Origin of the sequence: Paenibacillus lycopersici, from assembly GCF_010119935.1 — a bacterium.
In the GTDB taxonomy this organism is placed as follows: domain Bacteria; phylum Bacillota; class Bacilli; order Paenibacillales; family Paenibacillaceae; genus Paenibacillus_Z; species Paenibacillus_Z lycopersici.
The window spans coordinates 2,045,233-2,102,903 of the sequence record NZ_CP048209.1 but is presented as its reverse complement, the minus strand read 5'-3'; the positions used below and the strand labels follow the sequence as shown (position 1 = coordinate 2,102,903).

Annotated in this window: 48 protein-coding genes and 1 riboswitch (2 of these 49 only partly in view); of the genes, 17 read left to right on the top strand and 31 right to left on the bottom strand. The window is 58.5% G+C overall.

Annotated elements, in window-relative coordinates; translation table 11 throughout:
* From GXP70_RS09055 to liaF, 7 genes are all read right to left on the bottom strand, one after another.
* Positions 1-800, bottom strand: partial view of a sensor histidine kinase gene (locus GXP70_RS09055; RefSeq protein WP_162356135.1) — the 5' portion only. It extends 691 nt beyond the left edge of the window; only the first 800 of its 1,491 coding nucleotides appear in the window; the start codon lies at positions 798-800; its stop codon lies beyond the left edge, outside the window.
* 6 nt (positions 801-806) lie between these two features.
* The gene (locus tag GXP70_RS09050) at positions 807-1,499 is read right to left on the bottom strand and encodes a response regulator transcription factor (RefSeq protein ID WP_162356134.1); all 693 of its coding nucleotides are present in this window, start codon (positions 1,497-1,499) and stop codon (positions 807-809) included.
* A gap of 242 nt (positions 1,500-1,741) precedes the next feature.
* Complete coding sequence (locus tag GXP70_RS09045; protein WP_162356133.1) at positions 1,742-3,340, bottom strand: S1C family serine protease; 1,599 nt, start codon at positions 3,338-3,340, stop codon at positions 1,742-1,744.
* A 183-nt stretch (positions 3,341-3,523) separates the two neighbouring features.
* Entirely contained in the window at positions 3,524-3,937 is a 414-nt protein-coding gene (locus GXP70_RS09040; RefSeq protein WP_162356132.1) for a YugN family protein, read from the bottom strand.
* Positions 3,938-4,044: 107 nt separating this feature from the next.
* A complete protein-coding gene (locus GXP70_RS09035; protein WP_162356131.1) occupies positions 4,045-4,710 on the bottom strand; it encodes a response regulator in 666 nt (221 codons plus the stop codon).
* On the bottom strand, positions 4,697-5,743 hold the full coding sequence (locus GXP70_RS09030; protein ID WP_162356130.1) for a sensor histidine kinase: 1,047 nt from the start codon (positions 5,741-5,743) through the stop codon (positions 4,697-4,699). Before GXP70_RS09030 ends, GXP70_RS09035 begins: the two co-directional genes overlap by 14 nt.
* A gap of 7 nt (positions 5,744-5,750) precedes the next feature.
* Complete coding sequence (gene liaF / locus GXP70_RS29790) at positions 5,751-6,932, bottom strand: cell wall-active antibiotics response protein LiaF (RefSeq protein ID WP_225442732.1); 1,182 nt, start codon at positions 6,930-6,932, stop codon at positions 5,751-5,753.
* Between the two features lie 316 nt (positions 6,933-7,248).
* Between liaF and GXP70_RS09020 the strand changes: the two genes are divergently transcribed.
* Positions 7,249-8,541 carry an ammonium transporter gene (locus tag GXP70_RS09020; protein WP_162356129.1) on the top strand — a complete coding sequence of 431 codons (1,293 nt, stop codon included), beginning with the start codon at positions 7,249-7,251 and terminating at the stop codon, positions 8,539-8,541.
* 180 nt (positions 8,542-8,721) lie between these two features.
* On the opposite strand, the gene GXP70_RS09015 is transcribed toward GXP70_RS09020, so the two are convergent.
* From GXP70_RS09015 to metA, 10 genes are all read right to left on the bottom strand, one after another.
* On the bottom strand, positions 8,722-9,102 hold the full coding sequence (locus tag GXP70_RS09015; protein WP_192043432.1) for a hypothetical protein: 381 nt from the start codon (positions 9,100-9,102) through the stop codon (positions 8,722-8,724).
* 224 nt (positions 9,103-9,326) lie between these two features.
* The gene (locus GXP70_RS30050; protein WP_263864107.1) at positions 9,327-9,458 is read right to left on the bottom strand and encodes a hypothetical protein; all 132 of its coding nucleotides are present in this window, start codon (positions 9,456-9,458) and stop codon (positions 9,327-9,329) included.
* Positions 9,459-9,542: 84 nt separating this feature from the next.
* Positions 9,543-10,091, bottom strand: a complete 549-nt coding sequence (locus GXP70_RS09010; RefSeq protein WP_225442731.1) for an RNA polymerase sigma factor — start codon at positions 10,089-10,091, stop codon at positions 9,543-9,545.
* 122 nt (positions 10,092-10,213) lie between these two features.
* Complete coding sequence (locus GXP70_RS09005; protein WP_162356128.1) at positions 10,214-10,798, bottom strand: 3D domain-containing protein; 585 nt, start codon at positions 10,796-10,798, stop codon at positions 10,214-10,216.
* Positions 10,799-10,923: 125 nt separating this feature from the next.
* Positions 10,924-12,861 (bottom strand): threonine--tRNA ligase, encoded by a 1,938-nt coding sequence (thrS, locus tag GXP70_RS09000; protein ID WP_192043431.1) that lies wholly within the window; start codon positions 12,859-12,861, stop codon positions 10,924-10,926.
* Positions 12,862-13,251: 390 nt separating this feature from the next.
* Positions 13,252-14,259: a putative sporulation protein YtxC gene (locus GXP70_RS08995; protein ID WP_162356127.1), complete on the bottom strand. Its 1,008-nt coding sequence runs from the start codon at positions 14,257-14,259 to the stop codon at positions 13,252-13,254.
* Between the two features lie 470 nt (positions 14,260-14,729).
* Positions 14,730-15,863, bottom strand: a complete 1,134-nt coding sequence (gene mqnC / locus GXP70_RS08990; protein ID WP_162356126.1) for a cyclic dehypoxanthinyl futalosine synthase — start codon at positions 15,861-15,863, stop codon at positions 14,730-14,732.
* A gap of 169 nt (positions 15,864-16,032) precedes the next feature.
* Positions 16,033-17,211, bottom strand: coding sequence for an aminotransferase class I/II-fold pyridoxal phosphate-dependent enzyme (locus tag GXP70_RS08985; RefSeq protein WP_162356125.1), 1,179 nt, complete (start codon positions 17,209-17,211; stop codon positions 16,033-16,035).
* 4 nt (positions 17,212-17,215) lie between these two features.
* Complete coding sequence (locus GXP70_RS08980; RefSeq protein WP_162356124.1) at positions 17,216-18,376, bottom strand: PLP-dependent transferase; 1,161 nt, start codon at positions 18,374-18,376, stop codon at positions 17,216-17,218.
* 58 nt (positions 18,377-18,434) lie between these two features.
* Positions 18,435-19,352: a homoserine O-acetyltransferase MetA gene (metA, locus tag GXP70_RS08975; RefSeq protein ID WP_162356123.1), complete on the bottom strand. Its 918-nt coding sequence runs from the start codon at positions 19,350-19,352 to the stop codon at positions 18,435-18,437.
* Positions 19,353-19,455: 103 nt separating this feature from the next.
* A riboswitch (SAM riboswitch) is annotated at positions 19,456-19,562 on the bottom strand.
* Between the two features lie 541 nt (positions 19,563-20,103).
* Between metA and corA the strand changes: the two genes are divergently transcribed.
* A complete protein-coding gene (gene corA / locus GXP70_RS08970; protein WP_162356122.1) occupies positions 20,104-21,039 on the top strand; it encodes a magnesium/cobalt transporter CorA in 936 nt (311 codons plus the stop codon).
* A gap of 85 nt (positions 21,040-21,124) precedes the next feature.
* On the opposite strand, the gene GXP70_RS08965 is transcribed toward corA, so the two are convergent.
* On the bottom strand, positions 21,125-21,778 hold the full coding sequence (locus GXP70_RS08965; protein WP_162356121.1) for a metal-dependent hydrolase: 654 nt from the start codon (positions 21,776-21,778) through the stop codon (positions 21,125-21,127).
* Between the two features lie 57 nt (positions 21,779-21,835).
* Positions 21,836-23,110, bottom strand: a complete 1,275-nt coding sequence (locus GXP70_RS08960) for an MFS transporter (protein WP_162356120.1) — start codon at positions 23,108-23,110, stop codon at positions 21,836-21,838.
* Positions 23,111-23,301: 191 nt separating this feature from the next.
* On the opposite strand from GXP70_RS08960, the gene GXP70_RS08955 reads away from it, so the two are divergent.
* The 3 genes from GXP70_RS08955 to GXP70_RS29785 all read left to right on the top strand — a co-directional run bounded on the left by GXP70_RS08955 (position 23,302) and on the right by GXP70_RS29785 (position 26,404).
* Positions 23,302-24,204: a LysR family transcriptional regulator gene (locus GXP70_RS08955; RefSeq protein ID WP_162356119.1), complete on the top strand. Its 903-nt coding sequence runs from the start codon at positions 23,302-23,304 to the stop codon at positions 24,202-24,204.
* An 83-nt stretch (positions 24,205-24,287) separates the two neighbouring features.
* Complete coding sequence (locus GXP70_RS08950) at positions 24,288-25,097, top strand: histidinol-phosphatase (RefSeq protein ID WP_162356118.1); 810 nt, start codon at positions 24,288-24,290, stop codon at positions 25,095-25,097.
* Positions 25,098-25,315: 218 nt separating this feature from the next.
* A complete protein-coding gene (locus GXP70_RS29785) occupies positions 25,316-26,404 on the top strand; it encodes an EamA family transporter (protein ID WP_225442730.1) in 1,089 nt (362 codons plus the stop codon).
* On the opposite strand, the gene GXP70_RS08940 is transcribed toward GXP70_RS29785, so the two are convergent.
* Positions 26,369-27,235, bottom strand: coding sequence for a DUF695 domain-containing protein (locus GXP70_RS08940; RefSeq protein ID WP_162356117.1), 867 nt, complete (start codon positions 27,233-27,235; stop codon positions 26,369-26,371). The genes GXP70_RS29785 and GXP70_RS08940 overlap by 36 nt on opposite strands.
* Before the next feature lie 255 nt (positions 27,236-27,490).
* Between GXP70_RS08940 and GXP70_RS08935 the strand changes: the two genes are divergently transcribed.
* The 3 genes from GXP70_RS08935 (at position 27,491) to GXP70_RS08925 (ending at position 29,651) form a co-directional block, all read left to right on the top strand.
* Positions 27,491-27,799 (top strand): winged helix-turn-helix transcriptional regulator, encoded by a 309-nt coding sequence (locus GXP70_RS08935; RefSeq protein WP_318652420.1) that lies wholly within the window; start codon positions 27,491-27,493, stop codon positions 27,797-27,799.
* 659 nt (positions 27,800-28,458) lie between these two features.
* A complete protein-coding gene (locus tag GXP70_RS08930; protein ID WP_162355109.1) occupies positions 28,459-28,779 on the top strand; it encodes a transposase in 321 nt (106 codons plus the stop codon).
* Entirely contained in the window at positions 28,749-29,651 is a 903-nt protein-coding gene (locus GXP70_RS08925) for an IS3 family transposase (RefSeq protein WP_162360268.1), read from the top strand. Before GXP70_RS08930 ends, GXP70_RS08925 begins: the two co-directional genes overlap by 31 nt.
* Positions 29,652-30,501: 850 nt before the next feature.
* Here GXP70_RS08925 and sdhB read toward each other — a convergent pair.
* From sdhB to GXP70_RS08910, 3 genes are read right to left on the bottom strand one after another with little or no spacing between them, the layout of a single operon-like run.
* Positions 30,502-31,266, bottom strand: coding sequence for a succinate dehydrogenase iron-sulfur subunit (sdhB, locus tag GXP70_RS08920; protein ID WP_162356116.1), 765 nt, complete (start codon positions 31,264-31,266; stop codon positions 30,502-30,504).
* A gap of 14 nt (positions 31,267-31,280) precedes the next feature.
* The gene (gene sdhA / locus GXP70_RS08915) at positions 31,281-33,029 is read right to left on the bottom strand and encodes a succinate dehydrogenase flavoprotein subunit (RefSeq protein ID WP_162356115.1); all 1,749 of its coding nucleotides are present in this window, start codon (positions 33,027-33,029) and stop codon (positions 31,281-31,283) included.
* Positions 33,030-33,053: 24 nt separating this feature from the next.
* Positions 33,054-33,725, bottom strand: coding sequence for a succinate dehydrogenase cytochrome b558 subunit (locus tag GXP70_RS08910; RefSeq protein ID WP_162356114.1), 672 nt, complete (start codon positions 33,723-33,725; stop codon positions 33,054-33,056).
* 312 nt (positions 33,726-34,037) lie between these two features.
* Here GXP70_RS08910 and GXP70_RS08905 point away from each other — a divergent pair, with 312 nt between their 5' ends.
* Both GXP70_RS08905 and GXP70_RS08900 read left to right on the top strand, forming a co-directional pair.
* A complete protein-coding gene (locus GXP70_RS08905; protein ID WP_162356113.1) occupies positions 34,038-34,931 on the top strand; it encodes a LysR family transcriptional regulator in 894 nt (297 codons plus the stop codon).
* A 418-nt stretch (positions 34,932-35,349) separates the two neighbouring features.
* Positions 35,350-36,957, top strand: a complete 1,608-nt coding sequence (locus tag GXP70_RS08900; RefSeq protein ID WP_162356112.1) for a CPBP family intramembrane glutamic endopeptidase — start codon at positions 35,350-35,352, stop codon at positions 36,955-36,957.
* 95 nt (positions 36,958-37,052) lie between these two features.
* Here the strand turns inward: GXP70_RS08900 and uvrC are convergent, their stop codons facing one another.
* Positions 37,053-39,173, bottom strand: coding sequence for an excinuclease ABC subunit UvrC (uvrC, locus tag GXP70_RS08895; protein WP_162356111.1), 2,121 nt, complete (start codon positions 39,171-39,173; stop codon positions 37,053-37,055).
* Between the two features lie 195 nt (positions 39,174-39,368).
* Between uvrC and GXP70_RS08890 the strand changes: the two genes are divergently transcribed.
* On the top strand, positions 39,369-39,515 hold the full coding sequence (locus GXP70_RS08890) for a YqzM family protein (protein ID WP_162356110.1): 147 nt from the start codon (positions 39,369-39,371) through the stop codon (positions 39,513-39,515).
* A gap of 197 nt (positions 39,516-39,712) precedes the next feature.
* Here GXP70_RS08890 and GXP70_RS08885 read toward each other — a convergent pair whose 3' ends face one another.
* Positions 39,713-40,528: a class I SAM-dependent methyltransferase gene (locus tag GXP70_RS08885; RefSeq protein ID WP_162356109.1), complete on the bottom strand. Its 816-nt coding sequence runs from the start codon at positions 40,526-40,528 to the stop codon at positions 39,713-39,715.
* Between the two features lie 695 nt (positions 40,529-41,223).
* Here GXP70_RS08885 and rsgA point away from each other — a divergent pair.
* From rsgA to GXP70_RS08870, 3 genes are all read left to right on the top strand, one after another.
* On the top strand, positions 41,224-42,450 hold the full coding sequence (gene rsgA / locus GXP70_RS08880; RefSeq protein WP_225442729.1) for a ribosome small subunit-dependent GTPase A: 1,227 nt from the start codon (positions 41,224-41,226) through the stop codon (positions 42,448-42,450).
* Positions 42,451-42,521: 71 nt separating this feature from the next.
* Complete coding sequence (locus GXP70_RS08875) at positions 42,522-43,190, top strand: TetR/AcrR family transcriptional regulator (protein WP_162356108.1); 669 nt, start codon at positions 42,522-42,524, stop codon at positions 43,188-43,190.
* Between the two features lie 120 nt (positions 43,191-43,310).
* Positions 43,311-45,554: an MMPL family transporter gene (locus GXP70_RS08870; RefSeq protein ID WP_318652419.1), complete on the top strand. Its 2,244-nt coding sequence runs from the start codon at positions 43,311-43,313 to the stop codon at positions 45,552-45,554.
* 124 nt (positions 45,555-45,678) lie between these two features.
* Here the strand turns inward: GXP70_RS08870 and GXP70_RS08865 are convergent, their stop codons facing one another.
* The 5 genes from GXP70_RS08865 to GXP70_RS08845 form a co-directional block, all read right to left on the bottom strand.
* On the bottom strand, positions 45,679-45,891 hold the full coding sequence (locus GXP70_RS08865; RefSeq protein ID WP_162356107.1) for a YezD family protein: 213 nt from the start codon (positions 45,889-45,891) through the stop codon (positions 45,679-45,681).
* An 85-nt stretch (positions 45,892-45,976) separates the two neighbouring features.
* Positions 45,977-47,041, bottom strand: coding sequence for an ABC transporter ATP-binding protein (locus GXP70_RS08860; protein ID WP_162356106.1), 1,065 nt, complete (start codon positions 47,039-47,041; stop codon positions 45,977-45,979).
* A gap of 155 nt (positions 47,042-47,196) precedes the next feature.
* Positions 47,197-48,066, bottom strand: a complete 870-nt coding sequence (gene cysW, locus GXP70_RS08855; protein WP_162356105.1) for a sulfate ABC transporter permease subunit CysW — start codon at positions 48,064-48,066, stop codon at positions 47,197-47,199.
* A 23-nt stretch (positions 48,067-48,089) separates the two neighbouring features.
* Entirely contained in the window at positions 48,090-48,938 is an 849-nt protein-coding gene (gene cysT / locus GXP70_RS08850; protein WP_162356104.1) for a sulfate ABC transporter permease subunit CysT, read from the bottom strand.
* A gap of 24 nt (positions 48,939-48,962) precedes the next feature.
* The gene (locus tag GXP70_RS08845) at positions 48,963-50,111 is read right to left on the bottom strand and encodes a sulfate ABC transporter substrate-binding protein (protein WP_162360379.1); all 1,149 of its coding nucleotides are present in this window, start codon (positions 50,109-50,111) and stop codon (positions 48,963-48,965) included.
* Between the two features lie 522 nt (positions 50,112-50,633).
* On the opposite strand from GXP70_RS08845, the gene GXP70_RS08840 reads away from it, so the two are divergent.
* The 3 genes from GXP70_RS08840 to GXP70_RS08830 all read left to right on the top strand — a co-directional run bounded on the left by GXP70_RS08840 (position 50,634) and on the right by GXP70_RS08830 (position 57,453).
* Positions 50,634-51,653: a sulfate ABC transporter substrate-binding protein gene (locus GXP70_RS08840; RefSeq protein WP_162356103.1), complete on the top strand. Its 1,020-nt coding sequence runs from the start codon at positions 50,634-50,636 to the stop codon at positions 51,651-51,653.
* A gap of 193 nt (positions 51,654-51,846) precedes the next feature.
* Complete coding sequence (locus GXP70_RS08835) at positions 51,847-55,758, top strand: bifunctional 2',3'-cyclic-nucleotide 2'-phosphodiesterase/3'-nucleotidase (protein WP_225442728.1); 3,912 nt, start codon at positions 51,847-51,849, stop codon at positions 55,756-55,758.
* 93 nt (positions 55,759-55,851) lie between these two features.
* Positions 55,852-57,453 (top strand): S-layer homology domain-containing protein, encoded by a 1,602-nt coding sequence (locus GXP70_RS08830; RefSeq protein ID WP_162356102.1) that lies wholly within the window; start codon positions 55,852-55,854, stop codon positions 57,451-57,453.
* A 188-nt stretch (positions 57,454-57,641) separates the two neighbouring features.
* On the opposite strand, the gene dnaI is transcribed toward GXP70_RS08830, so the two are convergent.
* Positions 57,642-57,671: the 3' portion of a primosomal protein DnaI gene (gene dnaI, locus GXP70_RS08825; protein ID WP_162360377.1), read on the bottom strand. It continues 930 nt past the right edge of the window; only the last 30 of its 960 coding nucleotides appear in the window; the start codon falls outside the window, past its right edge; the stop codon is at positions 57,642-57,644.

The following is a 57,671-nucleotide window of genomic DNA, read 5'->3' as shown; positions in this document are numbered from 1 at the left end:
ATGTTGCCGCGGATCGTCGTGAGCGGCGTGCGCAGCTCGTGGGATGCGTCCGATACGAAGCGGCGCTGCGCTTTATAGGCCTCGTCAAGCTCGTTATAGGTCGTCTCGATTCGCCCGAGCATGCCGTTCAGCGTATCGGTCAGCCGGCCGAGCTCGTCGTTGGGCCCGATTCTCGGAATGCGCATGCTGAGATCGGAGCCGTTCTGAATGCTGTTGCTCGCTTGAATCACGTTCTCGATCGGCCGCAGCGCCTGGCGCGCCAGCACAAGGCTGATCGTGAAGGCGATCAGCACGACGACGATCAAGGAGAAGATCAGCGTCGTGCGAAGCTCGCTCATATAGCGGTCTTCCGTCCCTGAATACGCGCCGACCTGCAGCAAGCCGAACACTTCGTTCCCTTGCTTCAACAGATGCTGGTACACGACAAACGGATATTGGCCGCCAAGCGTGACATGCTTGAAGCCTTCGTCGTCTTCCGATACCGTCTTCGGATCGGGCTGCTCGAATTTGGCGTCCAGCCGCTTCAAATTCGACGTCTGCTGGTAGACCCCGCGCTTGTAATTCGTCACTTGAATATAGAGCTCTTCGTCGCCGAGCAGCGACTGCGGCGCGATCAGGATATTATCGAACGAATCCAGCGAAGACGTAATATTGATGGCGTTCGCTTGGGCGGCGATTTTCCCTTTCATCACGTGATAGGTGTTGTAATTGACGAAGTAGTAGAACGCAATGCCGAATACGACGAGCGTAACCGCCAGAATGACGGAATACCAAAGCGTCAGACGGAGCCGGATCGACATGGCGCGTCAGCCCCCTTCGCCCCGGAGGACGTAGCCCGTTCCGCGCACGGTCTGAATCAGCCGCGAGCCGCCGCCGTCTTCCGTCTTCTGGCGGAGCATGGCGATGTACACTTCAAGCACGTTGGACTCCCCGCTGTAATCGAAGCCCCAGATTTTGTCCATGATCGCATCGCGCGTCAGCACCCGGCGGGGGTTCTGCATCAGCAGCTGCAGCAGGTCGAATTCCTTGGCCGTCAGATCGATGCGGCGCCCGCTGCGGATCGCCTCTCTGGAATCGAGATCGAGCGTCAGGTCCTCGAACTGCAGGCGGCTCGAGCTCTCCTCCAGCTTATCCGGCTTCCGGCGAAGCAGCGCCCTGACGCGGGCAAGCAGCTCCTCCAGCGCGAACGGCTTCACCAAGTAATCGTCCGCCCCGAGATCGAGCCCCCGCACGCGGTCTTGAATGTCGTCCTTCGCGGTAAGCATCAGTATCGGCACCGAGCTGCCGCCCTCGCGTACGCGCCGGCACACTTCCCAGCCGTCGACCTGCGGCATCATCACGTCCAGAATAAGCAAATTCGGATCGCTCGAGAGCATTTGCTTCAAGCCTTCGAGACCGTTGTTCGCGGTTGCTACCTCATACCCTTCGAATGCCAGGCTGCGCCTCAGCAAAGAAGTGATTTTCTCGTCGTCGTCCACTACCAGTATATGCGGCCTCATATGTTTTCCCCCAATGTCATCCGACTAAATTCGTTCGTTATGAAATCTTCCTTCATTATAGCGTAATTCGGTCCCTATCGCGCAAATGTTCCATCCCGATCTTCGCTCCGCCCCTTCACTCGATTCCATTGCGCAGCACGCGAAGCGCGAAACGCGTACAAGGCTTTGCGGCCAAACAAAGGGGGCGCAAGATCAGCCGTCAAGACTGCTTGCGCCCCTTGGGTACGAAATCGCCCGTTCCGTTATTGCCCCTGCGTCGCGAAATCGTTCTTGTTGCCGATCGTCACCTTCAGGTCCATCTTCTGGCCGTTGCGGATAATGTTCAGCGTGGCGACGTCGCCGACTTTCTTCTTCTGAATGGCCGCAATGAGATCCTCGCGGTTATATTTCGTGCCGTCCAGTCCCGTAATGACGTCGTACTGGCGCAGATCCGCCATGTAAGCCGGCGATTTGTACATGATATCGGATACGACGGAGCCGTCCGTGCTGCTCAGGCCGAGCTCCTTGGCAAGCGGTTCGGTAATCTCCGCGAGCGTCGCTCCGATGAACGGTACCGGCGCTTTCGGGATTTCCTTGTTCGATTTCAAGTTGTCGAGCACTTCGGTAATCGTGCTGGTCGGAATCGCGAAGCCGATGCCTTGCGCCTGCGAGCTGACCGCCGTATTGATGCCGACGACTTCGCCGTTCAGGTTGAGCAGCGGTCCGCCGGAGTTGCCCGGGTTAATGGAAGCGTCCGTCTGCAGCAAATGCTGATACTCGCGCGTGCCTTCGGTATCCGGAATCGAGATCGGACGCTCTTTGGCGCTCAATACGCCGACGGTTACCGTATGATCGAAGCCGTACGGATTGCCGATCGCGACGACCCAGTCGCCGATGTTGATCTTATCCGAGCTGCCGATCTTCAGCGTCGGGAACGCCTTCGTGTTCTCGACCTTCAGAACGGCAAGATCCAGGTTGTAGTCGGAGCCGAGCTTCTTCGCCACGAACGGCTTGCTGTAGCCCTGCACCGTAACTTGAATTTCGTCGGCGTCGGCCACGACGTGCTGGTTCGTCAGGATGTAGCCGCTCGAGTCGAAGAAGAATCCGGTGCCGATCCCTTCCGGCGTCAGCTGGCCGCTGTCGCTTTGACTGTCATCCTGCTTTTTCTGCGGGCTCTGGCCTTGGTCGCCGTAGCCGTCGCCGAAGAATTGGCTGAAGAAGTCATCCATGCTGCCTTGCTGGCTGCGGGCCTGCTGCTTCGTGAACGTCTCGATCTTCACGACGGCCGGGCTTGCGTTCGCGAACAGCTGCGCGATGTTGTTCGGCCGTACGACGTCGGCCGCCGTGGAGATGCTGCCGCTGTCGCCCGCGCTGCCGACCACTGCCGATGCCTCGCCGGACTGCTGAACGGCCGCCGGCTCCGAAGTGAACCAGTTCTGTCTGTCGGAGACGTACATCAATGATCCGACCGCGACGACGCCGACCAGGAACGAGGCGAACATCGCTTTGAACGGCGAGCGGCGCTTCTCGCCCGTCTGCCATCCGCTGCGCGCCGACTGCGCCGGCGCGAACGGCCTAGGCTGCGCCGGCGGTGTTACTTCGACCGGATTATGCCCGCCTTGCAGCGAAGCGTCCGGCTGGAACGGTTCCGATGCGCCGCGGCCGTCGTACTCGTCGCGATGCGCCGCGTCATCCGAACCCGGCTTGAACGGTCCGTACGAATAATAGTAGGAGGCCTTCTCCGTTCCCTCTTCGGGCTTAGCTTCGTGCGTTCTATTGGAAGACTCGCCGTTCTCCACGTCATGCTCGCTGCGCGGTTTGAAAAAATCGTCGAAGTCGTTCTTCTTGTTCTGATCGTCCATCTTCTATTCCTCCTCAAGTATCCCATGTTTCGCTGCTTACCAATGGCGTGTTGCCGTTCTATGTTTATATCATGCACAATCTACCTTAAATCAAACTTAAAATTGTTATAATGCCAAATAAAAAAACCGGGCGGGCGCATAAAAGCGGCCAAGCCCGGCTTCGTATTCATTCTAGCATCCCGGCTAGTGAAGCAACCGCCCCTCTACTTCCGCGAGCACGTCTTTCGCCTGCTTCACCCATTTGTCTTCCACCTTATCGTCCGGGTCAAGCGGCTCCTGGAACTGGTTCATCAGGCCGCCCATCGTATTTGCGTGCGCTTCTTTATCGAGCCCTTCGTTGTACACATGCTTCAGCACGAACGGCTTGCCGAGCCGGATCTTCGCGTCCAGATCCTGCGACTCGTCGTCGATGGCGCCGTTGATGACCGCGAACGGCATGCGCAGCCAGACCAGATGCGCCTCGTCCAGCGACCGGTCGAAGAAGCCGTGATCGTAATCCCAGCTCCCGCCGAGGGAGAATTGATGCTCCTCCAGCATGCTCCTCACTTCCGTAAATTCCTTCTCGCTTGCTTCCAGCTTCGATTCAAGGGGGATCATAAACGGCATTCTCCTTTGGGTCCAAGGTGAACCGGCCGCCTCCCTGGGGGGCGGCGCGCTTCATTCCGGTGAAATCATACCGTTAAGATACCCGGCGCGGCTGACAATTATCCCGTCTTTACCCATCCTTTGCGGTGGGCGTACACGGCCAGCTGCGTACGGTCCTCCAGCTCGCATTTCATCAGCAGGTTGCTGACATGCGTCTTGACCGTCTTGATGCTGATATGAAGCTCGTCGGCGATCTCCTTGTTCGACATGCCTTCGGCGATCAGCAGCAGCACTTCCTTCTCCCGCTCCGTCAGGCCTTCGTCTTCGCCTTGCGCGCTGCGCTGCCTCAGCCCTCGCGTCAGCGCCTGGGATACGTCGTGCGTCATGACCGGCATGCCTTTGGCCGCGCCGTTCAGCGCGTAGATCAATTCCTCCGCGGAGACGGTCTTCAGCACGTAGCTGACCGCGCCGGCCTCGACGGCGGCGACGACCTTCTCGTCCTCCAGGAAGCTCGTCAGCATGACGATCTTCAGCGACGGAAATTCCTTCATCATGACGCGCGTCGCTTCCACGCCGTCCATGACCGGCATCATCAGATCCATGAGCACCAGCTGCGGCAGGCCGCCCGCGATGCCCGCCCGAAGCTGATCGATCGCTTCCTTGCCGTTCGCCGCCTCGGCGATGACCTCGAATTTCGGGTCAAGCATCAAGTACGTGCGCAGCCCGGCCCGCACCATGTCATGGTCGTCGACAATCATGATTTTCCATCCGTTATTCGCGTTCATCGTTATGCTCGGCTCCTTTATTGTTCACATAGTTCGGCAGGGTCACCCTGACCCTCGTTCCGCTGCCCGGCTTGCTGATGATCGAGGCGTCGCCGCCAAGCTTGCCCGCCCGCTCGCGCATCGTGGACAAACCGTAGGAGCCGCGCTTCACCTGATCCGCCCGGAACCCGGCCCCGTCGTCCTGCAGCGTCATGACGATTTGCCGTTCCGTCTCGGCGACGGTAAGCAAGGCGGTTTCCGCGCCGGCATGCTTGACGATGTTGGCCATCGCCTCTTGGATAATGAGGAACAGCTGATGCTCCTTCGCTTCCGAGAGCTTCTCCTTCACGCGCCATTCCATGACGCCCTGCAGGCCGTTCTGCCGGCAATAGTCCGGAAACCATTTGTCCAGCGCCTCCTGCAGCGACCGGCCTTCCAGCTCCATGGGCCGAAGCTGGGCGATGAAGCCCCGCATCTGCTTCTGCGCCATCGAAGACATGGTGATGAGCTGATCCATGACGTCGCTCGCGCGATCCGGATTGAGCTCCAGCAGCTTCGGCAGCGACGAGGCGGACATATGGATGGCGAACAATTGCTGGCTGACGGTGTCATGCAGATCGCGCGCCAGGCGGCGCCGCTCCTCGAGCACGGCCGCTTCGTTGGAAGCCGATTCGCGCATGACCTGCTCCTCGCCGGAACGCTGAATCCATCGCGTCCGCTCGTCCAGCGATTCGAGCATGTCGTTGAACTCCCGGAACGCCGGCGTGAAGGTGCCTTCTTCCGGCAGCCGCGTCCCGTAATTGCCGTGCGCGGCCTGCTTCAAGCCGATGACCATCATGTCGATCTGACGCTGAATCCGCTTGGCGGCCCAATAACCGAAGCCCGCGCTGATCAGCAGGAAGAGCACCGCGATGCCCAGCCACCAGTCGTCGCGCAGCATATTCTCCGGCAGCAGTTCGCAGCCCAGCTGCCAGATGAGCACGGACACGGCGGAGGAGGCCACGAAGAGCAGGATCATATCCCATTTGCTGTTTCGAAACAAACGGACCATCATACGCGAATCAGCCTACTTTCGTGACCCGCACATCGCCGATGAACGTACTCACGTGCAGCCGTATTTTTTTGACCGTGTCTTGAAACGAAGGCGATACGACGTCCACGTTCTTGAAGATGCCGCCTTCCTTGCGCTCCAGCACCGCCACGTCGCCCACGAACGCGCTCGATATGACATGGACGCCGATTTCGTAATCGTTCGGCAAGTACACCTTCACGTCGCCGACGAAGGATGAAATGTTGATCACCGTCTCGCCGTCCGAGATTTGCGCCTTCGTCAGGTCCAATACCGTATCCCCGACGAAATGGGAAATGTTCATCGGCTTGAGCTCCCAGTAATCGTGCCCGAGGTAGACGTCGCCGATGAAGCCGGAACGCGTCTGCACGTTCGGGTCATGGTTCCACCATTCCACCCGGTCGTTGCGATGATGGTGCCGATGATCATGCTTGAAGTTCCGGCGCTCGATCCGCTCGCGTATCTTGGCAGCGCGATGGGCGTGCTTCTCCCAGCGGTCGGCATGGCGCCGCTGCATATGCTCGGCGTACTTGCCCATGCGGTTACCGAAATCGCCGTACGGATTGCCGGGCTGCCCGTAGGCGCCGGGTTGTCCTTGCCGCTGTTCGTACGTTTGATCCGGCCCCGGCATCCGCGGCCCTTGGGATCCGCTCACCCCGTCTGTACGGGAGTCGGCCTGCGGAGCAGCTGATTCCTGATGGGAATCGTCTTCGGACGGCGGCCGGGTTGGATCAGGATGCAGCGGAGGCGCCGGCGGAACCGGCTGATCGGTCGGCCCGTATGTGTACGCCTTCCAGTCGTCGTCCCGCTTCTCTTCGGCGTTATGCCGCGTTTTCGGTTTGAAGATCATCGATAGGCCGAAAATAATGAGGACGAGCGGCGCGGCGAACTTCAATACGTCGCCCACCGACCAGTCGAACAAATTCAGGTTGCGGCCGAGAAACAAGAAGCCGATAACGATGAGCACGCCCGACCCGAACGCGTTCCCTCGGCCGTACGCCATCCGCTGCAGCATGCCCTGCAGCCCCAGGAAGAGGAGCATGACCGGCCAGAAGACGGAGACGACGGTGCCGATATCGAAATACACGTACCCGCCCTGCCTTAATAGAAGACCGACGCCTACGACAATAATGAAAAGGCCCCACATTAAGCGATTGATAAAATTCCCGTTCATTGACGCCACCAGCTCCCGAATAATAATGCAAGGTTTGTACGCCAAGTATACCCGAAGACGCAAGCGGATCAAAAGGGTCTGCCGATTGAACCCGGCTCGGTCTCGAGACGGAGCCGGAGGACAAACCTCACATCCGGCCGCCGCCTCATTCAGGCGGATTCGCATGAAATCGGAAGCTTTAGCTGACAATTTTCACAAATAAGTGACATCTTATGTACCAATTCATTGACACGAAAAACATATCGCTTATATAATGAGTCTCAAACTGTAAATAGGACATAAAACCTTACATGAAAAAAGTCAGGGGTTGGTAACAATGGATGCAGCGACACTCTCCATCGGCTTGAATACCGTCTGGGTCGTGTTGACGGCCGCCATGATCCTCCTTATGGAGGGCGGCTTCGCCTTGCTGGAGGCCGGCTTCGTCAGGCAGAAGAACGCGGTCAGCATCATTATGAAGGTATTCGTGGACATCACGTTCGGCGCGCTCGTCTATTACTTCCTCGGCTTCGGGCTCATGTACGGCAAAGATGCCGGCGGCTGGATCGGCACGACCGGCTTCCTGCTCAGGGGCGACTTGTCCCACATCCACCTCGATATCTCGCACGAGACGTACTGGCTCTTCCAGTGCGCCTTCGTCATTGCCGTGATCTCCATCGTCTCCGGCGCCGCCGCGGAGCGCATTCATTTCAAAGCGTATATCTTATATGCCATCATCATGACCGGCTTGATCTACCCGATCGCCGGCCACTGGGTGTGGGGCTCCGGCGGCTGGCTGAGCAGGCTCGGCATGATCGACTTCGCCGGCTCCGCCGTCATCCACGCGCTCGGCGGTTCCGCCGCCCTGGCGGCCGCGATCTTCATCGGCCCCCGGATCGGCAAATTCACGCCCGACGGCAAAAGCAACATCGTCCCTCCTTCGAACCTGCCGCTCGCGTCCGTCGGCGCCTTCATTCTATGGTTCGGCTGGTTCGGCTTCAATTCCGGCAGCACGCTGAGCGCAACGAACAGCGCGATCGGACATATCGCGATTACCACGATGCTGTCCGCGGCCGCCGGCGGCGCGGGATGCATCCTGTTCACGATGTTCCGCTACAAGAAAGCCGACCCGCCGATGGTCATCAACGGCTCCCTGGCCGGCCTTGTCGGCATTACCGCCGGCTGCTCGTTCGTCTCGGACGGCGCGGCGATGCTGATCGGCGTCGTCTGCGGCGTCGCGATGGTGCTGGTCACGGAATTGCTCGAAAGCAAAGGCATCGACGACCCCGTCGGCGCATTCGCGGTGCACGGCGTCAGCGGCTCGCTCGGCACGCTCGCGGTCGGCCTGTTCGCTATTCCGTCCATGACGAAAGGGTACGGCCAGGAATACGCCGGCCTGTTCTACGGTGGCGGCTGGAGGCTGCTCGGCGTACAGGCGGCAGGCCTCGTTACCGTCATCGTCTGGGGCTTCGCCCTCACGTGGCTCGCATTCCTGCTGATCAAGCGCTTCATGCCCGTACGCGTCTCCAGGGACGAGGAATTGATCGGACTCGACGTCGGCATCCACGGCGTCCCGGCCTACAATCAAGACCATGACTTCCTGGACGTCGAACTATTGAAGCCGAGATAACGACGCATCCGGCGCCGCCCGTCTAATCCGGAAGCGCCGATTGCCCCGATCTCGGTCAATCCGCCAATCCTGCTTGTACGAACGCCTCGCCCGTATAAGGACTCGCCGTCCTCGTACGGGGCAGAGGCGTTCGGCGGTTGAAGGCAACAAAAAAACCGCCGTACGCAACGAGCGGTGTGATCATGATTTCAGTTCGTCTTCCATATCGCTCGAGACGGCGACAATCGCCGACGGATCGGCCGTATTCAGAATGGCGCTGGCCTGCTCGATCTCATTGCGCAGCTGACGCACCTTCTCCATCGGCCGCTTGACGTAATGGATGTATTCGACGGCCAGATGATGCGCCGGCTTCTTGCCGGAGAGGAGCCGCCGCAGCGCCGACATGGATTGATACGATCGCTCTTCCTGCAGACGGCGCTTCTCGTAGCGTTCCACCATTTGCTCGATCTCCGCGATTTCCTGCTCTCTCTTGGCGATATAGGTGCTTAAGAACGGTATAACTTCCGCTGCCTTGCGATGTCTCAGATGAGAAGGCGGGAAATACGAAATCGGTTCTGTCATGGCAAGCCCTCTCTCCTCATATGTCATGTATTATTACAATTATAATCTTAATCTCTATCTTACATGATCAACATCGGTTTGAAAACCATTTTTTTAGCATGAATACGGTTAAAACCCATCTCTGATGTCAGGTCCGATTACACGGAATCTTTACAATTTCCATTAGCGGGCAAATAAAAGAGGGACCGCTTCGGGGTCCCTCTCGTTCAACGGCCGGATAGCCGTTATTTTTCCGCTTTCTGCGAAGCGCCTTTCGTCGCTGCGTTCGCATTCGCGTTTGCGTTCTCGGCTGCGAATTCCGCATTGTATTTGTTTTGTTGTGCTGCGTTGAATTTATTGTTTTTATTTTTCGCCATGCTGCTCACCTCCCCGTACGCCACTTAGTATGGCAGGGAGCGATAGCGATTATGTACAAGACCGGATGAATTCATGCCGCAGTCTCAATTGGACATCCACTGCTGCAATCGGCGTTTGGCGCGGTGGATCCGCGCTTTGATCGTGCCTACGGGCAGCTTCCAGGCCTCGGCGATCTCCTGATCCTTATAGCCGAAATAAAACTTGTACAGCAGCAGCGCTCTCGTCCGCGGATCGACCGACTCCAGCAACTCCCGGATCTCCAGCATGATCGCCTGCTCGTCTCTGGAGGTTCCGGCGTTATCCGCGAACTCGCTCGCGTCTACCGGATAAATCCGCTTGGCTCGCAAATTGATCGAGCGAGCCGCATTGGCCGTAATAACCTTGGCCCACGCGTTCAGCTTATCCGCCTCCCGCAGCGAGCCGCGATTGGCCAGCATGCGGACCCAAGCTTCCTGTACGGCATCCTGGGCATCCGACTTGTTGTAGACGTTCGACCTGGCGACCGCGATCATCTCGTTGTACAGCTGCAGCAGCTTGCCTTCCAGCATCCCGGATATCAGCGGATCCGGGCTTCCCGATACGCCGACCTCGGCGTCGACTTGACTTTGCCCCTGTTCTGGACCGTTATCCATAGCACCGCCCCTTCGGGTGATAGCGCTTACATAAATTGATCATATCACAGTAAAAGCATAAAAAAAAGAAGGTTGAACGTCAACCTTCTTTATCTATATCGAACTTCCGGCAAGACGGAGCGCTAGGACTCCAGGACGGATCGCGGCAGCGTCTTCTCGGCCGTGACCGCCTCGTTCAGCTCGGTCACCCTCGCTTCGGTCAGTTTGCCGTTGCCCCGCTTCAGAACGTATACCGTTACTTTCCGCTTGCCCCATTGATTGAACACTTGTTTCCTCGTCTCGAAATAGAGATCGATCTTCCTGCCTTTAATGGCCGAGCCCGTATCCGCTACGATCCCGTAGCCGTAGCCCGGCACGTAGAGAACGGTTCCGATCGGGAACACTTTCGGATCCGCCGCGATCGTCGATACGAAGTCGCGGCGTACCTTGACGCCCGAATAGGTGATGCCGTATTGCGGATGCCCCGGCCGCTTGCCGGTCGACTCCACGCCGGCCGTATAGCCGGTAGCAACGACCTGCATATGATGAACGCTGCCTGCCGCCAAGGATGACATGGCAGGCATGCCGATCTCGGACGGTTTCTCATGGGGTTGTTCGTTCCTGCTGCCGGCTGCCTTGCATTCCGCGTACAGCGCCTGCCCGAACAAGAGCAGCGCGGCCGCGCAAGCGAGCAGCAAGCGGCGAAACGATAAAAAGCTTGTCGTCATTTGGGTTGCAAGCCTCCTTAGCAGGAAGGATACCCAATGACGACAAGCTTTATGCAGCGGCGATGACCGCGGCCGGCCTGTCAGCCGGACCGGTCATCGCGCCGCTTCAAGGCCTGCTGGCCGCTCTAGATCTGTTTCGTCGCGATTTCATTCTGCAGCATCGCGATCAGCTCCGCAACCGGCTTCGAGCCGATATCGCCTTCGCCGCGTTTGCGGACGGAGACGGATTCCGAATTCGCTTCGTTCTCGCCGACGATCAGCATGTACGGCATCTTCTCCAGCTGCGCTTCCCGGATCTTGTAGCCGAGCTTCTCGTTGCGCAGGTCGGATTCGACGCGGATGCCGGCGAGCTGCAGCTTCTCTTCAAGCTCGCGCGCATAACCTTCGTACGCCGTGGAGACCGGAATGATCTTCGCTTGGACCGGCGACAGCCAGAGCGGCAGCGCGCCCGCGAAGTTCTCGAGCAGGAACGCCGTCATGCGCTCCATCGTACTGATAATGCCGCGGTGGATAACGACCGGACGGTGCTTCTTGCCGTCGTCGCCGACGTATTCAAGCTCGAAGCGTTCCGGCAGCAAGAAGTCGAGCTGCGCCGTGGAGAGCGTCTCTTCCTTGCCGAGCGCCGTCTTGATCTGCACGTCCAGCTTCGGGCCGTAGAAGGCCGCTTCGCCTTCCGCCTCGAAGAACGGCAGGCCGAGCTCCTCGACGACTTCGCGCAGCATGCGCTGCGACATTTCCCACATTTCGTCGTTCGGGAAGTACTTCTCCGTATCCTGCGGATCGCGGTACGACAGGCGGAAGCGGTATTCCTTGATGCCGAAGTCCTCGTACACCTGACGGATCAGGTTGATAACGCGGCTGAACTCCTCCTTGATCTGATCCGGACGGGCGAAGATATGCGCGTCGTTCAGCGTCATCGCGCGCACGCGGTGCAGCCCCGTCAAGGCGCCGGACATCTCGTAGCGGTGCATCGTGCCGAGCTCGGCGATGCGGATCGGCAAGTCGCGGTACGAGCGCATTTCGCTCTTGAACACCATCATATGATGCGGACAGTTCATCGGACGGAGCACGAGCTCCTCGTTGTCGAGCGCCATCTTCGGGAACATGTCTTCGCTGTAGTGCTCCCAGTGGCCGCTCGTCTTGTACAGCTCCACGTTCGCCAATACCGGCGTGTAGACGTGCTGGTAGCCGAGACGCTCCTCCAGATCGACGATATAACGCTCCAGCGTTCTGCGCACGCGCGCGCCGTTCGGCAGCCAGAGCGGCAAGCCTTGGCCGACTTCGCGGGAGAAGGTGAACATTTTCAGCTCTTTGCCGAGCTTGCGGTGATCGCGCTTCTTCGCTTCCTCCAGGAAGTGCAAATGCTCGTCGAGCTGCGCTTTCTTCGGAAACGCCGTGCCGTAGATGCGCTGCAGCATCTTGTTCTTGGAATCGCCGCGCCAGTAGGCCCCGGCAATGCTGAGCAGCTTGAATGCCTTGATGCGCCCCGTGGAGGGCAGATGCGGTCCGCGGCATAGGTCGAAGAACTCGCCCTGGTCGTAAATCGTGATCTGCGCTTCCTGCGGCAGGTCGCGGATCAGCTCCAGCTTCAGCGGATCGTTGATTTCCGTGAAAATCGCGATCGCTTCGTCGCGGCTGACGGCGCGGCGGCGGATCGGCAAATCTTCCTTGACGATGCGCTCCATTTCCTTCTCGATTTTCTCGAGGTCGTCGGCCGTCAGCGTCTCGTCCATGTCGATGTCGTAGTAGAATCCGTCTTCGATGACAGGGCCGATGCCGAGCTTCACGTTGCGTTCCGGATACAGCCGTTTGATCGCCTGCGCCATCAAATGCGCCGTGCTGTGGCGGTACACTTCAAGCCCGTCGGCGGAATCCAGCGTCACGATTTCGAGCGCCGCATCCCTTTCCAGCGGCGTATTGAGGTCGACGACTTTGCCGTCCACCTTGCCTGCCACCGCATTCTTCCGCAAGCCCGTGCTTATCGAGCCCGCCACGTCTTCGATCGTTGCGCCTTGTTCGTATTCCCGGACGGCGCCGTCCGGCAGCTTCACTTGAATCGCCATGATTTTCGTTCCTCCTGGTCGGTTGATGGTTGCTGCGGATTGCGCGCCCAAATAAAAAAGCACGCATCCCCGCGAAGGGACGAGTGCTTGTGATTGACCCGTGGTTCCACCCTAGTTCAACCGGCAACGGTTAGAGCCGTCTGCCGATCCTTGTAGACGTTCGTAACGGAAACGATCCGGTGGAGCTTACCGCCAAGCCTAAGCCCGGTTTCAACTTCACAGCTACAAAGGGGTATATCATCGCTGCAGCGCAAGGAAATTTCAGCCGGGTTTCCTCTCTCTGGATCGTGCGGGACGGTGATACATGTCTTTGTCAACGCTTTTTCTTACTAGCCATTATAAGCCGCCGCGGCTTGCCCGGTCAAGCCCGATTCCCCGTCTTCCAGCGATTCACGGAATGACGTTGCGGATGCGAATCTCCGCCGGCTGCTCTGCCGGAGCATGATCGGCCTCGTCGAAATGGAGGCTGCACTGGCCGCAGGAACAGCATAGCCGGACCCGCTGCTCGAAAATCGTCTCCAGCGTGCGCATGACCGGGAGCTCCGGCTGCCTGGTGTGAATGACGATTTGCTGCGGGGAGACCGTGATCAGGGTGCTGACGATCATATCCTCCATGTTCATTTCCGATTCGAGCATCTCCGCTACGATCCGGTCGGCCGGCACGGTATCCAGCAGCTGAAATTGCTGATCGTACAGCACGAAATCGCTTCCGCCTTTATGGAGCACGTGGACGATCGGCAGCTTCACTTCCTGCATCCGCACGAAATATTTCAACAACGAGATGAATTCCTGATACTGTTTATCCATCACGTATTCATCGACCGCGTACGCCACGACGTCCTTGAGCTCCTGCCAATACGAGGCAAGCCGGAACGAAACGAAGCCGTCCAGATGAAGCCGGGTGTTGCCCGCAACGAACTGCTCCAGCTCGTCGGCCACCTTCCCGAGCCGCCGTTCCAGATCCGCCCTGTCCGCCGCGTTCTCTTCCTCCTGCGCCGCGACGACGGACGTACCATAGACAGTCGTGCCATAGCCGGTCGTTCCGTAGAGGATATTGTGGCAGTAGCGCGACAGCGCTTCGATTTCAGCCGCGTCCTCGTAGTGGAACTGTTTCCGGATGATCGCCTTCAGGAGCATCGGCTCCAATTCGTTCAGGATATAACGCGCGAACGCAAGCGCCGATCTGCGGTAGACCACCGGGCCGTCCTGCTCCAGCTGAAAAACCGGCAGCTCCGCCCGGCACTGGATGGCCATGCTATCGTAATCGGGCCGCGTGAAGGCAGCTTTGCAGCCTGCGCCGGCACTATGTAAATCGGCGAATTCTTCGCTCAGATAACGATGTAGGCGGTCAATCGCCTCCTGGGAAGCCGAATGCAACGAAACAGTGAACAGTTCCATAGGCTCAACTCCTAAACAGTATTGGAACGCATGGAAGGCCGGCCGGCAGGCATTGATCAAGATCCGCATCCGACGCAATCGCGTGCGCGTTGATTGGAACAGCGGCCGCCGGCAGCGCGGCGGACATGAGACAAAGACGACATCGAAGCATATGCTTAAATTTCGCGCCGCACGGAGCGCCGTTATCGGAATGGCTCGAAGGTTCGATAGGCAGGCGATGGGCCGATCGGTCGCCCGATCGCGTTTTGCCGCTTCCTTAACAGTATATGGTTCGTCGGAAGCAGATATACGATGTATGCTCTGCCTGCGCTGGCCGGACGCTGGAATGAAAGGCTGATCTTGGATGCGCGCACGGTCTTGATTATCATTCACCCTTGCGTACCCTGAAGGAAACGAAGACGCAAAAAAGCCTCCTCGCCGGCGGATGATCTCCGCCGTTGAAGAAGCTTCAGGAAGCTATGGCCCGAACCTTAGTTTTGCATAATAAAATCGTTCTGCGCCTGCTCGGATTCCTCGTACACCTTCAAGATGTCGTACTTCGTATTCCGCTGCGCCGGGATTTTGCCCGCTTCGCGGATGATGCGAAGCGTCGAGCCGATGTTGACCTTGTGTGTCGTGCCCGCAGCGGAGACGACGTTCTCCTCGATCATCGTGCTGCCGAAGTCGTTGCAGCCGTACGAGAGCGTCAACTTGCCGATTTCCGGCCCCATCGTCACCCACGACGATTGGAAGTTGTCGATGTTGTCCAGCGTAATCCGGCTGATCGCGAGCGTCTTCAAGTATTCCTCCGGCGTCGCTTTCTCCCGCTTCATGTTCGTGTTCTCCGGCTGGAACGTCCACGGAATGAACGCCAGGAAGCCCTTGGAGTCGTAGCCGTTCGCGATGCATTCGTCCTGCGCTTCGCGGACGCGGAGCAGATGCAGCGCGCGCTCCTCCATCTCTTCGCCGAAGCCGATGACCATCGTCGCCGTCGCGTTCATGCCGATCTTATGGCCGGTACGCATAACGTCCATCCAGTCCGTCCACGACCCTTTCAAGCGGCTGATCTTCCGTCTCGTCCGGTCGTCGAGGATTTCGCCGCCGCCGCCCGGCAATGAATCGAGGCCCGCCGCGTTCAGCTCGCGCAGCACCTGCTCCAGCGGCAAGCCCGACAGCGTGACCATCTTCTGAATTTCAGCCGGCGAGAAGGAATGCATCGTAATTTCGGGATAGTGCGATTTGATTTTGCGCAGCAAATCCAGGTAGTACGAGAACGGCAGATCCGGGTTGACCCCGCCCTGCATCAGGATTTCCGTTCCGCCGACATCGATCGTCTCCTGTATTTTCTTCAGGATCGTTTCGTCGGACAGGACGTAGCCCTCCTTCGAGCCCGGCGCGCGGTAGAACGCGCAGAACCGGCAGTACACGTCGCAAATATTCGTGTAGTTGATGTTGCGTCCCACGACGAACGTCGTGATCGGCTCCGGATGCTTCCGCATCATCAGCTGGTTGGCGACATGCCCCATTTTCTCGATTTCGTCGGATTCGAACAGCGTGATGCACTCTTCCAGTCCGATCCGTCCGCCTTGCAACGCTTTATCTAAAATTGGATCGATGTTAGACAATGCAGTAGACCTCCTTCATTCCACATTTCCGTACCCAAACAGGTTCAATTTATACTACCACAAACGCAATCGGCCGTCATATGCCGTCCGAACGCGGTAACTCCCCCAAAACGAAGAAAAACGCGGCTAGTCCATCCGGACAGCCGCGTATGGCTCTATATGCGCCGAATTACCCGTTCAGCGCTTGATCCAAATCCGCGATCAGATCGTCGATATCCTCGAGACCGACGGAGTAGCGCAGCAGCCCGTCGGTAATGCCGCGTTCATGCCGCACTTCCTGCGGCATCGCCGCATGGGACATCATTGCCGGATACGACAAGATGCTCTCGACGGCGCCAAGGCTTACCGCCACGAGCGGCAGCTTCACGCGGCTCAGCACCGCCTTCGCCCGGTCGCCGTCGCCGACGTCGAAGGAGACGACCGCGCCGTAGCCCTTGGACTGCTTCTCGTGGACCTCGCGGCGCGGGTGATCGGCCAGCCCCGGATAATACACGCGCGTTACCGCCGGATGGCCGCTCAGCCATTCCGCCAGCTTGCGGGTGCTGCGCTCGCTCTGCTCCATGCGCGCCTGCAGCGTCTTCATGCCGCGCATCAGCAGCCACGATTCCTGCGGCGCAAGCACGGTGCCGAGCCCGTTCTGCAGCTGCTTCAGACGGCGTCCGAGGCTGTCGTTCGCCACGACGGCCAGTCCGGCCAAGACATCGCTGTGCCCGCCGAGGAACTTCGTCGCGCTGTGCAGGACGATATCCACGCCGAGCTCGATCGGACGCTGATGGTAAGGCGTCATGAACGTGTTGTCCAGCAGCGTGATCAGCTCATGCGATTTCGCCCATGCCGCGATCTCGCCGATATCGGTAATTTTGAGCGTCGGGTTGGACGGCGTCTCCATGAACACGGCCTTCGTATTGGAACGAAGCGCCGCCTTCACCGCGTCGAAATCCGTCATGTCCACGAACGTCGACTCGATGCCGAGCCGGTTCAGAACGGTCGTCAGCAGGCGGTACGTGCCGCCGTAGACGTCCTCCGTCACGATGACGTGGTCGCCGGTCGAGAACAGCAGGAACGCTGTCGAGATCGCCGCCATGCCGGAGGCGAACGCGAACCCGCGCGCGCCGCCTTCGAGCAGCGCGATGTAATCTTCCAGCGCCTGGCGCGTCGGATTGCCGGAACGGCTGTAGTCATGCACCGGCGGATTGAAGATGTCGTGGTGGTGGAACGTCGACGCTTGGTAGATCGGCACGCTGGACGCGCCGGTATGCTCGTCGATTTCGCTGCCGAAATGAATCAGCTTCGTCGCGAATTTCGTTTCGGGCTTGTTGTTGTTGTTTTTGGATTGCTGCTCGGACATCGGATTAAGCCCCCTCGATTTCGCGTTTTGCCGCATCGAACGCCTGCGCCAGGTCGGCGATCAGATCGTCCTGGTGCTCGATGCCGACGGAGAAGCGCAGCAGACGATCGTCGACGCCGATTTTCTGCCGGATTTCGACCGGAATGTCGGCATGCGTCTGCACGGCCGGATAGGTCATCAGCGATTCCACGCCGCCGAGGCTCTCGGCGAACGCGATCAGCCGGATATGGCGCAGAATCGGCTCCACGTAAGCGGCATTCTTCAAGCGGAACGAGAAGATGCCGGTGTTGCCGGACGATTGACGGCTCTGCGCGTCATGGCCGGGATGATGCGGAAGCGCCGGATAGTACACTTCGTCCACCGCTTCATGCGCGAGCAGCCAGTTCGCGATGGCCGTCGCGTTGGCCTGATGGCGCTCCATGCGCAGCGCCAGCGTCTTCATGCCTCGCATCAGCAGCCAGGAATCCTGCGGACCGAGCACGGCGCCGAGCGAATTGTGCAGGAACGCCATCTGCTCGGACAGCTCCTTGCCCTTCGTCACGATCAGGCCGGCAAGCACGTCGTTGTGGCCGCCCAGATATTTGGATGCGCTGTGCACGACGATATCCGCGCCAAGCTCGATCGGACGCTGGAAGAACGGCGTCAGCAGCGTGTTGTCCACGATCGACAGCAGGTTCTTCGATTTCGCCCATGCGCAGACGCGCTCCAGGTCCGTAATCATCATCAGCGGATTCGTCGGCGTTTCGATCAGAATCGCCTTCGTCGACGGCGTAACGAGCATGTTCAGCTCGTCGATATCGTTCGTATCGACGTACGTCGCCGTCACGCCGAAGCGGCTCATGATCCGCTCCAGCAGGCGGTAGGTGCCGCCGTACAGGTCAAGGGATACGAGGAGATGGTCCCCCTGTCCGAACAGCGAGAAGATGGTCGTCAGCGCGGCCATGCCGCTGCTGCAGGCGAATCCGGCGTCGCCGGATTCCAGCTGCGCCGCCGCTTCCTCCAGCACGGAGCGCGTCGGGCTCTTGGTGCGGGCGTAATCGAACCCGGTGCTCTCACCGAGGCGCGGGTGGCGGAAAGCGGTCGCTTGATAGACGGGAAAACTGACGGCCCCGGTAACGGGCTCCTTGATGGATCCGATTTGCGCTAAACGGCTTTCGATTTTCATGTGCGGAAGACTCCCTCTCCTATATACTTGCGTCTATTGTGCGTTTGTGGGGCTCGCGTTATATGCCCGCTCCCAGATCGTACGGCGTTTGCTGGTACACGTAATAATTCAGCCAGTTCGAGAACAGCAGGTTCGCATGCGCGCGCCACGTGGACAGCGGCAGCTTGGACGGATCGTCGTTCGGATAGTAATTTCTCGGCAGCGCGATGTCCATTCCTTTGGCCACGTCGCGGTCGTATTCCGCCTTGAGCGAACACGGATCGTATTCGGAATGGCCCGTGACGAATATTTGCCGGCCGTTGCGGGAAGCCGCGATGTACACGCCGGCGTCGGGCGAAGTGGACAGGATGTCCAGGTCGTTCACCGCTTCGATATCCGCGGTGCGGACTTCCGTATGGCGCGACTGCGGCACGAAGAATTGCTCGTCGAAGCCTCTCATCAGCGGTACGTTGCGTTTCACGACCTGATGCGGGAATACGCCGAACATTTTCTCGGCCAGATCGTATTTCGGAATGCCGTAATGGTGGTACAGGCCGGCCTGCGCGCCCCAACAGATATGGAACGTCGAAGTCACTTTGCGGGTCGACCAGTCCATGATGTCCTTCAGTTCTTCCCAATAATTCACTTCTTCGAACGGCAGCGTCTCTACGGGAGCGCCCGTGATGATCATGCCGTCGTAGTATTCGTGCTTGATATCGTCGAACGTTTTGTAGAACGACTCCAGATGCTGCGAGGACGTATTCTTGGACGTGTGCGTCTTCGGGTGAATCAGCACCGCTTCCACTTGAAGCGGCGTGTTGCCGATCAGCCTCAGCAGCTGCGTCTCGGTCACTTCCTTGGTCGGCATCAGATTGAGAATGACGATCCGCAGCGGGCGGATGTCCTGGTGATACGCGAAGCTCTCTTCCATGACGAAGATATTCTCTTCGATCAGAATGTCTTTCGCCGGTAATTGATCGGGTACCTTGATCGGCATGTCGACTCACTCCTGTCATCGTTCTGTCTTCTCTTGAGGAGGGCAATGAAAAAGCGAAAGCCCCTCTCTGACAGAGAGGGGCATAACTGTATCGTTCATGCGCCTCTCATCTCTCAGAAACCAACGTTTCCGCAAGAATTAGCACCGTGCGTTCACACGCCGGTTGCCGGGCTTCATCGGGCTAGTCCCTCCGCCTGCTCTTGATAAGAAAGCTTGCTTATTTAATTGTGGAATCACGTTATGGGAATACTTTAAATCATTCCTCCGTATACGTCAAGACACCTCCGTTCAAGGTGAAACGCTTACACCGGACATTGGGCGGCGAAGCCCCTTTCAAGTCTACGAAAACGGCGTCACCACAGGCTTTTCGGGGCATATGCTAATACAGGCGAACGCCCTATTTTTGTGCTTGTATGGAAAGACGCTGTCGGAGTATACTAGACAAGGATTATGCGCGACTTGTCGCTTATTTGAACGATAAAGGGGTGTTTACGAATATGGACGGCGACCCGAGGCCTGCGGACAACCGTACCGTGCATGCGGCTTCCCGCATGATGGATACGCGTTGTCGCATCGATCACCGGCGTGTTGAAGCGTCAGTTTGTCCGCATACGCTTAACCGGCCTTATTCGTACGACCGCCCTGTCTTGCGGCGCCGCGAATAACGGTCCTTTGGGCGTGTTCGCGCAGGCTTCCTTCCTCATGCCGGCATCCGGGAACTATTCAGCTAGGCAGGAGAGGAGGAGCGCGGATGAAAATCCGTCATGTGACGCAAGGCGTCTTCAAGACGATCGACGACGTTGCCACGGCAACGATTCCGCCCGCGGAGGGCTTCTACTGGATCGACGCGGACGTGGACGATCTTACCGTATTGCAGCCGTTATTCTCGCTTCACGAACTGGCGGTCGAAGACTGCCTGAGCGAAGAGGAGCAGCGGCCCAAAATCGAGATTCACGAGGGCCATTATTTTCTCGTTATCAACAGCATCCGTTTTGACGATGAAGAAATTTTTCTGCGCGCCTTGAACATTTTTCTGGGACGCCATTATATCATTACCGTTACGAAACAGAAGATCAACGAGCTTCGCTCGCTGAAGCCGATTCTGCTCGAGGAGCAGGTCAGCAGGCCGGACCACTTCCTGTATCATCTCGTCGACATCGTTGTCGACAATTACTTCCTCGTCGGCGACCGGATCGAGGTGCGCATCGAGAGTCTGGAAGAAGACATTCTCGTGCATACGAAGAAATCGCATCTGAACGAGATCATCGGTCTGCGAAGCGAGATTCTATGGCTGAAGAAAGTGCTCGGCCCGCAGAAGGAATTGATCGCGACGCTCAACAAGAAGGATCTCAAGCTGATCGACGACCAGCTGCAAAAATATTTCAGCGACATCTACGAGAACGCCGTCAAGATCGCCGAGACATTCGACACGTACCGCGATCTCATGGGCAACTTGCGAGAAGCTTATCAATCCAGCCTCGCCAACCGCGCGAACGAAATCATGCGCGTGTTCACCGCCTTGACGACGATCTTCATGCCGCTCACCTTCATTACCGGCATTTACGGGATGAACTTCGACTACATTCCCGGCCTCCATATGCACGGCGGCTCCTACGTGCTGCTGACGTTCATGCTGCTGCTCGGATTCGGCATGTTCTTCATCTTCCGCAAGAAGGAATGGCTCTGAGCCGCTGCGGCATTCCGCAACGATATGCCAAAAGCTCTCCTTGACCCTTAAGGTCTCGGAGAGCTTTTTGCAATTGCTACCCGGATTACAGCTTGCCGAGCGGCAGCTTGAACGTCTTCTTCGTCAGCGGATACAGCCATTTGACGCCGCTTGGCGTCAACGTATCGGCGATCAAATGCGACAGGTAGCCCCATAACGCGGTTTGCGCGATATCCGCTACGCCGATCTGCGCCTCCAGCCCGTTGCCGATGGCCCACCATGCCGCGGCGGCCCATACCGTGTGCGTCAATCCGCGATGGTTCAGCCAAGGCACCCAGGCGACGAAGACGCCGAGTCCCATCAGCCATGACAGCCCTTGGGCGAAGCCGCCGTACAGCAGCCCGAGTCCGATCAAGCTGACGAGCGCGTTGCGAATCTTGCCGTTGCCGAGCACGAGGCCGAGCAGCAGCACCGAGACGGCGGCGATGGCCCACTCCACGCGGAGAAAGCCTTTGGCCGCATAGGCAATGCCGGCCGCCGCGGTCAAGGCGGCTCCGCCCCATAACAGCAGCGCGTGAACCGCCTTGGCCGCGCGGTTCAGCTTGCCGCTCAGCATGCTCGTGCCGTCCAGATCGGCGCTGAGCGACGAGAAGGCCGCGACGGCGACGTACAGCGCCGCATTCCGCGCCGTGAACGGATGGCTCGCGGCCGCCGCGACGCCGATCGCCAGGCCGATGGTCAGATGCGTCGTTCCTTTCATAGGCAGTACCCCTTTCGTGTGACTGACAAGCTGCCCGGTTCCCTGCTTCGGCAGCGGTTAGGCGGCGGCCTCACCGGCCAGCGCCTCCCGCTTTCCTTTATCCACGTCCACATAAACGAGAATGGCAATGCCGATGATAAAGAAAGCCAGCAGCGCCAAAATCCCGTAGCGGCTGGAGCCCGTGATCGTGCCGACGACCGAGAAGACGAACGGTCCCGCAATGGACGCGAACTTGCTCGATAAGCTTAAGAAGCCGAAGAATTCCGCCGTTCTCGAAGGCGGCACGAGCGAGGCGTACAGCGACCTCGCCGTCGCCTGGCTTCCGCCCTGCACGAGCCCGACCAGCGCGGCAAGCGCATAGAAATGGACGGCGCTCGTCATGAAGAAGCCGAGAATGACGATCAGTATATAGACAGTCAACGAGCTGTAGATCGATTTCTTCACGCCGATCCGCGAAGCGAACTTGATGAACAGCAGCGTGCTTGGATACCCGACGAATTGGGTAATGAGCAGCGCCGCGATGAGATCGTTCGTCTCGATGCCGATTCCGCTGCCGTATATCGTCGCCATGACAATGACGGTATTGATGCCGTCGTTGAAGAACCAGAAGGAAGCCATGTACTTGAGCAGCTCCGGGTAACGCTTCAAGGTCGCGATCGTCCCCTTCACCCGAGACAATCCCTTCTTCACCGCCCGGCCGAAGCCCGCGCTTTCTTCGCGCGCCGTCTCCTTCACGTTACGCATGACGGGCAGCGAGAACAGGAGCCACCAGACGCCGACCATCGCGAAGACCGTCTGCGTGGCGAGCGTCTTCGTCGGAAAGCCGAGCTTGTCGTAAAACATGATCATAACAAGATTTACGAGCAGCAGCAATCCGCCGCCCAAATAACCCATGGCGTAGCCTCTGTTGCTGACCGCGTTCATCGTCTCCGGCGTGGATACGCTCGGCAGCAGCGCGTCGTAGAACGTATTGGACGCGGCGAAGCCGATCGTCCCGATGACGACGAGAACCGACGCGAACAGCCAGTCGCCTTCGCCGATAAACGCCATGCCGACGGACGCGGCGGCGCCGATATACATGAAGGCGGACAGGAATCGGACTTTCGACCCGGCGTAGTCGGCGACGGCGCCCAGGATCGGGCACAGCACCGCGACGAAGAGCATCGCGATCGTCTGCGTGAAGCCCCAGTAATTCTCCGCGGCGTTGCCGATGAGCCCTTTGCCGGCGACTTCCTTGTAGAACACGGGCATTACCGCGGCCATGATCGTCGTGACAAAAGCGGAATTGGCCCAGTCGTACATGATCCAGCTTCGCACCGCCTTGGGGTTCATGCGATTCGCTCCTTTATTAGCGCTAACGGCTCATTAATCTTTCACAAGGATTCGACGGCATTCGCATGATTCCTTCTCGCGAATTATGAAGATCCCTTCATACGCGATACGTTTACTTTACTGCCGGGCAGGATTTCATTTATAATAAAAGCAGTATGTGATAAAAATCTTTAATAGTAGGGAGGGATTCCGTGAATATAAACCAGCTTGAAACGCTGTTAACGATCTCTCGGACGATGAGTTTCCGGAAAGCCGGCGAATTGCTGAACTTGACCCAGCCCGCCGTGTCCGCGCAAATCAAAAGCCTTGAGGACGAGTTTAAGACGGTGCTCATCGATCGGAATCAGCCCGTCACGCTGACCGATCGCGGCAAGGTTTTCCTGGATCACGCCGAGCGCATGCTGTCCATCGTAGAAGAATTGAAGCAGAAGCTGTCCGACCTGAACCAGACGCCGCAGGGCCATATCGTGCTCGGCACCACCTCCTCCATCGCCATTCAAATTTTGCCGCGTGTGCTGTCCTACTTTCAAAATCAATTCCCGCTTATCAAGACGACCATTCATTCCATGCCTTCGTCCGGCGTCATGGCCAGCGTCGAGAACGGGAACGTCGATATCGGCATTACGTACCTGAACGAACGGAATCCGAACGTGGAAACGTCCATCCTGTATTACGACACGTACGAGCTCGTCGTAGCGCCGGAGCATCCCATGAGCCAATTGAAGCATACGACCGTCGAATCGTTGAAGGACATACCCATGATTATGCTGTCGCCGGATACGTTAGGACGGCGGTTCCTGGACCAGATCTTCCGCAGATTCAACTTGCAGCCCAATATCGTCATGGAGCTGTCGAGCAGCGAAGAGGTCAAACGGATGGTGGAGATCAACCTCGGCGCCGCCGTCGTCTCCAAGCTCTCCATCGCCAACGAAGTCCGCCTCGGCACGCTGAAGCGCATCAAAGTCAACGAGCTGGATATGAGCCACCCGGTCGGTCTCGTGTACAAGTCGGGCAGGTACATCAATTCCGCCATGCAGCAGTTTCTGAGCGATTTGAAAGGCATGCCCGAAGACCATTTCATTAGCAGCGAATAGCGTATGCTTTCGAAGCGAGTTTCGTTCATCTTGCCGGAGGCCCGGCTGCGAAGCGCACACAACACTTTTAGGAGGAGAACAGCGTGAAGTTCGACTTGCATACGCATCATTTCCGTTGCGGTCACGCGGATGACCGGATCGAGGATTATATTCAAGCCGGGATCAAAGCCGGCTTGGCCGTCATCGGCATATCGGATCATTCCCCTTATTTCTTCAGCGACCAGGATCGGCTCAATCCCGGCATCGCGATGGCGAAGAGCGAATTCGCCAACTACGTCGACGAGGTGCTGCGGCTGAAAGGCAAGTACGAAGGCCGGATCGACGTGCTGCTCGGCGTCGAATCGGATTTCTTCCCCGAGCATATCGAGCTGTACCGCAGCATATACGCCCGTTATCCGTTCGACTACATCATCGGCTCCGTGCATCAGTCGCGCGGCGTCAGCATCTTCAACCGCAACCGGTGGAAAGGCTTGTCGGAGGCGCGCAAGCAGGAAGAGAAGCGTCATTATTACAAGCTGATCGGCCAATCCGCGCAGACCGGCATGTTCCAGGTGCTCGGCCATATCGACGCCATGAAGGGCTACTATCCGGCGTTCTCGGACATTCAGGCCGACGACGCGATCGACGAAGCGCTCAAACTGATTGCGGACAGCGGCGTTTCCATCGAGATCAATACTTCGGGCTCGACGAAGGATGTCGGCGGCTGGTATCCGTCGGATGCGATTCTGGAACGGGCCTGCCATTACGGCGTTGCCGTGACGTTCGGCTCCGACGCGCATAAGCCTGGCCGCGTGGGCGACGAATGGGAGCTCGTTGCCAAGCGGCTGAAGGAAATCGGCTTTACGCAGTGGCAGTATTACAAGAACAAGCAGCCTGTTGTCGTGCCCTTATAGAACTTCCCTTCCCTTCCCTGAGAAGCAGCCGCTGCGGCGGCGTGATGGATTCGGATAAAAAAAGCGGACCTGCGCATCGCAGGTCCGTAAATGTATAATCAAAAGGGGGTCTTGGTCAGTATAATACCCCTTGAATGTAATGGAACGATAACAGAAACATTTCAGTTGTATGACAAATTCGAATTTCGGGCGCACATCGCGCGGAAAGGTGACATACAATGTGGTTTGCAGCAGCTATCGGCAGCGCACTGCTCTTCGGGCTGGCGGGCTGGTGGATGAAAGTGTCCCAGATGCAGGGCGGCGCGAACGCCGATCTGTTTCTGGGTCTTTATTTGTCCGGCGCGGCCGGATTCGCGGTGAACGGCGCGATCGAGGGAACCCTCGATTCGGCGCTGACCGATCCCCGGGTATGGATCGCAGGCCTGTTCATCGGAGCCGGCTCCGCGCTCGGCAACGCGCTGTTCATGAAAGCGATGGCTTACGGTCCGGCCAGCCTGACATCGCCTTTGACGAACATGAACATCGTGCTTGTCATCGGACTCGGCACCTTCGTCTATAACGAGCCGCTGACCGCGTTCGAGCTGACGGGCATCGTGCTGCTGCTCGCCGCCGTTGTCTTCATCTCCGTTCGAAGATCCGGACAGCGCCAGGCTCTCCGGCGGAAGTGGCATCTCTACGTCGGCCTCAGCATCTTGCTGTTCGCGGTACGCAACGGCGGGCTGAAAGTAACGGACGAGATGGGACTGCACGGCACGCCGGTATTGTTCGCCGCTTACGCGCTATCCTTCCTCGGCTTCGCCTGGGTCGTCCTGCGCAATTGGATGCGAGCTCACGCTTCTCTGCAATCTCAGTCAGAGCCCCAGCCGGAACCTCAGTTAGAACTTCAGTCAAAACGTCAGTCATCCGTCGGACTGTCGTCGAGGTCAGCAGCCGCGAGCGATGCGGCGGGCGCCGATGACGAAGCGGCACATCCCGCAGACAGAGCGGGATTCATGACGGACGGATCTTCAGCCGCCGGCAATGGATCGTCAGCCGTTAGAGCCGGGTTGAAGGACAGCCTCCTCCGCAGCGCCGCATCTACAGGGCTGAAGTGGGGCCTGATCGCCGGATTATTCTCCTATGCCGGCTTGCAGCTCTACGCCGTTGCGCTGCAGACGGGACAAGCGAGCATCGCCGCGCCGGTCTTCGCCACTAACGGCCTCGTCGTCGCCGCCGGCTCCATCCTCGTCTACCGGGAGCGATTGACCGCGCTCCAGTGGTCCGCGTTCGTCTTAACGATTGCCGGGCTGATTCTGATTCGGTTGTGATTGGCCGCGCATGAACAGCCGGCGGCATGCGGATTGCACCGCTTCCTTGCGGCGCTTCATATACCAGCGAAACCGCATCGCGGCCGACAGCCGCATCGTGGAGCCCCAGCCGTCGTAGCGGCCCGCCCGCCCGTCGAGCAGCTGGTACAGCTCGCGCACGCGGGCATTAATCGTATCCAGGCGTACGTCCTCGTACTTGCTGATCACGAGCGGATACGGGAAGTCGTCCTCCGGCTTGCTCTCCTTGCCTTTCTCGATCGCGTAGCCCTCGCTTTGAAGCAGCTCTTCCATTTCGACCCTGTCCTCCGCCTCGCGAAACAGCAGCCAGTGATACACGATGCGAGGCTCCGCGATCTTATCGCCTTTATGAATGAGCGCATAGATCATTTGCGCATTATGAACGAACAGCTCTTCCAGCGCGCTCGGCATCAGGAAGCGGTAGAACTCCCACTCCGGATCCGACTTCGAATACGACTGCGCGCGGTGCGGCCAATGCTCGTCCAGCCATGCGCGAATCGCATTTCCCCCGGTTAGGCCTTCCTTCGCGTAATAATAGAACTCCAGCCGCGTCGCGGCGTTGATCCGGCCGACGTACACCGCATCCGCCGTGCCGTTCAGCCAATGCTCCAGCTTCGCTTCAAGCTCCTCCAGCTGGATGATGAATTGCCGGTTATTGCGCGTATTCTCACGGACCGGATACAAATTGACCGTCACGGACAACAGCTCCGTATATCCTTCAAGCGGCGCCGTCGCCCGATGCCCGATATTAACGAGAACGCGCATCTGCTCACCGCCGGCGCGGCGTTCATAGAAACCCCAGTTGTCTGTCATTGCACACCTCGATACCTTGTCTATCGCATTCGTCTGTCCCTCTATTATAACAGGCCTGTTTTCGACACGTCCTAGAAAATATTTCGGCACCGCCCGGGAATAAAATAATAGATTGTCATATTATGTCTCTCAATTCAAACTTACTTTACTATAGTTGATAGCAAATGAAAAGTATTCTTCGGCACAAGCCGAATATCCATTCCCTTTACAATTTGTCCTGTGTTACAATAGAGGGAGCGAAAGAGGGGTGATAACGTGGATTATTCCAAAATGTGCCCAAAGTACGAATGCGCGACTGAATTGTTAGGCAAGAAGTGGATCGCTCTGATTATACGCGTCCTTCTGGGTGGACCGAAACGGTTCAAGGAAATCAAAGAACAAATTCCGGAAATGAGCGACAAAATGTTGACCGACCGGATGAAGGAATTGGAGCATTGCGAGATCATTAAACGTAATGTCTATCCCGAGATGCCCGTTCGGATTGAATATGAATTGACCAAGAAAGGGCGAGGACTTGAGCCCGTTATCCAATCCATTCAAGATTGGGGCGAACATTGGTGCTAAGCCGCCGATCCTGAGCGGCTTGGGCTGTTATAGCAAGGAAGGGCTGTTCCCATGCGGAACAGCCCTTTTGTGTTGCGAAGCCCGACGCCGATTGCCGGCGTCGGGCTTCGCGGCTTAGCGGGGGGAGCGGCCTGGTGTGCCGGCGTGGTGCGCTGGCCTGCTGCGCTGGTTTCGTGCGCTGGCCTGCTGTGCTGGTTTGGTGTACTGGCTTGCTGTGCTGGTCTGGTGTGCTGGCCTGCTGGTGTGCTGTGCAGGCTTGCTGTGCTGGTCTGCTGTGCTGGTTTGGTGCGTTGGTCTGGTGTACAGCGGCAGCCGGGCTTGATGCCGGGCATCGGCTCGTGGGCGGCGGCCTTGAGGGGCGGCAGGCGTCGGAATGGCGCCGCAGCCGTTCCTAAAGCCGGGCATCGGCTCGTGGGCGGAAGCATTGAGCGGCGCCATCGCGCACGCGCAGCCTGCGCAAGCAGGCGCAACTGCTATCATCATGACGGACTAGTACTAGGACAGCACTGCCGCTTGCCTTACGGACACCAGATCCGTTATTCGTCCGAATTGACATTCATTTTCACATCTTTCGGACACCATGCAGTTAGTATTAATAGTGGACACACGCTTAACGAACACAGGATAATACACGTAACGAATAAGAAGAGGTGTCCACTATGGGGGAACAACGGCAACGATACAACGAAGAATTTAAGAGACAAACAGTGCGATTCGTGCAGGAGCAAACGAAGTCCCTTTCGGATCTGAGTGAGGAGTTGAATATCCCCAAAAGTACGCTGAGTCAATGGATGACACAGTACCGACAGTTCGAAAAGGAGCCGGTGGTGAATCACCCTGAGAAAATCAAACTCCTCGAACAGTCACTAAAGGATGCTGAGCTGGAGAACCGCCGTAAAGAACGCGAGCTCGAAGACATGAAAGAAGAGCTCGCTATCCTAAAAAAAGCATTGCACATTTTCAGCAAAGCAAAGAACTAAGGTTCCAGCTCATCGACGAACACCGCTCCGAGTTCCGAGTCGAGAAAATGTGCGTAGTCTTAGGAGTATCCAAGAGCGGCTATTACAAATGGCTTGAAGCAACGCCTTCCGAGCGTCAACTGCGTAAAAAGCAGCTCACTGAAAGGATTACGTGGCACTTCTACGACTCACAGAAACGCTACGGCAGCCCGCGCATACACAATGAGCTCGTCAAAGAAGGCTGGGTCGTCTCTGAACGCACGGTAGGCAAGATCATGAAAGAGAACAACCTTCGCTCGTGCATGTCGGGGAAATTCAGAGTGACCACGACAGATTCTAAACACCAACTGCCGATTGCGCCAAACGTGCTTCAGCAAGATTTTACCGCAACGAAACCGAACCAGAAGTGGGTAGCGGATATTACGTATATCCCCTGCCGCCAAGGGAAGCTTTACCTGGCTAGCATTTTGGATTTATACACGAAGCAAATCGTAGGCTGGAAGCTTAGCAATACCATGACGACAGATTTGGTTTTGGACGCCTTGAAGCAAGCGTACGCGGCTAAGAAACCAGCAAAGGGTCTCATTCATCACTCTGATCGCGGATCGCAATACGCGTCCAAAGAATACCGCAAGCAGCTCAAGAAGTACAAAATGGAAGCCAGCATGAGTCGCAGAGGCAACTGCTACGATAACGCTTGTATCGAGGCGTACCACAGCATCTTGAAACGCGAATTGATCTACTGCAATCCTAAGTTTAAAACCCAGGCAGAGGCATACCAGGAAATCTACCGCTACCTGGAGTTCTTTTACAACCGCAAACGCTCGAACAGCACACTCGGCTACATTTCGCCGTATCTATTTGAGCAACTTTATTACGAAAAAAATGCATAATTTCTTGTCCACTTTATTGACGGAAGAGCACCAGATTCGTTATTTCGATCAAATGCGAGATTTTCGATGCTCACATCGGCAAATAGCGGATCCTAAGTCCGAGCCGTCTTTGAAAAAGGGAGATTTTCAACAAATAACGGATCGTATGTCCGCGACCTTGGCGCGGCGCCAAACGCAGCAACAGGCAACATGATACGTACCCCTCGCCCGGACGAGCCGGCCTGCTGTCCTACTGCCCCGGCGCAGGTTTATTAAAGCCGCGACCTTCTTCCGGCGACGCCTCCCCTGCGACAGGCATCGCGACGGCACGGCGGCGGCGACCAGGAGGCACGGAGCACGGAAGTTACGCATGAGAGCGACTTTGGTGCGAAGCACCACGGGAGCGCTCATCGTAACATTCGCACGAAGTGCCGGCCCCCAGGGAGCCGCCTCCTGCTCCGCCCGCCGCGGAAGCCTTCCCGATGGTACGGCTGCGGCCACCCCGGAAGCACGGAGCACGGAAGTTACGAATGAGAGCGACTTTGGTGCGAAGCACCACGGGAGCGCTCATCGTAACATCCGTACGGAGTGCCGGCCCCGGGGAGCCACTTCCTGCCCGCCTTCCCTGCGCCTTCTCGCGCCGCCTCCCCCCGCGACAGGCATCCCGACAATACGGCTGCGGCCGCCTCGAAGGCACGGAGCACGGAAGTTACGAATGAGAGCGACTTTGGTGCGAAGCACCACGGGAGCGCTCACCGTAACATCCGCACGGAGTGCCGGCCCCCAGGGAGCCGCCTCCTGCCCCTGCCCTAAGCGATGCCCAAAGCAAAAGGCGCCCCGCAAAGGAGCGCCTTTATTCCTCAAACCGAAGCTACATGCCAAGCCATGTCTTGAACAAATGCTTCGTCGTATCCTTATTGATCGCCGCGATCGACGTCGTCAGCGGAATGCCCTTCGGACAGGAGCGCACGCAGTTCTGCGAATTGCCGCAGCCTTCGATGCCGCCGTCGTCCATCAGCGCTTCCAGACGCTCTTCCTTGTGCATTTCGCCCGTCGGATGCGCGTTGAACAAGCGAACCTGCGAGATCGCCGCAGGACCGATGAAGCTGTTGCGGTCGTTGACGTTCGGGCATGCCTCCAGGCAGACGCCGCATGTCATGCACTTGGACAGCTCGTACGCCCATTGGCGTTTCGTTTCCGCCATGCGCGGGCCAGGGCCGAGATCGTACGTACCGTCGATCGGGATCCATGCCTTGACGCGCTTCAGCGCATTGAACATGCGCTCGCGGTTGATGACCAGGTCGCGGACGACCGGGAACGTCTTCATCGGAGCCAGGCGAACCGGCTGTTCCAGTTTATCGATCAGCGAGCTGCACGCTTGACGCGGCTTGCCGTTGATGACCATGGAGCAAGCGCCGCAGACCTCCTCGAGACAGTTCGACTCCCAGCATACGGGCGCCGTCTTCTGTCCGTCGCTCTTCTTCGGATTGCGCTGGATTTCCATCAGCGCGCTGATTACGTTCATGTTCGCGCGGTACGGCACTTCGAACTCTTCCGTGTACGACGCTTTGTCCGGACCGTCCTGGCGCGTAATGATCAGCTTGACCGTTTTCTGTGCTACTGCTGTTTCCGCCATCGTGATTCTCCTTCCTATGATTTGTCCTTGGAATAGTCGCGTTTACGCGGCTTGATCAGCGAAACGTCGACGTCCTCGTACGAAATTTGCGGGCCTTCCGCCGTCCATTTCGCTTTTGTCGTCTTGAGGAATTCCTCGTCGTTGCGGTCCGGGAATTCCGGCTTGTAGTGCGCGCCGCGGCTCTCGTTCCGCATCAGGGCGCCGAGCGTCATCGCTTCGGACAGCTCCAGCATGTTCCACAGCTGGCGGGTGAACGCCACGCCGGCGTTGTTCCAGCTCGCCGTGTCATTGATGTTGATTTTCTGATAGCGCTGCTTCAGGTCTTTGATCGAGGCGATCGTTTCTTCCAGACGCTTATTGAAGCGAACGACGGTCATGTTGTTCGTCATCAGCTCGCCAAGCTCTTTATGCAGGACGTAGGCGTTTTCCGTGCCGTCCATCTTAAGAATGTTCTCGTACTTGTCCGTTTGGCGCTTCTTCTCGCGGTCGAAGACGGAGGAAGGAAGGTCCTCGGCCGATTTCTTCAAGCCTTTGAGATATTCGACGGCTTTCGGCCCCGTGATCATGCCGCCGTAGATAGCGGACAGCAGGGAGTTCGCGCCGAGACGGTTCGCGCCGTGGTATTGATAATCGCATTCGCCGCAAGCGAACAGGCCGGGAATGTTCGTCATTTGGTTGTAATCGACCCACAGACCGCCCATCGAATAGTGAACCGCCGGGAAAATCTGCATCGGGATTTTCCGCGGATCGTCACCCGTGAACTTCTCGTAAATCTCGATAATACCGCCGAGCTTCACGTCAAGCTCCTTCGGATCTTTATGGGACAGGTCAAGATAAACCTTGTTCTCGCCGTTGATGCCGAGCTTCTGATCGACGCACACCGCGAAGATTTCGCGAGTGGCGATATCGCGCGGCACCAGGTTGCCGTACGCCGGATACTTCTCTTCGAGGAAGTACCAAGGCTTGCCGTCCTTGTAGGTCCAGATCCGTCCGCCTTCGCCGCGCGCGGATTCGGACATCAGGCGGTTCTTGTCGTCGCCGGGAATCGCCGTCGGGTGAATTTGGATGAACTCGCCGTTCCCGTAATACACGCCTTGTTGATACACGGCGCTTGCAGCCGTGCCCGTGTTGATGACGGAGTTCGTCGTTTTGCCGAAAATAATGCCAGGGCCGCCGGTTGCCAATATAACCGCGTCCGCAGCGAAGGTATGAACTTCCATCGAGCGCAGGTCTTGCGCGGTAATGCCGCGGCACACGCCGTCGTCGTCCAGGATCGCGCCCGTGAATTCCCAATGCTCGCGCTTCGTGACGAGGCCGGCCGTTTCCCAGCGGCGAACTTGCTCATCCAGCGCGTACAGCAGCTGTTGGCCCGTCGTCGCGCCCGCGAACGCGGTACGGTGATATTGCGTGCCGCCGAAGCGGCGGAAATCCAGCAAGCCTTCCGGCGTGCGGCTGAACATAACGCCCATCCGGTCCATCAAGTGAATGATGCCCGGCGCGGCGTCGCACATTGCTTTAACCGGCGGTTGATTCGCCAGGAAGTCGCCGCCGTATACCGTATCGTCGAAGTGCTCCCACGTGGAGTCGCCTTCGCCCTTCGTATTCACGGCGCCGTTGATGCCGCCCTGCGCGCACACCGAGTGCGAACGCTTGACCGGCACGACGGAGAACAAGTCGACGTGAACGCCGGCTTCAGCCGCTTTAATCGTAGCCATCAGGCCGGCGAGACCGCCGCCGACAACAATCATTCTATTTTTAGCCATTTCATTTCGCTCCTTGTCTTAGACTTAAACGAGATTCGTCGCTTGCAGGGCAGCGGAAGCCGCTTCCTTGAATTCGTCGCCGCGGAACGACACGAGCGACAACAGGAACAACACCGCCACGATGACGAATACGCCCATCCAAATGTAAGACGAGACACGCTGCGCGCGCGGTCCGATCGTAATGCCCCAGCTGACGAGGAAGGCCCACATGCCGTTGCTGAAGTGGAACGTAGCGGCGAGAATGCCGATAATGTAAAGCACGAAGTAGAAGCCGTTCGACGTGATCGAGTGCATCTCATTGCCCAGCTGCTCATGCGTAACGTTGCCGAGCGCGACTTGCAGCCTCGTTTGGTACAAGTGCCAGAAGATAAAGATGAAGGTAATCACGCCCGTAATCCGCTGCAGCGTGAACGCCCAGTTGCGGCCGTACTGGAAGCGGCCGGAATTCAGGTTGGACTGGTAAGCCACGTACAGGCCGTAGACGCCGTGGAACAGAAGCGGCAGCCAAATGCCGATCAGCTCCAGGAAGAATACGAGCGGCAGATCGTTCAGCCACTTGACGCTGTCCGCGAATCCCTGCGGTCCTTTCTCATAGGCCGAGAAGTTCGTTATCATGTGTTCGATAATGAACAGGCCAAGCGGGATGACGCCGAGCAAGGAGTGAAGCTTGCGCGAAAAATACGAATTTCCTTTCATGTCGTAAACGTTCTCCTTTCCAAACTGTGGGGTTACATTCGCCAATTTTCACCATTCGACAAAACCATTCTCCATTGTACCCTTCGCCCAAAAAGGCGTCAATAAAGTTTCTTTCCATCGGCAGGATGGCAATGAGCTGCGCAACCGATGAATCCGCCCCCGATTACTAAACATTTTCACATAATGGTCGCATTTCACATCATACTCCTTTTGCGCTTATAATGGAATTGCGTATTATTCATTACAACTTATAACGAATCGACATATGCAGCTCGAATAATCAGCTCCATGACAAGGGGGACACGGCAGTCCATGCTAGAAGAATTGAACATGTTTACCGTCGTCGTCGAGCAGTCCAGCATGAACAAGGCGTCGGCGGCGCTCAACCTGTCCCAGCCGGCCCTGTCGCGCAAAATCGCCAAGCTGGAGCAGGAGCTCGGCACGCTGCTCTTCCGCCGGATCGGCAAACGGCTGGAACTGACGCGCATCGGCCAGCTGACGTACGACTACGCGGTGGAAGCGAGGCAGCAGCATCTGCGCTTCCTGAAGCTGCTTGCCGAGTACAAGGATACCGGACGCTCCACGTTCACGATCGGCGCCAGCCTGACGACGCTGCAAACGTCCCTGCCGGACTTGATCCAGGCGCTGACCGCGATCAGCCCGGAGCTCGACATCAAAGCGATTACCGGCAAAACGCATGAAATCGTCACGCTTGTCCGCGAACGCAAAGCCGATCTCGGCATCGTCGCCTCGAGCATCGAGGATCCGCATCTCAACTGCGTGCCGCTCTTCGACGACCACCTCGTGCTCGTTCTTCCGCGAAACCACTTTATAATGGAGAAAACAGCGCCGGTCATCAACGATTTGAACGGCATGCCGATGATTCTGTTCTCCAAGGGCACCTGGTACCGGATCATGACGGACGAGCTGTTCGAGCGCTATCGGCTGCTGCCCGACGTCCGCATGGAGATCGACTCGTTCGAGGCGATCCTGCGCCTGCTGCAGACATGCCGAGCGGCGACGCTGCTGCCGAAGTCGTACCTGCGTCCGCAGATGCTGACGGACAACGACCTGCTCGTCGTGCCGATCCGCGAGCTGGAGCAGTCGAAACGGACGACTTCGCTCATCTATGATCATTCGGATAGCCTGAGTCCGGCCGTCCGGCAGTGGATCGACGAAATCGCTTCCCAGTACAGACCCGTGTAGCAGCGCGGATCGGGCCGTTGCCGCGGCGGAGGAGCACCTTCGAAGCGGAGCGGCCCGGCTTCCCGGGCACGACGACAAGCAAGGCGAACATGCGGAAACCCTCTTCTTTAGTGTTTGCCATTTTTCGTATCCAATACCATGCGGACGGGCCGTCCGGCGGCCTTTCTTTGCGCATGAGCGGCAGACAGCGGACGCGGACGCCATTTTTTCCTTCCATTTATATGGCGAATGGCGGTTTAATGGCGGAATCGGCGAATATGAATAGGACATGTACGTTCGCGCAGCTCGGTCGCGCCGCCGGCGTTACCGCCGCCTGCCGATCATGGAAAACGGCAAATCGGATATGTTAAGGTTAGGCAATTGACTCGTCTTCTACGTCTTGCAGGTTGTTGTACAATACGCGCAAACGAGGTGCTGCATGGATGCATTGCAATTAAAGCCCAATTGGAAATGGTTCGGCTGGCTGGCCGGAATCGGCATCATTCTTTATTTGCTCATTCAAATCGTTCCATCGACGGCGGAATCGTTCTTCTCCAACAACAGCGAGCCGGTCATCGCCAAGAGCAAAGCCGAGCAGCTCGCGGCTTCCTTCGTGCAGCGGCAGTACGGAAACCGGCCCTTGAGCGTTCATGCCGTTCATCAATCGGACAGCATGCTGTACGGCTACCTGGAGAAGAACAAGCTGACCCGCAGCTATGAAGACAAATACGATGCGACGCTTCCGACGGATACGTTTCAAGTGAACGCGGAAATGCCGGATAACAGCATGGCGTTCGTCTACGTTCATATGCAGAGCGGCAAGGTTGTCGGCTGGAACCGGCTGGACGACAAGGACGTCAAGCCCGCCCGGGGCAGCGGGCTGCAGGAATCCGCGCTCGCGTTCGCTTCGTCCCAAGGCTATCAGAAATCCGGGCTGAAGGTGTACCGGACGCAGCCGGAAACCGGCGATATCTGGCTGGAGCAAACAACCTCCGACGTCGGAGAGGCGAAGCTGATGCTCGGCATTCGCAGCGAGCAACTGGATAACGGCGGCTACCGCATCGTGAAGTTCAAGCCGGCTTTCGTCGTTCCGGAGAGCTATGCCGATTATGTAACGAAGCAGAAGAAGCTCGCCAATTACTTGTCGACCATCGGCAGCCTGTTCCTCTCCTTCGTGCTGTTTATTCTGGCTATCATCTATGCATCGCTTTATCGCAAACACAGCTCGTTCGTTAGAGGGATCGTCATTACGCTGCTGTTCCTCGTCATGTATATCGTCAACGATATCAACATGAAAGACGGCCTTCTCGCCGGCTACGGCGAAACGGCCGACGGCAGCATACTCGCGGCGGCGGCCGTGCTCGTGACCTGCCTCGTGACGATCGTCATGGCCCTCGCCGTCTATTTCTCGCTCGTCGCCGGCGACGGTCTGTGGCGGTCGATGGGCCGCAGCTTATGGCCCCGTTACGGCCAAGCCGGCTATGGCGAGCATGTATGGCGCAGCATGTGGCTCGGCTATTTGTCGGCCTTCGCGCTGCTTGGCCTGCAGACGGTCATCTTCATCGTTCTCATGCATGCCTACGGCTCCTGGGCTACCACCGACGTCACGCAATCGACGTACAATCTGGCGGTCCCCTGGGCGTTCCCGCTCCTCGCTTGGTGCGCCGCCATCTCGGAGGAAGCGGTGTTCCGGCTGTTCGGTATCGGGCTGCTGAAGCGCTGGTTCAAAAACTCGTTCGTCGCGTCGCTCATCCCGACGATCATCTGGGCGCTCGGCCATGTCACGTATCCGATCTTCCCGTCGACGACGCGGCTGCTGGAGCTGACCGTCATCGGTCTCGTCTTCAGCTTCCTGTTCCTGCGCTTCGGCTTCATTACCGTGCTGTTCGCGCATGCGATCTTCGACAGCACGATGATGGCGATCTCGCTCATGTTCATGGGCGGCGCCGGCGACGTGCTGATCGGCATCTTCTACATCGTTCTGCCGATTCCGATCGCCTGGCTCTTCCGGGCATGGGACAAGAGGAGACGGCTATCGCCGGCTTAAGCGGCGCGGCGCGTTCCATTCCGGCGAAATAGAAGATGGCGTATATAAGGAAGAAGTTGATGCATGCTTATATAAAAAAAGAGGGTCGAAACCGTCTAGGACGGTTCCTCCCTCAATGCTTCGATAATTTGCGCGGCGAGCTTCTCGCCGATCGACAGAGGCCGGAAATCTTCGATTGCGGCCTCTTTGATTTTCTTAATGGAGCCGAAATGCTTCAGGAGCGCCTTGCGCCGCTTCTCGCCGATGCCCGGAATGGCGTCGAGCCTCGAGGCGACCATCGACTTGGCCCGCTGCTCGCGGTGGAACGTGATGGCGAAACGGTGCACCTCGTCCTGAATGCGCTGGAGCAGGTAGAACGCCTGGCTGTCGCGCGCGAGCGGCACCACTTCCGGAGGGTCGCCCGTCATGAGCTGCGCCGTCTTATGCTTGGCGTCCTTGACGAGGCCGCATACCGGAACGGCGAGGCCGAGCTCGTTCTCCAGGACGTCCAGCGCGGCCGAGATCTGTCCCCGGCCGCCGTCGACGATGATCAGATCCGGCAGCGGCAGCCCTTCGTTCAGCACCCGCTCGTAGCGGCGGCGGACGACTTCCCGCATCGTCTCGTAATCGTCCGGGCCTTGGACGGTCTTGACCTTATACTTGCGGTATTCCTTCTTGTCCGGCTTGCCGTCCGTGAAGACGACCATCGCGGACACGGGATTCGTGCCCTGGATGTTGGAGTTGTCGAACGCTTCGATCCGGCTCACCTGCGGCAGGCCGATCGCTTCCGCGAGCCCTTCCGCCGCCTTGAACGTGCGGTCCTCGTCGCGCTCGATCAGCTTGAACTTCTCTTCGAGCGCCATGCTGGCATTATGAACGGCCATGGCCACGACGTCCTTCTTCCGCCCGCGCTGGGGAATGAACACCTTCACCTTCAGCCATTTCTGCAGCGAGCTCCGCAGCTCCGCTTCCGGCGTGCCGGCGGCCGGCGCTTCTTCGGCATCGGCTGCATCCTCGTCCGCTTCGACCGCTCTGATCGCGACGGAAGCTTCAGTTTCGCCGCCTTCCGTTTCCGTTTCCGTTTCGCCTTCCGTTTCGGCCGCGACGGCCTCATGGCCGAGCCGGTAATCGGATTGCGCTTCGGCGGCGAGCGATGCCGGCTGCCTGGCTTCCGCCGCATCCGTCAGCGTAACGGAGCCGGCGCCTTGTCCGTCAGCCGCTTCCATCGATGGCGCTAGCTCCTCCGCGGTATCCGCGCCGGGCAGCGCCGGCAGGAAAATCTCCTTCGGCAGCGCCGGGTTCTCCGAATAATACTGGGTCACGAACGTCATGAAGTCGTCGTACGCATTGCCGTAATACGGGAACATCGTCGCCCGGCGCTCGATCAGCTTGCCCTGCCGCATGTACATGATTTGCACGCACATCCAGCCCTTGTCGACCGCGAAGCCGAACACGTCGCGGTCCATCGCGTCGTTCATCGTAATCTTCTGCTTCTCCATGACGGCGTCGATGGCGATAATCTGGTCGCGGAATTCCTTCGCCCGTTCGAATTCCATCTCCTCGGCGGCCGCTTCCATCTTGGCCTGCAGCGCCTTCCTCACCTCGTCATGCCCGCCGCCCAGAAACCGGGTAATCTCCTGGACCATCGTCTCGTACGTCCCCGGCGCGATATCGAATTCGCATGGCGCGACGCATTGTCCCAGATGATAGTAGAGACATACCTTGTCCGGCAGCGTCCCGCATTTGCGCAGCGGATACAGCCGGTCGAGCAGCTTCTTCGTCTGCTGGGCCGCGAACGCGTTCGGATACGGTCCGAAATACTTGCCCTTGTCCTTCACGATGCGCCGCGTCACCTCGAGCTTGGGATGCTTCTCGCTCGTGATTTTGATATAAGGAAACGTCTTGTCGTCCTTGAGCAGAACGTTGTAGCGCGGGTGATACTGCTTGATCAAATTGCACTCGAGAATGAGCGCTTCCATGTTGCTGGACGTGACGATATATTCGAAATCGCGGATCTGCGAGACGAGCCGCAGCGTCTTGCCGTTATGGCTGCCGTTAAAATACGACCGCACGCGATTTTTGAGCACTTTCGCCTTGCCGACATAGATGATGGTGCCGCTGCCGTCCTTCATTAAATAGCAGCCGGGCTGATCCGGCAGCAGCGCGAGCTTGCCGCGGATCCGTTCTTCCGCAAGACGCCTGTCGGCGGACGTCTCGCTTGCGTGATTGTCGCCCATGTTCCTCTCCCTCCCGGTCGATCGCTACCTTTTATTGTACCACATGGCGGTTTCGATTGCGGCGGAAGAACTTAGCGGATGCAGGATCCGACATGGAAAATGTCCTCAATTTTGTCACGTTCGCGCCTTTACAATTATTCTGAAAGTTGGTTATACTATGGGGAGCAATCGTCGCCTTAGAGGAGGAAATGAAGCATGGAAAATGTTAGAGATCCACGTGAGCACGTGAACGAGGAGCCGCGCGATGACTTATTCGACGTCGCCATGGGGTTCGGCGGGTTCTTCGGCCTTCTGTTCGTTATTTTCGCCGTTGCGGTGATTATCAAATTCGCGATTTCGTAATTCGAAGGCCTTGGTTCGGCTGCCTGCCGGAGCAAGGTCTTTTAAATAGCTCTAAATCCGGCCCGCCGGTTGTCATTGGCCGGCAACGGCGGCCTTGGCCTTGGGCGCGCTTCTTCAACGCGCGGTCTTGAACGGTTACATAGCGAAAGGAACGGGAATTCGACAGGATCCCCGTTCCTTTCGCGTTTTCCGGCGGATTATCGCTTCCGCGCCCATATAATCGCCCTGTGCGTATGCTCGCCGATCGGATTGCGCCGGTAGTCTCCGAATTCCCGGATGACGGTCAGCCCTGCGCGCTCCAGCCAGCCGTGCAGCTGCTCCAGCGATGCGTAATGCTTGATCGAAGGAACGTCCTTCATCAGCGCCTCGCCATTGCTCAGCGCGATATCGAATCTGCGCGTAGACCTGTCTATGCCCTCCGCCGCATCGTAGGCGCTGTCCAGCAGCACCATTCGCCCGGTATTGCCCGCGCGGTCGGTGCCTTCCCAGATGAGGCGCGCACCCGGTTGGCCGAATACGGCTTCGGGACGGGCAAAACAACCGTAGTCGATATACACGTGACCGCCGGGTTTGACTGCGTTTGCCGCTTGTTCAATGAACAAGGCTTGCGCTTGCTCGTATGCGACATCGGCTACGATATTGAACAGAATATTCCCCGCGAGCACGACGACGTCGTAGCCTTCGCCCCAACCTTCCGCAATCGCGTCGGCCTGGCGCCAGGCGATATTCTTCAAGTCCTTCGCCTTGCCTGCAAGGCGCTCCAGCATGAACGGATCCCGGTCGAAGCCGACGGCATCGTGCCCGGCTTTGGCCAGCGGCACGAGTATGCGCCCGCTGCCGCAGCAGGCCTCAAGGATGCGCAGGGAGGGCGTTTCCAGCATCGATAACAGGAAGCGGACGTCCTCATCCGTCTCGAACAAATGCTGGTCATATAAATCGGCGCACCAGCGCGCGATGATTTGATCTTCGTTCAGGAGTTCGTTTTCCGTTTCATTACGCTGCTTTTCGCTCATTATTCAAGACCTCCTTTGGCAGGGGGATGGTCATGCGCGCGCAGCCCTCCGTATAGCGGCGGTTGCGATATTCAGTCCGTTCGTCATCGGATATCACCCTTTCTTATCGGATGCGCCGGCGAATCGCGGCACGCTCATTGTGGCAGATTCGAACGCCGGCGTACAGGTAAAGCATGGGTATAGCCAAACTTTCACGGGAATCGACACGGGAACGACGGCTGCCGAAATCGCCGGTTGACAAACCTGGCGGTTTCGGCATAAAATGGCATCATCAAACCAACGAGGAGGCTGATGTGAAATGGCAGCAACTTACACGATCTTATCTGTGAAGGAAATCGCATACGCATCGGTCTCGGACGGATTATAGAAGAACCGGCAATGTAATGCCGTTTCAATGCCGCAGGGAACCGGATGCTTCGGTTTCCTGCGGTTTTTTTCTGTCCGGGCCAAGGGGCGCCCTTGCCGACGGCGATCGGCTTCGAACGCGTACGCATGTACGAGGCATCGAAGCGGTTCGCGCATCGGACGGCGCCGCCCCATCCGCGAGCAGACCGCAGGAGCTACTTCCTGCGGTCTTTTTTTGACGTTTTCGACTGTCGTCCTGTCGCCCTGTCCAACCATGAACGGCTTTAACGGCTATAACGGCTTGAACAATGGCAAGCAAACCGACTATTCGACCAAAAGGGGTTTTCAATTTGAAACTAAGTTCCATGAACATGGACCATACGCATTCGCATGAGCATCAACACAGCATGAACAATCCGCAAGAAACGGCTGACCGCCTCGGCTCGGCGAGCGGCGGGAACGGCTTCGCGCCGGACACGGCCGGCAGCGACGCCGCCTGCACGCTCGGCGCGTTTGGCTGGAACGAGCAGTGGCAGACCGCGTTCGAAGCGGCTCCGAAGCCGGCTGCCGGTCTCGTTCCCGCACGCGTTACGGCCCAGTTCACGAACCAGTACCGCGTGCGCTGCGAAGCTGGCGAGCTGGCCGCCGAAGTGAGCGGCAAATTTCAGTTCCAGGCTTCCGCGCGCGGCGACTATCCGGCCGTCGGCGACTGGGTGCTGGCGCAACCGCTGCCCGGCGAACGGCGCGCTGTTATTCACGGCGTGCTGCCGCGCCGCACGGCGATGATCCGCCGCGCCGCCGGATCCGTTCCGGAGGAGCAGGTCATCGGCGCGAATATCGACACGCTGTTCATCGTCAATGCATTGAACGGCGACTATAACGTCTCCAAAATCGAGCGCTATCTGGTCGCGGCATGGGAAAGCGGCGCCTCGCCCGTCGTGCTGCTGACCAAAGCGGACTTGTGCGACGATGCCGGCCGCCGCGTCGCGGAAGTCGAGTCGGCCGCGCCCGGCGTGCCCGTCCATGCGGTCAGCGCGCTGGAGGATCAAGGCCGCGGCGAGCTGGCGCCGTACTTGCGTCCGGGCCGCACGATCGCGGTCACCGGCTCGTCCGGCGCCGGCAAGTCGACGCTGCTCAACTGGCTGGCCGGCGAAGAGCGCCAGCATGTGCAAGGCGTCCGCGAAGACGATGCGCGCGGACGTCATACGACGACCCACCGCGAGCTGTTCCCGCTTCCCGGCGGCTTCATCATGATGGACACGCCGGGCATGCGCGAATTGCAGCTGTGGGATGCCGGCGACGGCCGGCAGGAAGCGTTCTCGGATATCGAGGCGCTGGCCGCCTCCTGCCGGTTCCGCGATTGCAAGCACGGAGCCGAGCTCGGCTGCGCCGTCAAGCAAGCGCTGCGGAACGGATCGCTGGATGAGCGCCGTTACGCCAGCTACAAGAAAACCGGCCGCGAGCTTGCGCATCAAGCGAAGAAGGAGCAAGCCGTCACGAAGCGCGCCAAGAAGAGCGCGGACAAACGGCTGGCCGCCCGCGAGAACCAGGCGCGCCCCGCGATCGATTACGATTGATTGACGTTCGAGCGTCGGGCGATGTAAGATCTTATCAAGCGATAAGCGATTCAGCGAAAGGACCCGAACGAATGGCAGCACATAAAACGAATCAATCGCATGAAACAAGGGCCATGATCGTCAAGACGGCGAAAGAGCTGTTCATGGCATACGGCTACCGCGCCGTCTCGACGCGGCAAATCGCAGATGCCTGCGCACTCACGCAGCCGGCGCTCTACCATCACTTCTCGGATAAACAATCCCTCTACGTCGATGTCATGCGCTACGTCTGCGAAGGCACTCGGAAAACGCTGGAGCGGATCATTCACCGCGGACCCGCCATCCATGAATGCCTGCTTCACGTGACGACGTACATGATCGTCAATCATCCCGAGGATTTAGGTCAGATGTTTCACGACATCCGGCATGAACTGTCGCCGGAATCGCAGGCGGCGGTTTATGCGCTTTGGAGAACCGCCTATCTCGCGCCCATCGTCTCGATTTTCGAGAACGGCCAGCGAACCGGGGAGCTTCGCAGCTCCGGGCAATCGGGCATCGACGCCGAGAGGTCCGCGCTCCTGCTCATGGGGCTCATCAATCAGACGCTCGCCGCGCAGGCCGTGGGCACTCCGGGCAGCACGGCCGCGAAAAGCGCGGGAGAAGGCGCGGGAAGAAACATAAACGCCTGCAAACAACAAGCGCTTATGTTAGTCAACGTATTGCTTTACGGCTTATCGGCAGCTGAACCCCCTTCGGTTTAGCTGTCCCGGTTAGCCTTTTTTCACACAATCCGCTTATCACTTGATAAGCCGAAAGGCGTAATTACAGCGCTTATTTAATGAAGCGCTAGATAACTGACCGAATTCCAAGGAGAGGAACGAATGAACATGACTGCTCTGGAACGAATAACCGCGGCCGTCGGCGGCCGCCGGGGACGTTGGCTGACGCTCGCGCTTTGGCTTATATCCGTCGCTACGCTGAGCACCCTGCTGCCCGGCGCGAACGAGCGAAAGGACGACACGCTAAGCAACCTCGGCGCGGACCAACCGTCCATGCAAGCCGCCCGGTTGATCCAGCAGCAATTTTCGACAGATGACGGTGTGCCCGCACTGCTTACTTGGTTTCGCGCAGACGGGTTGACGGACGCGGATTTGCAAGGCATCCAAGCGCTCTCGAAGCAGCTCGGGGCCAATCCCGTCCCGCATCAGCAAAGCGCCGTTCCGCTAGACCGCATGCCTCTTGACGCAATGAAGAAGCAGGTTTCCGCGGACGGTACGACGTTCGTGCAGCCGGTGCTCTTCGAGAAGAAGGCCGACAGCGACGGGTTGAAGGAAGGCTTGAATGAATTGGAACAGCGCGTCGACCGCATCTTCGGCGATCAGCACCCGTTCGAGACGGCGCTAACCGACTCCACTGCACTGGCCGCCCGCGTCACGGGTCCGGTCGGCATCGCCGTCGACGCGTCGGGCCTTTTCGGTAACGCCGACGTTTCGCTGCTCATCGCGACCGTCGCCTTGGTTCTCGTTTTCCTCCTGCTCATTTACCGCTCCCCGGTACTGGCGCTCATTCCGCTTGTCGCCGTCGGCTTCGCTTATGGCGCTATCACGCCGCTGCTCGGGTGGATGGCCGATATGGGCTGGATAAGCTTCGATTCGCAGGCGCTGTCGATCATGACCGTGCTGCTGTTCGGCGCCGGGACGGATTACTGTCTCTTCCTCATTGCAAGATTCCGCAAGGAATTGAACGAAGAAGCCGGGATATTCGGCGCGCTGAAGCTTGCCTTCGGCGGTTCCGCGGGCGCGATCGCCATGAGCGGACTGACCGTCGTATTCTCGCTGCTCGTCCTGCTGTTCGGCGAATACGGCACCGTTCGCCGATTCGCGGTTCCGTTCAGCCTCGCGATCCTGATCATGATGATCGCAAGCCTGACGCTGGTTCCCGCCTTGCTCGCGATAATCGGCAGAGCTTCATTCTACCCGTTCGTTCCGCGTACGCGCGAGATGGAGATCAGCCGTGCCACGGCAAAGGGCAAACCGCTGCCGGCGCCTCGCGTCCGGGCAACGGCAAGCGACCGCCTCGGCGATTTCGTGCTCAAGAAACCGAAGCGGATTACGATCCTCGCGACGTTAATCCTGGTGATCGGCGCGATTTTTGCCACCCAAATCAAATACACGTTCGACACGTTGTCCTCTTTCCCCGCCGATATGGGTTCCAGAGAAGGCTTCGCGCTGATCGGCGATCATTTCAACGCGGGGGAGCTGGCTCCCGTCCAGGTTCTCGTTCAATCCGAGGGCAGATCGATCGGCGTGAAGGAGGCGCTTACGGCGCTGCCATACGTAAAGAACGTTGCCGACGCCCGGCAAGGCAGCCAAGATTCCGGAATCTTGAGCTATGAAGTCGAACTTGCCGTCAATCCTTATTCCAATGAAGCGATCGATCGCCTGCCCGGCTTGAGAGCGGCCGCCGAACAAGCGCTGGAGGAATCCGAAATCGACGGCGCAGCCGGCAAGGTATGGATCGGCGGACAAACGGCCGAGCAGTACGATACGAGACAAACGACAAGCGATGACGCCAAGCTTATCATCCCGTTCATCTTAATACTCATCGCGCTTCTGCTGCTCGTCTACCTCCGTTCCATCGTTGCCATGCTTTTCTTGATCGCGACCGTGGTCCTGTCCTATTGCAGCGCGCTCGGCCTCGGCTGGATCGTCCTGCATTACTTCTTCGGCGCGGATGCGATCCAAGGCCTCATCCCGCTTTACTCATTCGTCTTCATCGTGGCGTTGGGGGAGGACTATAATATCTTCATGGTTTCGAGCATCTGGACGAAATCCCGCGTCATGCCGCTTCGCCAAGCCATCAAAGAAGGCGTGTCCCAGACAAGCTCCGTTATTACGTCCGCGGGTCTCATCCTGGCCGGCACGTTCGCCGTGCTCGCCACGCTCCCGATTCAAGTGCTCGTGCAATTCGGCACAATCACGGCACTCGGCGTGCTCCTGGATACGTTCATCGTTCGGCCGTTTCTTGTCCCGGCGCTTATCGTGCTGTGCGGGCGGTATTCGTTCTGGCCGGCCCAAGCGACGGACGTCGGACAGGAGCGCGCGCAGTCCGCGAATCGCGAATAGCAGCCTCTTCCCGACATGCAGCAAACGCCCGAAGCTCAGCGTAAAGCGAGTTTCGGGCGTTTAGCTATTCGCTCTCCCGTCAGAGAGGCTTCTTTCCAGATCCGCTGGGCAAATGGCTAAGGCCCTATTTGCCAACGGCCTTCAACTTATCCCCGGCAAGCTGGGCCGGCGGCTGCTGCTTGGCCGAACCCGTCTCGAACCGCTTGCGCTCGGTTCTGTCGATCTGGACGACGCGGCCGTCGTGCACGGTAATCAGAACCGATCCGTATTCCAGCCCGTTGACTTGCGTCGCAATGCGATCTAACCATTCTTGGTCCAACACGATTGGCTTCGCCATCATAAACCCCTCCTAAAATTGGTGCTAAATAGGTGCTTCTTCATTGACAAGAATAAGTGCCTGCAGCTTGTAAGTCCGACGACGATTAAATATGAACCGGCAGCGGATCGATCTTGAGCGGATTCTCGACCATCGTCGCCGTTTCTTCCGAAATGACGTACATGCGATGAATCAGGACGGCTACATCCTCGCCAGGCTGCAGCGGCGTCTGATCGAGGGACCGGTGCGCGGACAGCCGGTTGTCGCCGACCTCCACGTCCAGCTCCAGATGCGCGCCGCGGAAGAAGACATGGCGCACTTTGCCTTGCACGGCGGCGGACGGGAAGGCGAGCTCTTCCTTGCGCCCCACTTCCACGAACTCGGGGCGAATGATCGCCCGTGCGCCATCCGCCAGCGCGGCTCGCTCGAACCCGGGCAGACTGCCCGGCTGTTCGACGATGCTCGACTGGCCGATGAACCCGGCGACGAACGCCGTACGCGGATCGGTATATATATGGAGCGGCGAGCCCTGCTGCTCCAGCCGGCCCTGCTGCACGATCAGCATCTCGTCGGCCACCTCGACCGCTTCGTCCTGGTCATGCGTGACGAAAATCGACGTGATGCCGAGCTCGGCGATGAGGCCCTTCAGCCAAGTTCGCAGCTCCTTGCGCACCTTCGCATCGATCGCCGCGAACGGTTCGTCCAGCAGCAGCAGCTCCGGCCGCGGCGCAAGCGCCCGCGCAAACGCGACACGCTGCCGCTGTCCGCCGGAGAGCTGATGCGGATAACGCTGCTCGAAACCGCGCAGCCCCGTCAAGTCGAGCAGTTCTCCGACGCGAGCTCGAATCTCCGCCTTGCTTGCCTTGCGAATCGTCAGGCCGAACGCAATGTTATCGAAGACGGTCATATGCTTGAACAAGGCGTAGTTCTGGAACACGAAGCCGATGCCGCGCAGCTGCGGCTGCACGTCGTTGACGCGCTGGCCGTTAATGAAGATATCGCCGGAATCCGGCGTCTCCAGCCCTGCCAGGATGCGCAGCAGCGTCGACTTGCCGCCGCCGCTCGGCCCGAGCAGGCCGATCAGCTTGCCTCTCTCGATGGCGAAGCTCACGTCATGGACGGCTTGATGGCTGCCGAATGACTTGTTGACGTTCCTAATCTCAATATGCATCTTCAGCCCACCTCAAAGTTTTGTGCGAAGCATAATGCCAAGTACACGGCAATGAATACAAAACTCGCTTCGAAAGCATCAGCCTCAAAGTTTTGTGCGAAGCATAATGCCAGGTACACGGCAATGAATACAAAACGCGCTTCGAAAGCATCAGCTTATTTCGGAAGCTGCTTGGCGGTTCGCCATTCGATGAAGCTCTTCACGATCAGCGTCAGCACCGCCAGCATGACGAGCAGCGAGGCGACAGCGAACGATGCGGAGAATTGATATTCGTTATATAAAATTTCTATATGCAGCGGCAGCGTGTTGGTCTCTCCGCGGATATGGCCGGAGACGACGGACACGGCGCCGAATTCGCCCATCGCTCTCGCGTTGCATAGAATAACGCCGTAGAGCAGGCCCCACTTGATGTTCGGCAGCGTCACGCGCCAGAAGATCTGCCATCCTTTCGCCCCGAGGCTTGCGGCGGCTTCCTCCTCCTGCACCCCCTGCGCCTGCATGAGCGGGATCAGCTCCCGGGCGACGAACGGGAAGGTCACGAATGTCGTCGCGAGCACGATGCCCGGCAGCGCGAACACGATCTGGATATTGTGATTGTCGAGCCACGGTCCGAGGAAGCCCTGCGCGCCGAACAGCAGGATGAACACGAGGCCCGCGATGACCGGCGACACCGCGAACGGCAGATCGATCAGCGTAATGAGCACGTTCTTGCCCCTGAACCGGAACTTGCTGATCGCCCATGCCGCCGCGACGCCGAACACGGTGTTGAGCGGAACGGCGATGACCGCCGTCAGCAGCGTCAGCTTCAGCGCCGACAGCGCGTCGGGATCCCGCAGCGCCGCGAAGTACACGTCCGTTCCCTTCTTGAACGCTTCGATGAAGACCGACAGCAGCGGCAGCACGACGACCAAGCCCAGGAACAGCAGCGCGATCGCGGTCAGGACGATCCGGACGACGAGCGATTCGGTGATATGCTTCGGACGCGCCGTCTTCTCGGCCAAATGTACGGTAACAGCTCCAGCCATGTCTATCCCTCCTTATGTCGTCCTTAGGTCGTCACAACGCGGCGATTGCTCCGCCATTGCAGGTAGTTGATCAGCAGCAGCAGCAGGAACGATACGACGAGCATGACGAGGGCGATCGCCGTCGCGCCGCGGTAATCGAACTGTTCCAGCTTCGTCATGATGAGCAGCGGCGCGATCTCCGTCTTCATCGGCATGTTGCCGGAGATGAAGACGACGGAGCCGTATTCCCCGATGCCTCTCGCGAAAGCAAGGGCAAAGCCGGTCAAGAGCGGCGGAATCAGCTCCGGCAGCACGACCCGGCGGAACGTCCGCAAGCGGAAGGCGCCGAGCATGACCGCGGCTTCCTCGACCTCATGGTCGAGGTCCTGCAGCACGGGCTGCACCGTTCGCACCACGAACGGCAGTCCGATGAAGATCAGAGCCAGCGTAATCCCAAGCGGCGTGAACGCCACTTTGATGCCGAGCGGCTCGAGCAGCTTGCCGACCCAGCCGTTCGGCGCGTAGATGGCCGTCAGGGAAATGCCCGCCACGGCCGTCGGCAGCGCGAACGGCATGTCGATCAAGCTGTCGATCAGTTTCTTGCCCGGAAATTTATAGCGGACGAGCACCCAGGCGATGAGCAGTCCGAAGACGAGATTGACGAGCGCCGCGAAGAAGGAGGTCAGGAAGCTGATTTTGTAGGATGCGAGCACCCTGGCGTTCGTCACGGTCTTCCAGAACTGCTCCGGCGTCAGCCCGGTCGTTTTGACGACAATGCCGATTAACGGAATGATAACGATAAGGCTTAAGTAGAATACGGTAAATCCGAGCGATAGGCCGAAGCCCGGAAGCACGCTGCGCGGCTTCGTTCTCTTCTTGGCGGAACTCGTCATGGATAGAGTCAGCTCCTCGTTCGCTTATGCGCCCGGCGTATAGATCTGGTCGAACACGCCGCCGTCGCTGAAATGTTTCTTCTGCGCTTCTGCCCAACCGCCGAAATCGTCGTCGATGTTCAGCATCGGGATTTCCGGAAATTGATCCTTGAACTGTTCCGCGACGGAAGCCAGCTGCGGACGGTAGAAGTTCTGCGCGATGACCTGCTGGGCCGGTTCCGTGTAGAGGTAATCCAGATACGCTTCGGCTACTTCCCGCGTGCCCTTCTTGTCGACGTTCTTGTCGACGACGGCGACCGGAGGCTCAGCCAGGATGCTCAGGGACGGATAGACGATTTCGAATTTATCGCCGAGCTGCTTCTTGGACAGCAGCGCTTCGTTCTCCCAGGCGAGCAGCACGTCGCCGATGCCCTTCTCGACGAATGTCGTCGTCGAGCCGCGGGCGCCCGTATCCAGCACCGGTACGTTGTGGAACAGCGCTTTGACGAATTCCTGCGCTTTCGCTTCGTCGCCGTTGTTCTTCTTCAGCGCGTAGCCCCAGGCCGCAAGGTAATTCCAGCGCGCGCCGCCGCTCGTCTTCGGATTCGGCGTAATGACGCCCACGCCTTTCTTCACGAGATCGTCCCAGTCCTTAATGCCTTTCGGATTGCCTTTGCGGACGAGGAAGACGATCGTCGACGTGTACGGCGAGCTGTTGTTATCGAATTTCTGCTGCCAATCGGACGCGAGCAGGCCCTTATCCGCGACGGAGTCGATATCGTAGCCGAGCGCCAGCGTCACGACATCGGCTTTCAAGCCGTCGATGACCGCCCGGGCTTGCGCACCGGAACCGCCGTGGGATTGCTTGATCGTGACGTCCTGGCCCTTCTCCTGCTTCCAATAGTCGGCGAACAGTTTATTGTAGGCTTCATATAATTCACGCGTCGGATCGTAGGAGACGTTGAGCAGTTCAACGGACTTCTTCGATCCGTCGCCGTTTGTCGACGCGGGTTCGGCTGCATTGCCGTTCGATGCGTTGGCATCCGTCTTGCCGTTCGTGCCGGATTGGTTCGCGGCACCGTTAGTACCGGATTTCTCGTTCGGGCCCGAATCCCATCCGCAGCCGGTCAGGGCGATCGCGAAAGCGACCAGGATCATCAGCGTTTTCAGCGGTACAAACGTTCTCTTTTTCATGTTGGACATGTAAAAGCACCCCTTATCATCGTTTGACAGATAATGAACCTGTTTCGGCGCCGCGTTGACCGGTAGCTAAAACAATTTATTCCTACCCGTTTAGTTGGTTATGTGGCAATATTAGCAATGGATAAGCTTTCTTGTCAATTCATTTTTTTCGGGAAATTTATGAGACCTATCAGTTCTTCTTATATAGGGGTTCAGCTATCCGGAGAGGCTGGCCTTCAGACCCATTTTCTGCCCTTCTATACCCATCCCCTCCCAGAAAACAGCCTCGTGCCGACCGCAACCCGCTCTGCGTGCAGCCCGTAACCGCCCCTTTTAAATCGAATAAATCTTAGTTGACAACTTGGAATTGTCTGGATTATGATGAGTCCATCAAGCCGACCGGTCCACCGGAGGCCTCGATCGAACCGCTATTGGCGCTCATTGCCGACGATTGTAGCGGACGTTCGGGGCCTCCTTTTATTTGCCCGGACCGATGCTCGGCGGATACATATCGATACCGGGGAGTTGTTGTCTATGAAGAGAAAGCTGCTCATCGTCTTTACCGTCATCACGCTCATCCTGTCCTTATCCTCCACAAGCTTTGCCGCATCCGCGAAGACGACCAAGAAAGACGTCACGCTGCTGAACGTCTCCTACGATCCGACGCGCGAGCTGTACGTGCAGTTCGACAAGGCGTTCGCTTCCTACTGGAAGAAGAAAACCGGTCAGAACGTCACGATCAAGCAATCGCACGGCGGCTCCGGCGCGCAAGCCCGCTCCGTCATCGACGGCCTGGAAGCGGATGTCGTCACTTTGGCGCTCGCTTACGACATCAATGAAATCCAGCGCGCCGGACTCATTAACGACGGCTGGCAAAGCCGCTTCGCGAAGAACAGCTCGCCGTACACGTCGACGATCGTCTTCCTCGTCCGCAAGGGCAATCCGAAGAAAATCAAGGATTGGAGCGACCTGGTTCAGAAGAACGTTTCCGTCATTACGCCGAATCCGAAGACGAGCGGCGGCGCGCGCTGGAACTTCCTCGCGGCATGGGCTTACGCGCTGAAGCATAACAACCACAACGAAGCGAAAGCGACCGATTTCGTCGCGAAGCTGTACAAGAACGTACCGGTGCTGGACTCCGGCGCCCGCGGTTCGACGACGACATTCGTGGAACGCGGCATCGGCGACGTGCTGCTCGCTTGGGAGAACGAAGCGTATCTGGCGCTTAAGGAGCATCCGAAGGACTTCGAAATCGTGACGCCTTCCTACAGCATCCTGGCCGAGCCGCCGGTTGCCGTCGTCAACAAGAACGCCGACAAGCACGGCACGCGCGACGTCGCCAAAGCGTATCTGGATTACCTCTACACGAACGAAGGCCAAGAGATCGTCGCGCAGAACTTCTACCGTCCGACAAACCTGGCCGTTGCGGCCAAGTACGCCAAGCAATTCAAGAGCCTCGAGCTGACGAACATCAAGAACTTCGGCGGCTGGGACAGCGCGCAGGCCAAATTCTTCAACGACGGCGGCGTGTTCGACAAAATCTATAAACCATAATTCGCCTGCATATCCTAAGAAGACCGCACAGCCTAAGCCGTGCGGTCTTTCCTATGACGGACGATGTCGTAATTAAAGGCCGCCGCGCGACAAATTGTCTGGCTTTTCGAAACGTTAATACGAAATTAAATCTCCCCTTACATTTGCGAGGCTATAATACCTTAGACCAATAGAAAGGTGGAGTACCTAAAAAATGGTTTCCGTTCGCAAGAGAATGTCGCGGTCCGCATTGGCCGCCTCCCTTCTCGCCGGCTTTCTGGCCTCGTCCTACCTCGCCGCTCCCGTAAAAGCAGAAACGTCCGCCGTCGCAGTCAATGACACGCAAGGAGTTGTCGCCGACAAACCGTTCGCGCTCTCGAGCCCGACGCTGTCATCGGACGGCGGCATCATGGCAAGCGTTGTCGTTACGCCGGGCAGCGTCTCGCATGCCGGCGACGAATCCGTCGTATTCGAGCTCTTCGACGGCAACGTGCCTGTCGGCATCACGGCATTGACGAAAGACATCACGAGCCCCGAGAAGGTGACGGCGCACTTCAACCGCACCGGCAGCCAGCTCTACGTGAAAGTATTCGTCGTGGATAAATACGGCGGCAGCCTGACCGAAGTCGGCACCAGCCTTGCCGATCCGATCACGATCGACGACACCCTGCAGCTGCGTATCATGGAAACGACGGACATTCATACGAACTTCATGAACTATGACTACTACAAAGACGCTCCGTCCGATACGGTAGGACTCGTCAAAACCGCCGCGCTGATCAAGCAATCGCGCGCCGAAGCGACGAATTCCCTGCTCGTCGACAACGGAGATTTGCTGCAAGGCACGCCGCTCGGCACGTACATGGCGAAGATTCAGCCGCTTGCCGACAAGCAAGTTCACCCTGCGTATAAAGCCATGAATCTATTGGGCTACGATATCGCGACATTCGGCAATCATGAATTCAATTACGGCCTCGATTATTTGGACGAAGCGATCGACGACGCGGACTTCCCTTACGTCAACGCGAACGTGTACGTCGACGACCACGACTCGAATCCGGATAACGACGTCAACAAGTACAAGCCGTACATCATTATGAACAAAACGTTCAAAGACGCCAGCGGACGCGAGCAGACGGTCAAGGTCGGCTTCCTCGGCCTCGTCACGCCGCAAATCATGGATTGGGACAAAGACAATCTAAGCGGTAAAGTCATCACGAAGGATATCGTCGCGACCGCTCAGAAATTCGTTCCGCAGATGCGCGCGGAAGGCGCGGACATCGTCGTCGCGCTGACGCACTCCGGCTTCAACGGCTCGGCCGTTGCAGGCGCGAGCTCGGAAGACGCCGTCTATCCGCTCAGCAAAGTGCCGGGCATCGACGCCATTACGTTCTCGCATACGCATAAAATTTTCCCGGCCACGAGCGTAAGCACGCTCGACGCGCTGTTCAAGGACGCAAGCGGCAACCCGCTTCCGGGCGTCGACAACGCCAAGGGCACCATTAACGGCGTTGCGGCCGTACAAGCCGGCTTCGGCGGCGCGAACCTCGGCATCATCGACCTGACGCTGAAGAAGGCGGACGGCAAATGGCAAGTCGTCAACTCGCAATCGCAGAACAAATACATCTACGATACGGTGAACAAGAAGCCGCTCGTCGACGCCGATCCGGCAATCGTCGACGCCATCAAGGCCGAGCACGAAGCTACGATCGCTTACGTCAATCAAGCCATCGGCGACACGACGGCGCCGATCTACAGCTACTTCGCGCTCGTGCAGGACGACCCGTCGGTTCAAATCGTCAACCAGGCGCAGAAATGGTTCGCGGAGCAGACGCTCGCTTCGAGCGACTCCCCGGACAAGAGCTTGCCGATTCTGTCCGCGGGCGCGCCGTTCAAAGCGGGACGCAACGGCCCGAGCGAGTATACCGATATCAAGAAGGGCAGCTTGGCGATCAAGAGCGCAAGCGACTTGTATCTCTACGACAACACGCTGAAAGCGGTCAAGCTGAAAGGCTCCGATATCAAGGAATGGCTGGAAATGTCGGCGGGCATGTTCAATCAGGTCGACCCGGCCAAGTCCGGCGAACAGCCGCTGCTTAACCCAAGCTTCCCGGTGTACAACTTCGACGTCATCGACGGCGTCACGTACCGGATCGACGTCACGAAGCCGGCGAAGTACAAGGCTGACGGCACGGTCAATGACGGCACGTCCAGCCGGATCGCGGACCTGAAGTATAACGGTCAAGCGATCGACCCGAATCAGTCCTTCATCGTCGTCACGAACAATTACCGCGCCGGCGGCGGCGGCAACTTCCCGGGTCTGAAGGGCGCGCCGATCGTGATCGACTCGGCAACGGAGAACCGTCAAGTGCTGATGGACTATATTACGGCCCAACATACGATCAATCCGTCCGCGGACGGCAACTGGTCGATCGCGCCGATCGCAGGCGACCTGAACGTCACGTTCACCTCGTCTCCGGCCGCCGCGCCGTATCTTGCCGAGAATCCGCAAATCACGTCCCTGGACAGAACGGACGACAAAGGCTTCAACGTGTTCAAGCTCGACGTGAGCGGCAGCCATGCGCCTCAGCCGGGCGGCGGCGAAGGCAGCGGCAACGTGAACGTGCAATTGCTCGGCATCAACGATTTCCACGGCCAATTGGACTTCTCGGATATCGATAAGGCCAGCGGCAAAACCGTAGGCGGCGTCGATTACTTGTCGGCTTACCTGAAGCAATACGAATCGCAAAATCCGGCCAACACGCTGCTTATCCAGAACGGCGATTCCGTCGGCGCAAGCTCCCCGGTATCCGCGCTCGAACGGGACAAGCCCACGCTCGACTGGTTGAATTACATGGGCTTCGATGTAGGCACGCTCGGCAATCATGAATTCGATCAAGGCGTGCCTGCGCTGATGGCTCAACTGAACGGCGGGCAAGACCCGATTAACACGAGCGTGGCGTACGCGAAGGCGAACATGGATTACGTCAATGCCAACGTCATCGACAAAACCACGCATCAGCCTATCATCGCGCCGTATGTGGTCAAAGAAGTCGGCGGCGAGAAAATCGGCTTCATCGGCGTCGTCACGATGCTGACGCCAAGCAAAGTGTCCCCTGCCGCGCTGGCTCCGGTCGACATCGTCGACCAAGCGCCGGTCGTCAATGCGGCGGCGGCGGAATTGAAGGCGCAGGGCGTCAAAGCCATCGTCGTGCTCGCGCATGATCCCGCTACGCAGAAAGACGGCGTCATTACCGGCGAAGCGGCGGATCTCGCCAATGCCGTCGACGACGAGATCGACGTTATTTTCTCGGGCGACAACCACGTCAAGGTGAACGGTACGGTGAACGACAAGCTCATCGTCCAATCGGCCTCCTACGGGACCGCGTTCTCGGACGTCGATCTAGAGATCGATCCGGCTACGCATGACATCGTGAAGAAGTCGGCGAAGATCGTCGACGTGTTCCACGACGGAATTACGCCCGATGCCGGCGCAGCCGGAATCGTGCAGGCTTCCTTGACCAGACATCCCGAGCTGCTGGAGCCTGTCGGCACGACCGCGGCCGTCATTGCGAAAGAAAATGCGTATACGCAAGAGATCGCGCTCGGAAGCCTGATCGCCGACGCGATGAAGGATGCGATGCAGACCGACTTCGCCTTCATGAATCCGGGCGGCATTCGCGCCGATCTGCCGAAAGGCACGATCGTCTACTCCGATCTGTTCCGTATCCAGCCGTTCGGCAACCAGCTCGTCAAGATGACGCTGACCGGCGCTCAAATCAAGACGCTGCTTCAGCAGCAATGGGGCGCGGCAGCCGCGGATACGAAGACGCTGCAAATCTCCGGCTTGAAGTATACGGCCGATTTCAGCAAGCCGATCGGCGAACGGGTCGTGTCCTTGACCAAGGAAGACGGCACGCCGATCGAAGATAATACGGCTTACACGGCCGTCGTGAACAACTTCATGGCCGCCGGGGGCGACAACTACACGATTCTGACGCAGGGCACGAACCAGCAGGCAGGCATCTCGGATATCGAAGCGTTCTACAACTACGTGCTGAATACGTTCGACCACGGCACGATCACAGCCAGCGTGAAGGGCCGGATTACGAACGTCAACCTGTAACTCCAACCGTCTTAACCATGACCGAAGGCGCTCCCGGCAGGCCAGCCAGCGGCCGGCCCGCCGGGAATCGCCGAATCGAAAGGAGTTCTAACGTTGAAAAGAAAAGTTTTGATCGCGGCGCTGGCATTGGCCTCAGGGATAACGATGGCGCTCCCTTCCGCCGTGCCGACTGCGGCTTATGCCGCCGAAGCGTCGGCCACCGTACAGACGGGCACGTCGATCGACGCCGTCCCGACCCGCTATGCCGGCGACACGGTTACGATCAGCGGCGCGACCGACGCTGCGGACGTCATCATAAAAGTATTGGATCCCGACGGTACCGTGCTCTTCTTCGACATCGCCGCATCGAGCGGCGGCCGCTTCCAGGACTCGTTCAAGCTGTCTTCCTCCGCGCCGGCGGGAACGTATAAGATCGCTGCCGGACAAGGCACGAATGTCGCTTCGGCGACGTTCAGCGTTGCATCCAGCAGCGGCGGCGGCGGTAACGGCGTTGGAAACGGCGGCGGCGGTTCAACAACAACCTCGGGCGGCGGCGGCAATACCGGCACCGGTCCGACGGACAACGCAGCCGTTCAGATTCATTTCGCCCTATCCGATCTTCCCGCGCCGGTCGGCGGCATCGTCACGCTGGACACCGCAGGCCAGCTCGGCGGCGGAGGTGGCGGCAACGTGGAAGTGCTGCTGCCGGCGGCCATCAGCCAATCGCTCGGCGGCGGCAGCCTGCGCATCCTGCTTCCGAACGGCTCGGTAACGCTGCCGAAGGACGTGCTGAGCGCGCTCGGCACATTGGCCGGCAGCGATGGCAAAGCCCAAATTTCGCTGCATGTTCAGGCCTTGTCGGCTGACGAGCTGAAGGCGGCCTTGGCGAAGTCCGGACAATCCGGCGCAGGTCTCGTGCCGCAAGGCAGCCTGTACGCGTTCACGCTCGGCATCGCGAAGGAAGACGGAACGCTCAGCAAGCTCAGCGCGTTCCCTGCGCCGGTCGCCCTGCAATTCAAGCTTCAAGGCGATACGGACGCGCGGCTCGCCGGCATCTATTACTTCTCCGACGGCGGCGCAGTCGAATATATCGGCGGCGTCCTGCGCGACCGGACCTTGTCGGCGGAGGTCAGCCATTTCAGCAATTACGGCGTATTCGTCTACGCCAAGAACTATACGGACGTCCCTGCGACGTACTGGGCGGCAGGCGTCATCCAGGAAATGACGGCGAAGCATGTCGTTCAAGGCATCTCGGCCAGCCAGTTCGGTCCGAAGCAGAACGTGACGCGCGCCGAATTCGCGGCGATGCTGGTCCGCGCGCTCGGCCTGAAAGCGACGGGCGACGCGCCGTTCGCGGACGTGCCGGCCGACAGCTGGTACGCCGAAACGACGGCGGCCGCTTACGCGAACGGCATCGTCAACGGCACGACCGGCGGCAAGTTCGAGCCGGGCAAGCCGATCGCCCGCGAAGAGATGGCGGCCATGATCGCGCGGATATACGCCAAACAGCACGGCAGCGAAGCCCCGGGCGGCAGCGCGTCTGATCTTGCGGTCTTCAAGGACGCGAACGCCATCAGCGCATGGGCGAAGCCGGAAGTGCAATCCGCGGTGCACGCCGGATTGATGCAAGGCAGCGTCGGCCTGTTCGCGCCGCGCGGAAGCGCCACCCGCGCGGAAGCGACGCAGGTGCTCGCGAATCTGCTGCTCGAGCAATAAGCATCGCGCTGCTTCGACAAAAATGACCTCGAAATCCGCTTGGCTGCGGATTTCGAGGTCATTTTCGTGTGTTATTCGTCTGTTATTCGTGCGTGAATGGAGATTTCCCTATGTCAGGCGAACCGCCTTTATGGTCGGCATTATTCGCTCTTCCCGTTACTAAGTCCGCGCTCTTACCGCGGCGCCCGCTACTTCGAACGTCCGCGCTTGTTATGGCC

Coding starts and splice junctions, on each gene's coding strand:
- GXP70_RS08840 (WP_162356103.1), top strand. CDS start 50,634: ATGAAGAGAAAGCTGCTCATCGTCTTTACCGTCATCACGCTCATCCTG.
- GXP70_RS09005 (WP_162356128.1), bottom strand. CDS start 10,798: ATGACGACAAGCTTTTTATCGTTTCGCCGCTTGCTGCTCGCTTGCGCG.
- GXP70_RS08980 (WP_162356124.1), bottom strand. CDS start 18,376: ATGAAAATCGAAAGCCGTTTAGCGCAAATCGGATCCATCAAGGAGCCC.
- cysW (WP_162356105.1), bottom strand. CDS start 48,066: ATGGCTGGAGCTGTTACCGTACATTTGGCCGAGAAGACGGCGCGTCCG.
- GXP70_RS09040 (WP_162356132.1), bottom strand. CDS start 3,937: ATGATCCCCCTTGAATCGAAGCTGGAAGCAAGCGAGAAGGAATTTACG.
- GXP70_RS09050 (WP_162356134.1), bottom strand. CDS start 1,499: ATGAGGCCGCATATACTGGTAGTGGACGACGACGAGAAAATCACTTCT.
- liaF (WP_225442732.1), bottom strand. CDS start 6,932: ATGAACGGGAATTTTATCAATCGCTTAATGTGGGGCCTTTTCATTATT.
- GXP70_RS08900 (WP_162356112.1), top strand. CDS start 35,350: ATGGATGCATTGCAATTAAAGCCCAATTGGAAATGGTTCGGCTGGCTG.
- metA (WP_162356123.1), bottom strand. CDS start 19,352: ATGCCGATCAAGGTACCCGATCAATTACCGGCGAAAGACATTCTGATC.
- GXP70_RS08885 (WP_162356109.1), bottom strand. CDS start 40,528: ATGAGCGAAAAGCAGCGTAATGAAACGGAAAACGAACTCCTGAACGAA.
- GXP70_RS08870 (WP_318652419.1), top strand. CDS start 43,311: ATGAACATGACTGCTCTGGAACGAATAACCGCGGCCGTCGGCGGCCGC.
- GXP70_RS09045 (WP_162356133.1), bottom strand. CDS start 3,340: ATGGACGATCAGAACAAGAAGAACGACTTCGACGATTTTTTCAAACCG.
- GXP70_RS08965 (WP_162356121.1), bottom strand. CDS start 21,778: ATGAAAGGAACGACGCATCTGACCATCGGCCTGGCGATCGGCGTCGCG.
- uvrC (WP_162356111.1), bottom strand. CDS start 39,173: ATGGGCGACAATCACGCAAGCGAGACGTCCGCCGACAGGCGTCTTGCG.
- GXP70_RS30050 (WP_263864107.1), bottom strand. CDS start 9,458: ATGGCGAAAAATAAAAACAATAAATTCAACGCAGCACAACAAAACAAA.
- GXP70_RS08845 (WP_162360379.1), bottom strand. CDS start 50,111: ATGAAAAAGAGAACGTTTGTACCGCTGAAAACGCTGATGATCCTGGTC.
- thrS (WP_192043431.1), bottom strand. CDS start 12,861: ATGGCGATTCAAGTGAAGCTGCCGGACGGCGCCGTCCGGGAATACGAA.
- GXP70_RS29785 (WP_225442730.1), top strand. CDS start 25,316: ATGTGGTTTGCAGCAGCTATCGGCAGCGCACTGCTCTTCGGGCTGGCG.
- GXP70_RS09020 (WP_162356129.1), top strand. CDS start 7,249: ATGGATGCAGCGACACTCTCCATCGGCTTGAATACCGTCTGGGTCGTG.
- sdhB (WP_162356116.1), bottom strand. CDS start 31,266: ATGGCGGAAACAGCAGTAGCACAGAAAACGGTCAAGCTGATCATTACG.
- GXP70_RS08995 (WP_162356127.1), bottom strand. CDS start 14,259: ATGGAACTGTTCACTGTTTCGTTGCATTCGGCTTCCCAGGAGGCGATT.
- corA (WP_162356122.1), top strand. CDS start 20,104: ATGAAAATCCGTCATGTGACGCAAGGCGTCTTCAAGACGATCGACGAC.
- GXP70_RS09015 (WP_192043432.1), bottom strand. CDS start 9,102: ATGACAGAACCGATTTCGTATTTCCCGCCTTCTCATCTGAGACATCGC.
- GXP70_RS08865 (WP_162356107.1), bottom strand. CDS start 45,891: ATGGCGAAGCCAATCGTGTTGGACCAAGAATGGTTAGATCGCATTGCG.
- GXP70_RS08835 (WP_225442728.1), top strand. CDS start 51,847: ATGGTTTCCGTTCGCAAGAGAATGTCGCGGTCCGCATTGGCCGCCTCC.
- GXP70_RS08905 (WP_162356113.1), top strand. CDS start 34,038: ATGCTAGAAGAATTGAACATGTTTACCGTCGTCGTCGAGCAGTCCAGC.
- sdhA (WP_162356115.1), bottom strand. CDS start 33,029: ATGGCTAAAAATAGAATGATTGTTGTCGGCGGCGGTCTCGCCGGCCTG.
- GXP70_RS09030 (WP_162356130.1), bottom strand. CDS start 5,743: ATGATGGTCCGTTTGTTTCGAAACAGCAAATGGGATATGATCCTGCTC.
- GXP70_RS08860 (WP_162356106.1), bottom strand. CDS start 47,041: ATGCATATTGAGATTAGGAACGTCAACAAGTCATTCGGCAGCCATCAA.
- GXP70_RS08930 (WP_162355109.1), top strand. CDS start 28,459: ATGGGGGAACAACGGCAACGATACAACGAAGAATTTAAGAGACAAACA.
- cysT (WP_162356104.1), bottom strand. CDS start 48,938: ATGACGAGTTCCGCCAAGAAGAGAACGAAGCCGCGCAGCGTGCTTCCG.
- GXP70_RS08875 (WP_162356108.1), top strand. CDS start 42,522: ATGGCAGCACATAAAACGAATCAATCGCATGAAACAAGGGCCATGATC.
- GXP70_RS08890 (WP_162356110.1), top strand. CDS start 39,369: ATGGAAAATGTTAGAGATCCACGTGAGCACGTGAACGAGGAGCCGCGC.
- GXP70_RS09010 (WP_225442731.1), bottom strand. CDS start 10,091: ATGGATAACGGTCCAGAACAGGGGCAAAGTCAAGTCGACGCCGAGGTC.
- GXP70_RS08940 (WP_162356117.1), bottom strand. CDS start 27,235: ATGACAGACAACTGGGGTTTCTATGAACGCCGCGCCGGCGGTGAGCAG.
- GXP70_RS08985 (WP_162356125.1), bottom strand. CDS start 17,211: ATGTCCGAGCAGCAATCCAAAAACAACAACAACAAGCCCGAAACGAAA.
- GXP70_RS08960 (WP_162356120.1), bottom strand. CDS start 23,110: ATGAACCCCAAGGCGGTGCGAAGCTGGATCATGTACGACTGGGCCAAT.
- GXP70_RS09035 (WP_162356131.1), bottom strand. CDS start 4,710: ATGAACGCGAATAACGGATGGAAAATCATGATTGTCGACGACCATGAC.
- GXP70_RS08910 (WP_162356114.1), bottom strand. CDS start 33,725: ATGAAAGGAAATTCGTATTTTTCGCGCAAGCTTCACTCCTTGCTCGGC.